This is a genomic window from Paenibacillus xylanexedens, assembly GCF_017874615.1.
GTDB classification, from domain to species: domain Bacteria; phylum Bacillota; class Bacilli; order Paenibacillales; family Paenibacillaceae; genus Paenibacillus; species Paenibacillus xylanexedens.
On sequence record NZ_JAGIKV010000005.1, the window covers coordinates 230,686 to 288,356 of the forward strand.

Genomic DNA, 57,671 nt, shown 5'->3' on the forward strand with positions numbered 1-57,671 from the left:
CAGGACTTCACAGATCCTATTTTCTGTTTAACTCAGACGATCCATCGGGATCAAACTTCTTTTTAGCAGACTCTTACCTCTTCTTAAAATGCTGAACGATCTCTTCCGGTTCCTGCGTCTCCAGTATAATCTGGCCTTTCTCGAATAGGATCATGTACGGATATGATTTCAGACCAAAAATCTTCTCATAATTAAACTTATTCTCATCATGGACATTATAAAAGGTTACGTTAGTTATTGGGCCTTCTGCCCTCAAATTCTCGTTATTCACTTCATTTAATTGCGTCTGTAACTCAACAATAAATGGTCGCTCCGAAGGTCGGTCGGTAAATATAATGAGTGATGCATCATTTCTTTGATTTTGCGTTAGATAATCTATGGCTTTCTCTCTATTGTTCTGACTACATCCTGTTAATAGGAGTATCAAAATACATAACACCCAAAGCTTCTTCATTTATATCACCACCCAAAATATAATATAATTGGTTATTAACTATTAAATTCACTTCATTAAAAAATCTATTCGCTGAAAGGAAGATGCACATTGAGCAAAAGGAATATCATCATCGCTATCATTATTGCTCTTATCATATTGATACTTCAACTTGTGCTTTATTTTTCTGTAACTAATAAAGAAGAATCCGCACTTCAAGTTTCAAGCATCCCACTTCAAACCAAAACAGTAGATGAGCTTACCATCACACATCGTAAGGCAACCTATACAGATCATGAAGTGTAGTTGGGTTATGAGATTCAGGGCGGTGGACAGTCAATGCTTTGTACAGATATAATCTCCATTTTCCGCCTTTCAAATAGCAACAAAAAACCTGCACAGCCAGCCCCGGCTTCACAGTTTTCATTAAGAGTTTGCATGTGGATACATCTCATTTAACGCTTAGGGATAGAAAAGGCATTCTCTTCCTTCTCACAACCAGTTAACACGTAAAAAATACGTCCCTGCTCACTCTTCATCGTACCGATCCCTTTGCAGGTGTCGGTCTTCATTCCCTGTTTGGAGCCATAGAGATCCCTTGAGTCATCGTAAGTGAATTGAATCGCTGTACCATCATAGATCAATTTATGGATAATGGACCCACCTTCAATGGTATACTTCGTCACACGAATCTGATCCTGATGTTTTTTCTTCACATTCTTCATAAATGTGTTCCACTTATCCCGATTCCTAATGCCTTCGAGAAGCACTACCACATCCCCGCTTTGCTCCGCTTGCTCTGGATTATGGGGCTCAATAATTTCTGGGAATGATTTCGTGATTACTCGAGAATCCACTGACCGATCCTTTGCCTCACACGCTGTTAACACTATTAAAACTAACAAAACCGTAAGCAGCACTCTTTTCATCCAGTCACCTCATGTTTACAACGCTAAAGACTACGTGCAGGTTACCTAGCTTCTGTTAGAAAGGCTGCAATTACGCTCAGCCCTCTTCAATATAAAGGAAATTTTATCACTTGTATGTAACTTCATCCCTTCATAGAGCGTTTAGAAAGAAATGCAACATTCATACCCAACTCATCCGAAAAAGAGGCGATATCATGCAATCGGTAAACTCATCCGATCACATAGCAAAAGAAAAATGCTCCACTTCACGCTTCAATAATCGATCCAAGGGTAACGGTAAAAAGACCCGTCGATTCGCCATTGCAGTAGCTACAACATTAGTTGTGTCAAGCCTGCTGATGGAGCTAACAGCTGTGCCAACGACTCATGCAGCCACTAACATATCCCCCTCCACTAGTAACACTGCTGTTCAACCAACTTCATCAAGCAGTGTAGAAAAGAAACTTTACTATACCGCTGTACAGGGTGCTTATTATTACACAGTCGCATTGAGAAGTGACGGTTCCGTATGGGCCTGGGGCCGTAATCTCTGGGGAGAACTTGGTGTGAGCGACAACGTTCGATATAGTCATACATTTAGTCCGATTCGTATTCCCAAACTATCCAATGTAACAGTTATTTCATCCTCCGGGGGTGGGAACAACGCAGCCATCCAAGCAGATGGAACCATCTGGGAGTGGGGTAACGGCAACATGCCACGTCAAGTGCCTGATATTACCTCCGCCACGAATGTTAGCATAGGGGCTTTTTCAACCATCGCCCTTCTCCAGGATGGAACCGTTCTGTCTTGGCAAAACCCGCCTCAAGCCGCAGCCCTGGAACAGACACGTAAGCTACAGACGATCAGTGGGCTAAAAGATATCATTCAAGTTGAATCCGCTGGCCTGCACGGCTATGCTCTGAAGAAAGATGGCTCCGTATGGACATGGAACGAGCCAAACGAAACCGGTAAAGCACCTTCCAAACCAACCGAGTTAAAGGGGTTGAACAACATATCTTCGATCACAGGTGCAGATGCATCTCTACTTGCACTAGATAAGAAGGGAAAAGTCTGGCAGCTGCACCTAGAGGGCAAAGCCACCCCCTTTCATCACGAGCTCAAAGTGAAGAAGATGGATGCCAATTCGAGCTATACTTTGCTTCTCACAACATCCGGGGAGGTGTTCACCTACGGAAGCACCGTGACAGGCACAGAAGGAAAAGTAAACCATCTATCCGGCATTACCGATATTTCAGCAGGGTACTACCACAGTCTTGCCTTATCCTCTGAGGGGACTGTCTGGGGCTGGGGAAGTGATAAATATCAGGAAGCGGGCGCACCTGCAACATCTTCTGGGGGCATGGTCTACAAACCGGTTCAGGCCAAGCTGGGTATAGATATTTTTCTGAATGGTGAGCTGTTCCAGTCCATGTATCCCGCGGTGGAAACGTCCAAGACTATACAACTGCCAATCAAAGCAATCGCCGCAACAATCGGAGCAGAATTTGAGGTGCATAAGGCGGAAGATAGCCTGAGTTACTATACGTTGAAATATAACAATCGAACAATTACGATCACCCCTAACGAAGCACATTATCAAATAACTTCCATAGATTCGTCTAGTGAGCAACTCATAGAGCTATCTGAACCCATAAATAACTACTCAGGAGCAACCACCTTGCCTTTTGAAGTATTGCGTGGTTTGGGCTTGAACGTGTCCTGGGATTCTGAGAAATCCCTGTTGACCATTGACGATGTAGACAAGAAAAATCAGGGCTCTAGACGAGCGCTTTTACACCATATGAATCCCTTAACATATAAAAAATCCTCTTCAATTAAACGTCCTGTTCTTTACGAACATCGTTATTTGAAGAGGATTAATCTGTTTAAAACGCTAAACAGAGCAATGCTGGACAACATTCATTCCAAGTATCGTCCTATTTCTCGAATCGGAACCAGCCGAAGTCAAACTGACTGCCTGGCAGGAAGATAAAGCTTACTTTCTGCACACCTTTCACCTGCTCAAGCTCAAACACCCGCTCCTCATATCCACCCGACTGCGTGAACTCAACCAACTGGTTGCTCTGTCCGTCCGCACCTGCGAAACGAATATGAATCGTATTTTTATCAATCGGTGAATGGCCGTAGATCACGAGCTTTGATGTGCCTTCTGCCGTAAAGTCCATGTTTTCAAACTCCAGCGACACGTTGTTCCCGATACCTTCTACTCTGTCGCTCTCAATTTTGAACGTATCTCCATAGAGATGATCACAGGATGCAGCAGCGTTCTGTTCAAAGGCCCGACTCTGACGTTCGAAGGAGAAGCCTTTAATATGAATCTTCTGTTTCAGTACAAAACAGATCGACGTGATCCCGCTAAGGCGTTTGGACAATTGGTATGTCTCTTCTTGGTACACATTCCAAATGGACTCTTTGTCATACACCACATCTGCGATCATCGTGCTTCCCTCTTCATCCGGCATACCTTCCCAGATCTGAATGAAGTAGTCCTCAGTGGATAGCGTGAAAATAGGAATCGTTATGGTATCGGAGCCGTACGGTCCGAAGTCAATATTACGGAAACCTACGTGCGTCTCTCCATCCCGACTTGTCGCTACCCCGCGCTCATTGCCGTTACCAACCTCACCTTTGGTGTAATCGTACAGTCCGCCCGTGATGAAGCCGTATGGATCTTTGTAGGCTGTGCCGAGACCGTCCGCCTTGAACTCCAGCTGGGAGATGAGTTTCGTTTTATCCGTACCGTTGGTACTGGTTGCGCGAAGCCGGAACTCCCCGTCACCTATAGCCGAAACCTTTACCGCATGTTGATGCTCACCGTTGTCACCCGTTTCTGCTTGAACAGCTTCCACTTTGGCAATGTTGGATTCAATTCCCGCATCGTTCACAACAGCCCACTCTATGTCGCGGTAGGAGGTGTTCTCTGGATACAGCTTGGCGGTTACAGTAAGCTCCGGGTTGGACGGATCGAGCAACTGTCCTGCAGTACTGATGATCTCGATTTTCCGCAAAGGAATCTCCTGAGCATTCCCCGTAAGCACTGGACGTTGTTCATTTTGCATGAAAACAGCTTGCGTCTGATTATTAACTACACTGCTCACTTCAAGTTCCCCATCCACAACCCGCGATTCGAACTCAGCCACAGCTCCTTCCAAACCTTCGGAAGAAACTTCAATCCGCACCGTTCCAGGTTCATTTGTTGCTCCGATGATCGCCATCAGTTTGCCGCTGAACAGTCTTCTGCTCAGCCCTTTGTATGGATCATAGTCCGTGCTGTCCCCGTTATCCAGACCCAGCAATCGTCCTGCACCACTCACCTGAACTTGTACGCGGTTGTTTGCATTGTGAACTGGATTACCCGCTTCATCTTCAACATCAATTTCTACAAAAATGAGGTCTGTCCCATTCGCATGTAGCTGCTCCCGATCCGCTTGCAGACGAATTTTCTTCGCATCCGTATAGGATCTTTGCACATCGGTTGCAATGATCTGACCGTTCTCATCGTAAGCGATCGCTTTCAGCTCGCCCTCTTCATAAGGCACCTTCCACCAGCCGGACAGTTGTGTTCCATTGGCATGATCGATATCGTACGTACCAATGGTTTTACCGTTGAGTTGCAACTCAATCTTCGGTGCGTTGCTGCACACGCGTACATCAATAATCTGACCCGGGCTGAAATCCCAATACGGGAACAGGTGAACCATCGGACTTTTCTTATAATCCGTCCAAGCCGCTTGGTAGATATAATAAGAGTCTTTCGGGAACGTTGCCGTATCCAACTGTCCAAAATACGAATTCTTCGTATGATATGGTGTCGGTTCTCCAATATAATCGAATCCAGTCCACAGGAACTGTCCCAGCGAATACGGTGTATCCCGTTCTGCCAAGATGCAGTATTCTGCCGACTTCGCGCCCCAGCTGGTCGTACTGTTACCCAAAGCCGAGCACTGCTCGTCGTCATCTGCCAGAATCGGCTGTTCGAACGGGAAATGATAAATGCCACGGCTCTGCACCACCGAAGACGTCTCACTACCATAGATAATCCAGTCCGGATGCTCCTCATGATGTTTGTCATAATATTTTTCCGCGTAGTTGTAACCTGCCAGCTTCACGATATCCGCGCATTTTTGTGCATTTTCCCAAGGCATGTAGTTGGAACCAATCGTCACGCCAGCATTACCTTTTGGATCAAATTCCAGCACATAATCCATCAGCATCCGAGTTACTTCCTGTCCACGCTCATCCGCATGGGTATCATAGATTTCATTCCCGATACTCCACATGATCAGGCTGGCATGGTTACGGTCGCGCTTCACCCAACTCTTCACATCCGTATGCACCCACTCCGGGAAAAATCTCGCATAATCGTATGGCGTTTTGGCACGTTCCCACATATCAAAGGCTTCAGACACAACCAGCATACCCATCTCATCCGCGAGTTCCATGAACTCTTTGGCAGGCATATTATGCGCGGTACGGATGGCGTTAACGCCCATTTCTTTGAGCAAAACAAATCTTCTACGCAATGCCGTCAGGTTAAACGCAGCTCCCAGCGCCCCAAGATCATGGTGTTCACACACGCCGTTCAGCTTCATCTTGACCCCGTTCAGGTGGAATCCTTCATTGGCATCCAGTTTGATATCCCGGAATCCAATGCGTTGCGATACCGACTCCACTGTCCGATGTTCCTGATCTTCCGAGATCAATCGCAACTCAGTCACCAGTTCATACAGATGCGGTGCATCCGGGCTCCACAGGTTTGGATTCTCCACAATGATCTGTTCGCTATCTGCCAATGCGATCGCATTCTCACCGACCGAAGCCGTAACATTCGCTTTGCTGGATGCCACCACCTGACCTTCATACCGGATCGTATGCACTAGCTCTGCCTGCTGATTCTGTTCCAGGTTCAGCTCCGTATCCACTTCCACCTGCCAGCCATCCGTCTGTTGCTTGATGGATACATAGATCCCATCCGTAACAATATGGTTGCGGTCTCTCGTCTTCAGCCACACATGGCGATAGATTCCGGCTCCGGAATACCATCTGCTGTTCGGGCTCTGATGCACCACTTTGACCACAATCAGATTGTCGCCTTCCACCAGTGCATTCGTGATCTCATGTTCAAAAGCAGAATAGCCATACTTCCACTCCCCAACCAACTGCCCGTTCACATACACCGAAGAGTCCATGTATACGCCATCAAAACAAAGCAGGAGCTGCTGCTCATCCTTCGTGTAATGGAACGTCTTGCGGTACCAACCAATGCTGTCCTCATACAGTTCAAGCGTATTATATATCAGCCAATCATGGGGAAGCTCCACAGGTTCATATACCAGACCCGCAGGTTCCGTAACATCCAGCTTGCTTTTCGCAAATTGCCATCCATCATTAAAAAGTCTCTTCTGATTCATGTTAGTTTCTCACTTTCTTGAAGTAAATTATGATTGCGGTTACAACAGTAGATGTCGCTTTTTCCGAAAACCTTTTCGGTAATACACAAGTATGACTATAACACATAACCCGATTATACCATCAGTCTCTTTCCTATACCTCCATTTGATAAGATTTTTAGCCATAATGATGAACGTTTTATTCCCTCCAAGCATTGTAACTTTCGATGACAACAAGCCAAAAAGGCAACCCGTCAAGTAGACAATATAAGCCCGGAATGGTGAACCGCGAAGATACTTATAAGGTATTTCAGGAATGACGATATCAAATTCATTAAAATCGTTAAAAGAAAAGCCGCGAGTGTCCCTTTTTTTGTCCAAATCGCAATTTGTACTCATTTCTCAACAAAAGATACCGATATAAAATGAAATGTTACAATTATTTCAAAAAAATTCCATTCGAAGAGGGTGTGAAGTCATGCGTGTTAACAATTCTAGTCCTAGCATTTATCACATTAACCAACGCAACAATCTAACAAACAACAAAGAGTTGTTTAAATCAACGCTGCTCGTACAAACAGTCGAAAAGAAAGAAGACGAAGAAAAGAAAGACAAATCAGTAGAAAAAAAAGGGCAGCTGGTTACAGCAAGGGAAGGTGCTTATACTAGACAGTATCTTGTTAATTCAGACGGCTCAAAGGTTCTATTGAGTGAAACAAAACATGCTGAAGGAGAAGCAACAAGTACAGAAAACTATTCGCGGTTCCTCTCCAACTCCAATAAGAATCAGAATGACGACGGAATGAGTAATAATTCAAAGGAAATAGTAAGTCTGTTAAATCAACAAATAGGTAATTTTAATCAACCGAAAACAACCAATTAGTAAATATAAGTAACAAACACATTGCCATCATAAGAAGGTGAGCCAGTAACACTTATTCATTTATAACACCAGTCCGATTTCTGTACTTGGATTTCATCAGATTCACCTTCAATAATTATGAACATTTATCCCCCCCTCGCGATTTGAACCTTCATTACCAAAAAAACGAAAAGGCAACCCGTCAAGCGGGCCACCTTCTGCATTCTATCCCTTGTAAAAAGGGTTCCAGCCTATGCCTTTGCCCGATGGCATCGCGCCAGGCACCCCATCCGCTTCAAGCAGCGGACGGACAACTAACTTCACGGGCCACTCCTTGCTCTCGAATATCGCATGAGCAAGCGCGGCCCGGTCGGATTCGGGAAGCTGCACATGTTGCAGCGCTTCCTTCCAAGCCTGCTCCGTGATCTCCCATAACTTCGTTTCGGGAATGTGATACACTTCGCTCAGTGCCTCCATGATCGCAGCCAGATTCACCTGCGTCCCCAAAGACTGCACATAGAAGATCAGCTTCTGAATCGTCTCGTTATACAGGCTGTTCGAGTAGCCTGGACGAATATGATAGGCAGGGTCTGCAATACCATGTTTGTCCAGATAAGGCTGATGCAAACGCACGGAATCATGATCGCGGAACAAGAGACCTTTTACCTCATTATCCTTCAACACCAGACAGCAGTTCTGACCATGAATCTCAGGTACAACGCCCACCTTGAACAGGCGCATCACGATATCATAAAACGTCGTAGCTATGCTGGTATAAAAGTCGAGAACATTCGTGCTGCTCAGATCATCACCCAGAATGTCCTTTAATAGATGATGCCCTTCCAGATTCACACCCAATGCGGCCATTGGAATTACTTTGTAATCTTCACCCAATAACTCAGAGGGATACACACGAATCTGTGCAGCCAGATGCCGGGGATGATCATCAAACAGTCCCATGGATTCCGGCATGAAGCCCCACCAGTTCTGCTCTTCACACATATACACCTTGTCCTTCAACGTCTCGTCACAAGCAACGGCCTGTCGTAGCATCCGTTCACCAGCAAGACCATTCAGAAGTTTGACCACCGGAAGATAGCGAGCAGCCCCCAGTGACAGCACACTAACCGGTAGCTTGAACATCAGATTAGATTCGGTTGATGGAGCCATTGAGCGCAGAGAAGATGTTGCCTGTACGTCGCCCACTTCTATGTCCAATACGATAATGCTACCCTCTTCGATCTCTCCCGTGAAGCAAGGGAGAATCACATGTTCCAATTGCCACGGATGTACAGGCATCGGCAGATATTCGTCTAACGTGATCCCTTTTTTGGCAAACTCGGCTTCCACCACTCCGCGCTGAACATCGTCTAACACATCCAAAATGGACAATCCATCTTCACACCCTTGCTGCACGGCATCCAGCCGTATAGCCACCCAGCGCAGCGAAATCGCCTTCCCGAATTCTGCTGCATACCGTGTTACATCTTCTGCATTGAATCCCACCTTGGCTTTGGACGATGGGTGAAATGGACGATCCCGCAATGCCGCAACACGTTCACCTTTGATAAACCATTCATACGCAGAAGTCGGGACGTTAGCGGACAGATACTGGACTTGTTCCCAGCCCAAAGCATACTGCTCCACAGCAATGTCCAGACTAACCAGGAATTCCGCCACCCCAGGCTGCGCATAGGCCTTATCCGACAAAGCCCTCTGTAACACCGCACGTCCAACTTCTGCCGGAGTATCAAGGAGAACCCAGCTTCCATCCGTTTTCTCCTCGTAGATCGGTGAACCCTGAACCCACTGAGTCCCCTGTCTTACTCCAGTTTCAACCAGACACAGCACGCCTTGAGTGTGCAATCTATAGCGAGACGCTACATTATGATTATGCTCGTTGTTCTGTACCTCACTTGTCTTGTTGGAATCATTTGTTTCCGCTAGCTCGTCCACCCTGATGCCAGTCTCGATCCCATTAACTAAAGTTGCTAAGGCTGTTCTTCCCTTGTCTTTCAGGCCTTCGCTGTCATATCCCTTGTACAATCGACGAAACGGTGCAGGTGATGCGGTAAAATCAATGAATGGGTGATCCTCCAGTGGGAGTAATTGCTCCGATAAAAATGAATTCATCAGATCCGCCATAATCCGGCGTTCAGTGGCTTGCAGACTGGAACGTTTCATCAGTGTTGACATGATTATTGTCCTCCGTTAGATAATGGAATGCCGGGTGCGGATGCCCCAGAAAATCATGATGCGAGATGGTCCAGCAATAAGCTCCAGACTTTTCAAACAAAACAATATCTCCCACGCGCAGCAGTGCTACCTCCGCATCGGAATGCATGCGATCCTTGGGTGTGCATAGCTCACCTACAATATGGACTCGACGATCTCTTACCTCTGGACGGGCAAATGAATGCTTCCAACGGTCCGTCGCCATAATCTGAAACGGATGGTTATGGCCCCATGAAGCAGGCAGACGATTGTGGTGCGTACCTCCCCTTAACACGGCAAAATACTGATCATGAGAGGTTTTGATATCCGTAACCTCTGCCGCGTAATACCCATGGTCTGCCACCAGCAGTCGACCCGATTCAAAATACAGCTGACCTCCTCGTGAGGCAAGACGTTGTCTGGCTTCACTTTGCTCTAGCAGCGAAGTGAATAAAGGCCAGTCGAATCCGGGGCTACCATCATACGTGACACCGAATCCACCTCCTGCATTCACCACTTCCACAGGTAGATCATACTGCTGCTGCCACTGCTCCACCTTTTGCAAATACAACTCGATCATCTCGGCATGCAGCCTGGCATCCATATTGTTGGACAAGGAGTGAAAATGGAACCCGCTTAACCGAACCACACCGGCGCCTTCCACACGAATGAGTTCAATGGCTTCTTCCACCGCCTCTTCATCGATTCCAAAAGGACTCGGCCCACCGCCCATAACAATCTTCGTCCGAGGTAACGTGCTGCTCCGCAGATTGATTCGGAGCAGTATGCGAACCTCCTGCGCTTGCTCCTGTTGTTGTTTATGTTTCGGCTCATGTTTCGGCTCATGTTCCTGCTTCTGTCCTTGATCCTGTTTTTGCTTCTGCTCTTGCATCAGTTCCTCGCCGTATGCTTGCGTATATCTCTGCTCCGGTTTCTGCTCCCATTCTTGCTTCTGCCTGCTCCCCTGCACGTGCTCTTGCTCATGTTCTTGATCCTTCGCTCGCTCTTTCGCAATCGCAATGATGCGCCGCAGCTCCAGCAAACTTTCCACATGAATGTAACTCACGCCCTGCTCGATCGCCAGACGAAGCTCGCTCTCCTTTTTACCCGGACCTCCAAACAGAATCGGAACCTCTCGGCTTACCGCTCTAACCTTGAGTAGCTCTCCAATCGAAGCCACTTCAAAGCCCTTCACAAATGGAAGCAACGCCTCAATGATTCGCGGATCAGGATTCGCCTTGATAGCATAGAACAATTCTGTGTTCCCAGGCATGCTGCCCAACATCTGACGTACTTGCTCCTGAATACCAGCCAGATCGTAGACATATGCACATACCGGTTCTTCCATTCCGCGTTGTATTTCCTCGATCGCATGCCATACACTAGGTTTCATATCTGCCCACCCGCATTCCTGTAGTCAGTCCGTTTTTGGGCATACGCCCGAAACGCAGTATTCCGATCATCACCAAGCACGTATATATGTACTCCCCGCTCAGCCCAGAGAGACATATCCTCCACACCTCTGGTGACCGTTGCATAAGGCACTTCGCACTGCTGAGCGGTAGCATGCAATTCATCCAGTACACGTCTCACATCCGGGTGCTCCGTCTGCCATGGTACGCCGAGGGATTGCGACAGATCAGCCGCTCCTTCCAATACAAAACTCACCTGAGGGTGAGACAGAATCTGTGCACTTTGCCGCACGCCCTCCACACTTTCGATCATCGGTACAACCATCACCTGTTGGTTCGCTTCCTCAATGTATCCGGTGAGTGGATATTTCCCGAATACACCGGGACGACCGCTATTCAAGCTACGCATGCCAACCGGATGATAGTAGGCGTGACGAACCGCTTCCTCCACTTGCTCCAGTTGCTCGACATGCGGAATGACGATGCCTTGGGCACCGCAGTCCAGTACTTTCAGAATCTCCGCTCGCTCCACCTTCGAGATCCGAACCAACGGGGTTAGGCCGACCAGTTCCGCCGCACGAACCAAATCCTCTACCGATTCCATCGATGTTGCGGCATGTTCTAGGTCAATAATGACAAAATCATATTCCGCATGTCCGATCATCTCAATGATCACCGGGTGTGGTATGGATACAAAAAGGCCATATACGGGCTGTTTGCGTGCAATTTTTTCCTTCAGCGTGTTAATCCTCATTCGACGATTCCCTTTAATTCGGGCGTTCTCTTTGATTCAAGTGCATCCTTTGATATCTTGAGCGGATTGCTCGCCTTGCGGAAATATAACTCTCCATCCCCATACAGACGGCGCTTGGTCATCTCTTCGATCAGTGCATCTTCGGCAAAAAGGTCAAATGCAGCGAATCGTTCCGTGTACTGCGGGTGTTGCTTCTGGTAATGCACAATTACACCTGCGCACATCTGCCAGAACGCTTCCTCCGACAACCCAAACTTCTCCAAAGCCAGCGCAATATCCGTCATGCAGATAAAAAAGAATGCATCATACGTATAGTCCCTGACTTCCGACACATCTCCCGCATAGATGAATGAATACCGATTGAACTTACGATGGGTTTCCGGCTCCGGGTTCAGCTTCGGTGCCCTTTCCGGGTGTAACAGTTGATCAGGTACATAGCGAACACCATCATGCAGATCCTTGATCATGATTCGTTTCGGCAGATCATCTTCCAGTACCAAAATGATATTCTGAGCATGAGATTCCAGCGCAATCCCGTGTGCATAGAGCAGATGGATAATCGGCAATGTAACTGTGCGAACAAGGGCCTCGCTCCACTTTTCCACACCATGTCGTTCTACAGCATCCTGGATAAATGGAACACCGTCCGGCTGCACCAACATTAGCGCATTCAGCGGCCACGCCGTCTCGCCTTCCTTCAGGTGAACAGTCACATTCTCCCGCCAGATGGCACCGAGTGTGCCGTAGGCTCGTCCATACTGCGTTGCAGGCAACTGCTCATAACGGAACGACAATCCCATGATTTCTTTTAAAATGCCAAACTGCGCCCGCTGCAACAGTTCATCTTCACGAACAAGTTCATCCAGCCAATCGCTGATCAGCGGTGCGTTCTGGGTCGTATGCTGTGCCAGAATGCGTGTGCTCGATGTGTTGGTGATGCTAAGGGCCAGTTTGATGTAAGGGGCTTCCAGGTTCACCCGATTCGAGAGCGAACGGATCGACTGCTGTGCACGATAGGGCGAAGACGATGGACCAAGATACACGATATCTCCATCCATCAGTTGACGAGCATATACCGATTCCAACTGGTGCTCCCACTGCCATGGATGAACCGGAATGAACACATATGATTCATCAGTGCCAGAACCTATTCCTTTAGCATCCTTGCCGTCTTCACTACCCGAGCTACGGACTGTTTCGCCTTTTTCACGAACTGCCCCATGAAGCTTCGCTAGGATTGTCTCTCCAACGCTCTCACGAACTTCGGCACTGCTCCCCAACTGATCTACACTCGCCGCATGTGCGTGTACCACTTCACCCATGTCCGTACGACCTTGTTGTTGCAGGATCTGTTGAAATCGCTGCATATCCTCAGCGGTAAGATGTTGCCTCACCAATTCTTCAGAGCTATACCCTGCGGATACAGCGGTCTGAGCAAATTCTTTTTTCACAGCAACCCAGACTAATGAAACCTCCGAGTTAAATTCAGGGCCATAGGCCAGATTGTCTTTCAAAGAAAATCCCAGCCTCGACTTATAACTCGGGTGGTACAGATGACCGTCGGTCATGTGACTTTCGAGCGCATCATAATGCCGATCCTCACTCGGAATGTTCAAGGGTAATATCGCCCGGCACTGACTATCCTTTGCCATCGTTTCGAGCAGTTCCTGGATAAAAGCCGTGACATTTGCACCCTTCAACGCGTTCAGCACAATTTCTTCCAAAAAAAGATCCAGATCGGTGCACGGTACGCCCTCTCTTTGAATCGAACCCTTCTTCACCTTCACCCGGCCAAATGAAAACTTCCGCTCCGCTTCACACGTGTACGCAACAGAATCGCCGGAAGATGTAAGTCCCTCGGTCCGCCATTCGCTTCCACTCACAACACTGTCCAAAATGCCCTCGAACCACATCGCCTCCAACGTCTGCCGCATAATCCGTTCCTGTACATCCACGTATACTGCTTCTGTCCTGCCTCCTGCTTCAGCCCTGTATCCCACGACTCCCACGCACTTCACTCCCCATTCGTTTCATTACATTGCTCACCGGCACGTAAGCCGGGTTCTGGCTGATACCCCTTAGACAACTCACCAGATTTTGTTTGGCTAGAAATGCGTCCGCCGTCAGCAGATGTTGCACATATGCATTGCCCGTTCGTTCCAGTTCCTCCACAAGTACCCCACGTACCTGCTTCCAGAAATGCTCCTCCGGGACGTTCACATCTCGCGCCATGGCATGAATCAAAGACCCCAGATGATTGACGATAAAATAGTACGATGTCCGCGCCCAGGCTTTCTCTCGCGAATAAAATAGTAAATCGGACGCTGCACGATCCTGCTCACTTATAAGTTCCTCATCCACACTGACCCCTTCCAGATCGCGGACGATAAAAGCCACAGGCATCCCATCCTTCAATGTCACAAGAGTATTCTGCAAATGAGCTTCAAAGTGAATGCCTTTCTCTCCCGCAGCCCGTACAATCGGCAGCAGAGAACATGCCAGATAACGATCCAGCCAGCATTCCGCTATGTCACGTCCACCACCCAGCATCGTCATCAGTCTTGACCGCATCCTGGGAAGCGGTGCTTCAACCAGACTGGATAAGACATACGTATTCTCAACATCAAACTCAATGGGCCGATAAGCTATCGTAAACAGACTGGTTAACTCTTCATCTTCAAAAGCACAAGTCGCTACACCTGTCTCATACGCAATATGCGTGTTCGGTTCATCAGCACCGAAGCAGTCATGCTGCCTGACGTACTTGGAGGCATCCAGTGTTCTGCGCATCTGCTCAGCACTGTTGGTGCGAATCATGTTGGTGATCTGCATGTTCAGTGACAGCTTAATATTGCAGTTCCATTCGGGAACATAAACTGTACGGACCGAAGAGGTTGGATAGACGGTTGGTCCCACACTGCCAAGCAGAATTATTTTTTCATCTCGAATATAGTGCTGCACCTCGGACAATCGTGATATGTATGCGTATTGCCATGGATGGACAGGCAGCAGCCCATACATTTCACTCTTTTCTTTTAAAATAGGCTCCACATGGCTCCACAGTAAGTCTTGCAAATCCATTGCCGCCTCGTCATCGACCCATTCCTGCACGTAGACATCCTGCCTCACGGCGATATAACAGAGTTGAAATGATGTCCGTAACTCCGGACTGTACTTCTGCACATCATCCTCGCTGAAGCCTTTGGAATTCTTCGGGAAAGGGTGAAACGGATGACCATACAACAGTGACTGTTCCGATGTGCGATAGTCGTGGATGTCGAGACCAGCCGCTTGTTCGATATACAACGTGAGGTTGCCCACACTGTTATCTACCTTTTGTGCAAAATCTCTGGCATATGCCAGCTCTACACGATTCGTATTCTCATCCAATGGATGTACATTCTCCAGCTCAAGTGAACGCTTCATTTCCATCACACTTTTCTTCATTCCATATTGATCCAAACTCGCTCCCTGTTCCCCATTTCCACTTAGCTCAGATGTGATCCAACGAACCAGGTCACCATAATGCACCCCTTCCCCGCCAGATTCCATGCTGAGGTATTCATGCTCCCCTATGGCAGAGTAATAAGACAAGTGTCCTGTCACCTTCACCCTACTGGCTTGAAAATTAACAGCGTACGTCAGCGTATTTGGATTAATCCGAATATCGCTTTCCTTCTCTAGCGCAAGCTCACGGATGTAACAGTTCAGCAGCAGTTTGCACGAATGTTCATGGGCCTGCTGCTCAGCTTCAGACCGGAGCTTGTTTTCCATCTCGAACAATGATGCCAACCTTCTTTCGGGTTATAAGTAGGACCAGGGGAAGTGTAAGCAGTATGGCGCAGCCAAGTCCGATACAGATTTCTTTGAGCGCTCCCCATTTTGCCATCTCCATGGACTTTCCTGCCCCGGCAAGCCATTGCCAACGCATATCGTAATACAGGGTCAAGCCCATCACCGCAAACGAAGAAGCCAGACGCTCAATCGTGGTTGATAACACCGAGCCTTCGTGCATGTCTTCGTCCGGTAATGCTTGCAGACCAATCGCAGAGATGCTCATGCCTGACAGACCAACGCCAATTCCCCGGCACGCCATGAGCATTCCGATGATCCAGATTGACGCTCCCAGGGGCAGAACAGCAAACGACAAGATCGATATCGACACCAGCAACGTGCCCCATGCGATAAAATGCATGGACCGACCGCGATCCATCAAGCTGCCGCCAATCCACATGAATAGACTTGTACAGATCGACAAGGGAATAAACAATGCACCGGATAGGGCAGGTGACAGGTGGAAGACGTCCTGGAACAATAACGGTAATGCAAAGATCACGCCAAACATGACACAATCCTGAATGGTCGAGATCAATACGGTCAGTGGAAAGACGGCATTACGCCGCAGCAACTGGTACCGGATCAGTGGTTCCTTGCGACCGTTCTCGGTCTGGACAAAACGAATGAGCAGCAACACACCGAGCGCAATCAGCATCCATGGTACCCATACTGCCACGACAGGACTTGCGTACAACTGTACCCCCAGACTAAGGGCACCTACCGCGCAGATTAGCAGCATGACACTGGTTGGATGCCATTTTTTCCTGCGGGCAGGGATATAGGTCTGAATGACTCGACCGCAGCCAATCAACGAGAATATAGCCAGTGGCACATTGATCCAGAACAGCATTTCGAGCCGTCCATACTGAATGATGAATCCACCCAGCGTAGGCCCGGCAGCCGGAGCCAACATAAGCAGCAAGCCCCACGCTCCGGTAATTCGCCCTCGTACCTCCGGTCCGTATACATCAAACAGCAACACAAGTGATAACGGAATCATCAGCCCCGCGGCAACGCCATGCATGAAACGAACCAGCAACATTACCTCAATAGAGTGATAAAACAACGCACCTGCTACCGAGAACAGTCCATAGATACTGATCCCCAACATATACGTCTGCTTACGCCCCAGTCGGTCCACAATCAGGGAAGCCAGCGGCATCGTTAACGTCATAGCCAGCATGTACAGCGCGATAATCCACCCGCCTGCTGTCGTAGAGATCTGATAGTATTGCACAAAATAAGGCAGCAGCAGGTTAAATGCACTGTTGGTCAGCACCAGCGAAAAAGCACCGATCAGAATCGCGAGTAATACTGCATGCCTTTTCATCAGGGATAGCTTCAACATGCAGCCGTTGCTAAGGCAATCGCTTCAGCTACCGATTTCTCAAAGATCGCAAGGATTGCGCCCGTTTCTTGCTCCGTAATATTCAGCGGCGGCAGAAAACGAACAACAGCTGAATGACGCCCGCCCAGTTCCACAATTAATCCATTCTTGAAACATTCACGCTGAATAGACTCAGCCAGCGCACCATTAGGCAAATAATGTCCCAGACGATCCTTGCGTCCTGTTGGATCCACCACTTCAACGCCGATCATCAGTCCTCTGCCTCGCACGTCACCAATCTCTGCATACCGCTCTTTCAATGCATTCAGTTGATTCATGAACTGCTCACTGCGCAGATGCACGTTGTGTAGAACATCCTGTTCCCGAATATAACGAAGTGTAGCAAGTCCCGCTGCCATGGCCAGCTGATTGCCACGGAACGTACCTGTGTGTGCACCAGGTTGCCATTGATCCAGTTCTTCTTTGTAAATGACAACAGACATGGGCAGACTTCCGCCAACTGCTTTGGAGCAGATGATTACATCGGGTACAATCCCGGCATGTTCAAATGAAAACATCCGGCCTGTCCGTCCAATGCCTGTCTGCACTTCGTCGATAATGAGCGGAATGCTTCGCTCTGCCGTGATTCGGCGCAGCTCCTTCAGCCATTCAATGTCTGCCGGAATCGCCCCGCCTTCCCCCTGCACCGTCTCCACAATGACCCCACACGGTGCGGCAATACCGCTCTCGCAATCATCGAGCAAATTTTCAATATACTGTGCGCTTAATTGGGCCGTCATGCCTTCACCAACACCAAATGGGCAGCGGTATTCATAAGGAAACGGCAGGAAATGCACATCCGGCAGCAGGCTTTGCAGATGTTGTTTCTTGCTCAGGTTGCCACTCATGGACATCGTTGCTTGGGTCGAACCGTGATAACCTCCCTGAAAGGCAAGAATGGACTTGCCACCTGTTGCATGTTTGACCAGCTTAATGGCTGCTTCTACTGCATCCGCTCCGGTTGGACCACAGAACTGGATTTTGGCCTTGTCTCGCATCTCTGCCGGAAGAATGGAAAACAGTTCTTGCATATATGCAAGCTTCAGCGGCGTTGCCAAATCCAGTGTATGAAGCGGAATCTGCCGATCCAGAACATCGCGAATGGCATTGACCACCGTGTCATGGTTATGTCCCAACGCCAATGTTCCTGCACCAGCCAGGCAGTCGTAGAATACACGGCCTTCCGTATCGGTAATCTTCACCCCATGGGCCTTGCTAATGACAAGCGGGAAATGTCTGGGGTACGATCTTGCATTGGATTCCTTCTCATTTTGCATCTTCAGATATTCCGTCTGCACCTCTACTGACATAGCCCTATAACGCTCCTTATAATCGATTCAGGCTGAAGCTGATGCCTGTGGTTCTTGTTCTACATTTGTATGTGACATGGTACTGGTTCAAAATCTTGATAAGGTCCGAATTATAAATGATGGTATCCGTCATCTGTTATCCGTTATACATTGTCATCTATACGTTGTTATACGTTATTCATCTTATAATCAAGTTGCTCCTGATACAGGTATTCCAGGTATAACCGAACCACATCACGAGTTGTTCCACCATGGGGAAAGACGTGGTGTGTCAGATCCGGCAAAGCGTTCACTTCCAGAATGCCCCCCTGTTCTCCGGAGATCGGCGTGCGGATATCACGACAACGAACATCGACCCCTGCTACATCAATCTGAAGAGTTTTGGCCGCTTGAATGATCATTCGCGCATTCTCGGGATGAATGATTTCGGTACAATCCTTGTAGAATTCACTGATTTTTCCGGCGGCTGAGTTACGGAGATCATATAACTCGATTTCTTTTCCGGCGGCAGGAACTTTATCCAGAGTTGTCCCTTGTGCACGCAATACCTCCAGCAGTCGTTCCGTTTCTGCATTAACCTCGGGAAACGCTTCATACTCGCCAATGGGTGTCATCTCGATTCGTTCCTGATTCAACTGCTCAATTAACGCCCGAACGGTTGAAGTTCCGTCTCCCTCGACATAGACAGGCCGATACTCATTCACAGCCGCCACTTCACCGTTAATGATCAGCACTCTGTAATCGATCCCGGTCACATATTGCTGTAACATAATGCTGCTGCCGTGGACACTCGCAAGTTGAATGGCTGCCTCCAGTTCATCTGGGGTACGCACATCCAGCGTCACACCCATGCTGCTGCTCGCATCCAGCGGTTTCACTACAATGGAGCCATGCCTTTTCAGAAAATCTGCTGCCTCGCTTCCCATCTCTGGGATTACGATAAATGATGGCACAGGCATTCCCTGTTCATGCAACAACATATTACATGCCTGCTTGTTCTTCGCGAGCAGTCCAGCGATTAACGGCAGACGATGAGATCTGGTTTTGTTAATGATGATCTCTTTGTCCCCTACAGACAGCTTCAGAAAATCTTCGCACCCCTCAAGAAGTGGCTCACAGGTGATTCCCATTTCTCTCGCTTTGCTTATAATGAGTCGGTTTTGCAGATTATGAATCCCTTTCGGAAACACTGAAAATCCTCCCCGATCGAATGAAGGTACTCGCTCCTAATATAAGTTGAATACTGTTTTTACACGAAATCACTGCGCGGTCAGAACCATCTTCCGATCGCTGTTATCCCCAGATTTTTTTGAATCCCTTTTCTCAAGGGAAAAATCCGGGGATAGCGTATGCTTTGGATGCCAGCTTTCTTTTAGAAAGCTTGTAGGCGCAGCTTATGCTTACGATGCAGCTTTCTTGCAGAAAGCTTTTAGCTTCGCTTTTTCAGGTTTTTCTGTCCTCTCCGTTGCATGTTAAATGATTAATTCAACTTATATTGCTCATACTTCATCAATTTTTTTTGTAATTAAATATTGATAATGATTATCAATATCATATAAAATCTATTTTATGGCAATTCGTTCTTTATTGTCAATAATAAACTTTTAAGGAAAAAAAATAAAATTCGTTTTGACTTGGGTTTATGTCGGCGTGGTTTTGTTACATCGAATTAACAGGTACAACAAACGGGGCAAGATCTGGATCAGGATGAAACCAAGAGCTTGCCTGTTCCTGTTATCTACATTGAATGTAGAAGAGTTGACGTGGAGGATTGAAAAATAAGGATATAGCTTGAATCATTCGTTGAATCATTATTGAAGTCATCTTGGAGCACGTACGAAATACTTAATGGTTTAAATTGAGACAGGTCAGGCAATAATCCTCGGGAACTTCAGCAGCCGATATATTCCGCAGCCAAAGTCTGCATCTCCTGACCCTCAAGCCAGCTGAGTGTAACGCTGTTCTCCATTCAGCTTCCTTCCCCTTCCATGCGGGATACAGGTTGGTGTGCCGAACAGTGGATCAACCGCAATCTCACACTCCATCTGGAAGACTTTACGGACCATGTCCTGTGTAACAATATCTTCCGGTTTACCTTCTGCGTAGATGGACTTGTTGTGAACAGCCACAATGTGATGTAACCCCTCTGCCCTTTTCCCTATAAATGATATTGAATCTCATTATCAATTGAATTGTAATGGAGATGAAATCATTATACAAGCATTTTATTTGGAAAAACTTCTCACTCCCTGTCGAACTCTTTAACTTCATAAAACAACATTAAATAAAGATATATTAACTAAACTAATACAATATATATCGATACAATACGCCTCTACATAAACCATATATGTAATTTTTTTCTCTGTAACTTAAGATGCACATTTCTCTTCTAACTTCTAGCTTCATCTAATACATGTTCTTTTTGCGGGTGAATCATTATTCATTCATATGCGTTTGACTGATGAAATTACTGTAAAACAATTCCTGTAATTTCTTGTAGCACTATGTTAGATTATCCATTGGAATAAAATCACATCTATAGATAGGGGAAATTAGCACGTGAAGAAATCTTGGGTACTATCAATCATTATGAGTTTTGTTTTGCTCGGCGGGGTGTTCGCACCTGTAGGGTCCTATGCCGCTGCTGCGGATGACTCAACCAATACATATTCGGAAGACGAATACTATGAAGTTGACACGTCAGAAGAAGAAACGGAACTTACAGCCGAAGAAGAAGATTTCCTGAACTACCTGGATGCATTGACTGATCCAGCGGTATACGAGAAGAAAGCAATGGATGCAGTGGGTGGTAATACATACATTACATCTTCCAATCGCAAATCCTTCTATCTCAAACTGAACAATACAGCAATCCCTAACTACACCAAGTATGTTTCCATGCTGAAACAGATCAAACCGGAGAATGCTGAACTGAAAAAAATCCATGCCAAATTGGTTAAAGGCAGCTATGCTCAGCTTGAAGGATATCAATTGTTCAAAAAGTCTGTTGCCAAAACGAAAGTAAACAGCAAACTCCTTAAACAAGGTAATGACAAGATTGCATCAGGGATCAAAAGCATTCAACAATATCATGCTGAAATCACAGCCTACGGCGAAAAACTGGGCTACCAAATGTAAAACAGCCACACATGTATAACGTCAGAATGCACTATTCCGGCGTTCACCGTGTGAATGGAATCATCGCTTTATCCGTTTTAAACAATTTTGAAATTTAAGGAAAAAAAGTGTTTTCTTTTGCTGAGTTAGTTCGTATAATAGCACTATAATCAAAAGGCTATGCTGCCGAAAGGTACAACCTCGTGAACAATAGAGGTTGTGCCTTTTTTGCGTTTAATGGCCGCATTGATCTGAATATCATCATCTGACGAGGAGTGATTTACATGATTCTTGAAGCCGTTTACCATCGCCCAAAACTCAATTGGTCCTATGCTTATGACCGCTCGACCATGCACCTGCGACTTCGGTCCAAACGCGGGGACCTAGATGCGGTGATTGCCATTACCGGAGACAAATATGCTTGGGATCGGACGATCACGCACACCCCTATGCACATCTTTGCCCGGGATGAAATGTTCGATTATTGGGAAGCCGAGACTTCACCTCCCTATCGCAGATTACGGTATGGTTTCCAATTGATTCAGGGAGAGGAATCGGTCTGGATGACGGAGCGCGGATTCGAGCAGGCGCTGCCTGATCATCCACTTGAATTCTTTGATTTTCCATTTATGAATCCGGTCGACATTTTTGAACCGCCTGCCTGGGTTAAGGACGCTGTGTTTTATCAGATTTTCCCTGAACGTTATGCCAATGGTGATCCATCCCTCAGTCCCAAAAATGCTGAACCCTGGGGAGGGGAACCCACGCCGGTGAACTTCTTCGGCGGCGACCTCCAAGGTGTGCTGGATCATCTGGATCATATAAGTCAGCTCGGCATCAATGCCATTTATTTCTGTCCGCTGTTCGAGGCCACTACGAATCACAAATACAATACAGGCGATTACATGAAGGTTGATCCTCACTTTGGAACCAATGAACAGTTCAAGGCGTTCGTGGATGCCTGTCATCAGCGCGGCATACGTGTCGTTCTGGATGCGGTGTTCAACCATTCCGGCAGAGAGTTCCCTCCTTTTGTCGATGTCATGAAGAATGGAGCTGCCTCTCCCTACGCAGATTGGTTCTATATCAAAGATTGGCCGCCACGTGTGGAGGATGGTATACCGACTTATGACACCTTTGCCTTTGAACCGCTCATGCCGAAACTGAACACGGAACACCCTGAAGTGAAGGCATACTTGCTGGAGGTAGGACGTTTCTGGATTGAGGAGATGGACATTGACGGCTGGAGGCTTGATGTGGCGAATGAGGTGGATCATCAGTTCTGGCGCGAATTCCGTCAGACGGTAAAAGCCATTAAACCTGACGCCTATCTGCTCGGTGAGATCTGGCATGATTCGCTCATGTGGCTTCAGGGAGACCAGTTCGATGCCGTGATGAATTATCCGTTTACCAATTCGGTATTGGACTATACGGTGCACGGTAAGCTCGACGGACTCGCATTTGCCAATGAGATCGGCAAACTGCTCGCAGCCTATTCACAGCCCGTGACCGAAGCGTCCTTCAATCTGCTCGGAAGTCATGATACACCCAGACTGCTGACCTTATGTGATGGAGACGAGCGCAAGATGAAACTTGCCGTTACGTTGCTGCTTACGTATCCAGGTGTCCCATGTATCTATTATGGAGACGAAGTGGGTCTTGACGGGGGATATGATCCGGGTTGCCGCAAGTGTATGGAGTGGGATGAGACCAAGCAGAATCGCGAGCTTCTGGAATTCTTCACCCGTACCATTACACTTCGTAAAGAGCACCCTGCCCTGCGCAGCACAGAACTGAAGATTGTATATGCAAAAGCCGGAGACCCTTGTCTTGCCATCGAACGATTGGATTCGCATACGGGAGAGCGCATGCTTCTTGTGCTGAATGCGGGTGATGAGCCGTGTACCCTTGAACTTCCTTTGGCAGATCGTAACGTCTGGCGAAATCTGTTCACATTAAACGCCGTGGAAGCTCGGCAAAACAAACTGACCCTCGATCTGGAAGCCTACGGATTCTCCCTGATGCAACTTGAGGTGAAACAACCAGCTGAGGCCTGAGATAAATACAGCTAACAAGGGAAAATAACTTCAAATAGGCTGTCCCCTAGGTGATATACTCCCCATAAATTAGACAGGTAAAATAATAAAATCCTGTTACTGTATGGGTAGCATATCAGACCAAGGACAGCCTCTTCTGTATCTTATACGTCATATTCTAACGAACCCAGCACACCTTATTCGCTTCATTATACGCGGGTTAAATGCCTAACGAATCAGAGAGATCTTATTTTGTCCAATACGTCGATTTTCGAGACCAGAAGCCGTATTTTCAACGCAATAACATTGCTGAGGTTCGTTAGCGATAGCAATTCAAGCAAGGTGAAACCCTTCGAGGCAGCACCTTTTCTGTTCCCTTTTGTGTTTCCAGATAGGTTAAAGTTCACCACTCTACTCTACCTCCTGATACTCATTGATGGCAGCGACCTATTTCCCAGCCGAGGCGAAGGGTATCGAAGTCATCGGTTTTCGTATTTTCTTCATTCTTGAACTTACGAGCGCTCCCTGTGTAATTACGATTTTCTGCGGAATCTTGTATGAAGGCAGCTTGTCCTGACAATATTCCCAGATGGATCGCCTCAGATCGGTGAGAGTACATTCTGTAGCCAACCGGATCGTCACCTTCACCCTCTGACCCGTGATACCACTCTGTTCTCCCGAAACTACGGCCGCTTCAATACATTCCATCTCTTCCAGAACACCCTCGACCTCGGCAGGATACACTTTCCGTCCCCCTACGTTAATGATCTCGGAACGACGTCCCAGAATACGAATGTACCCCTGCTCCAGCACAGCTTCATCGCCAGTACGTAGCCACCCGTCCTCTGTAAAAGGTGAAGGTGCATTCAGATATCCAATCATCGCTGTTGCTGTATGAATCTGCAATTCTCCTTCCACCACCCGGTACTTGACCCCTTCGTCTTGAATGGAAAACAGCAACGAGCCTGGCTCTTTGGAGCGGGTTGGCAGAATGCCAAGTTCAGACATGCCATAGGCTTGTATCGTCCTTAGTTGTGGATATCTCCGGTTCCAGGCTGCCAGTACGGATTCAGGCATCACTTCCGATCCGTATGACACAACTTCGAGACTCGACAGATCATACCCCTCATCATTTCTACCCAGCAGCAACAGATTCATGAATGTTGGGGAGACAGGCAGCGCCTGCACACGAAACTTCTCAATCGTTCGGCACACTTCTTCGGGAGATCGATCCGCAATGATACAGAGACAGCCCCCACTGGACAGGGATTGCAGCATGGTATTCACACCGCCGATATGATCAAACATCATGAATGGAATCGTTCGCAAAGGCCGAACCTGCCGCCGAAAATGATGTAACAGCCGATCTGCACGATGCACAGTCGCTTTACTCACTCCGGTTGATCCAGATGAAAAGAGTACCAGTCCGCCTACGCCCTCCTGTGCCAGCGAGGATAACAACACAGGAACCTCTCCAGATAATTCACATGTTTGCCGAATGCACAACTTGCCTTCTTCAACGCCCAAACGCCACTTTACCTGTGCCAGCTGGATATATTCCTCTCGTTTGGCTCCAACCAGGTTCCGATCCATGGGGAGCACGATACACCCTTGTCCGAGCAAAGCAACCAATGCTGCCGCTGCATAGGGGGAATAATCTTCCTCCAGCGTTACAAGTTGCCCAGTCAGCCCTTCTGCTGTAATCCACTTACTCATGATGCCAACCTGTTCCAGCAGCCACCGATAGCTGTACTCCTGATCTTTCCAGATCAGCGCAGGTTGCTGTCCCTGTTCCGCGAATCGTTCAAGCAAGAATTGGTTCAACATCTTGCATCCTCCTTACCGGCAGGCGCCCATTGCTGTGCGAGATAATCAACAAGTGAGGCCACGGTCTGATATGGGCTTTCCGGCATGGAAGCAGCAGCCATCTCCGCCAGTGCGGCTCCCATCCCCGTCCCCCATCGATCTTCGATTCCCTGCTCTACTACTGCAAGCAATGACACGAGTTCCAGCGAATCCAGTTGCCCACTTCGTCCGTACAGTGGAGCGTTACCACCCTCACCAAGTGGAATCGTTGTATTATGGTACGCGTTTAACTCCCGGCAACTATCCAATACGATACGGAGCAAATCCTCCCTGTGTTCTTGTCCAATCATCGACATAGCCTGACGCGGGAAGCAATCTTCCTGAGGTATGGACTGTCGAAGTGACTCATACCACTGCCATTCATCGGTGACCAACATTTTAATTACACCTGTTAGCTGTACTTTCCACTGCTCACGCTGCTTTATCCGACTGACCTGAAGCATATTGTAGGCCTTCTCCCAACGTACAATGATCTCGCTGAATTCTCTCGCATATTGATCAAGTGGAGAACCTAGCCATAAGGCAGACTCCTGAAGAAGATCTCGAAGAAAATATCGACTCCATCGCATATCAAACAGCAGACCCGATATTAACATTTCATTGGCCTGATCCCCTTCATTCGCCCCACGCAGTGCATGTAACAGTTGTAGCGATACCGCATGTCCAAAATAATAATTGCGCTCTTCTTGTGTAATCGTCCGGCCTGTCAGAAATTCTTCAATCTGCGTTGTTAACGCCTGGATCAACATGTCTCGGTAACCGTCAGAGTCCAGCTTCACAGTCGCCCGAATGTCCATGGTTCCATACGTTCGGAGTTCTTCTTTGCGTTTGGCCTGCGCAAGCTCGGGTATGCTTTGGTTACCTTTCCAGAAGTCATGAAAGGCCCTTTGATCAACCTTTCCCTTATACTTGGAGGGCACGGGATCGTAGACGTGAACATGCTCATCTTCCAAACCATATACGGCAATCCAATGGTCTACCAGATGCAGTCGGGAACCTTGCTTCACGTGTTTGCGAATGTACTCGGGATTCTGATAATCCTCACAGTAAGGCAGATGATAACTGGTTCCTGTAGCCAAAAAAAGTCCACCTTCGCCAATATACTGCCTGATCTGCGTCTTGCCTTCCTCGAAGCTGTCCAGCTGTCGCTGACCATACATCTCCCAGATGGGCTCTACATAATCCAGTTTGTGAAAATAAGGCTTCACCAGTCCGTTATCCCCGCACGAAGGAAGGCTGTACAACCGACTTGCTGCCAGCAGTGCTAGACTTGTGATGGATCCTTGTCGATGGAGCACTTCATGAATCAGAGGAAAATTGCAGGGATAATAATAAGGAATGTCCAGCACTGGAGCGAATGAAGGAATGATCACTTTGGGCCTCCTGTTCCCGTTTTGGCTGACGTACTGCCCCAGGATTGGATTAGGTAATGCTCAGACATGTCATCTGTCGCTCGAAATACCCGATTGGCAATAGGTTTGCCATCCACATCGGTCTCGAAACGGCGGAAACCACGTGTAAACCGGAAGGAGAACCCACTATCACGCGGGACTCGGTAACTACCTTCATATCGACCTTTACCAGAACGAACAAGCTTCATGCCCATGCCACCATATATCGTTTCCTCCGAGTCTTCTTCGGGAGCTACCTCTGCATGAATGCAGACCTCCACATGAGTGGACAATTCAGGAACGACAGTGTAGATGCGTGTAGCAGACAGTTCCCCCACAGTCAGCGTGATGGATGCACTTCCAATACCGACAGGAACCAACTCTCCACTCGCATGAACCTGAAGTACATTCGGGTCACTCGAAGTATAATTCCCATGCAGCAGACTCTGAACCAATCCACTCTCGTAGTGCATTTGTGCATTGATACACACAGTCATTCCACCCTGTAGTCCGATGACATCCCTTCCAAGCAGTTCGAGCGAGGAGGGCTTACCCACGTGGCCGAACATATACAGTAACGGGAGGTGAATGCGCGCTCCCCAGTCACCTTCCTGATGACAGGCACCCGGCTGTTCCAGAAATGCCAATTCCTCACCCGATCTGACTCCGCGTTCAAGTAATTGATGAGCTACCCTTCTGACCTGAGAAGGCAGAAACAGACCTTCCGTATCTCCAATATCCATCCATATTCGAACGGCGGGTACCTCCTCTGGCAAGCGATACATGTCTTCTTCCAACAGCCCGCTCTCCGATGTTTCGTCCAGCTGCACATCCACATAAAATGGCGACATCATGATCAGTTTTCCGAAAACATCCGGATTTCGCATCCCCATGTGCAATGTACAAAGCGCCGCGGCAGATGAACCTAACAGCCCGGTATTCTGATTGTCCGGCAACGTCCGGTAACGATGATCAATGATCGGCTTGAGCTCATGAATGATGAAATGCTCATAGGCGATCCCTGAACACCCCACACTCACGGCCTCTCCCTCCGGAGCAATGAAGTGGTAGAATTCGTTGTGCGTGACTGGACGAACATGCGTAATGCCGACAATAATCAGTGATTCAATCTGCCCGGAGGAAATAAGACCGTCTGCTGCCTGGTCCATATTCCATGTTTCATTGCCTGGCCCTGATGGACCAAAAGCCCGCTGCCCCGCATGAACGTACAGAACCGGATAATGCCGAACTGCCTGCTCATGGTAACCGGGCGGGAGGTACACATAAATGTTGCGGATATTGCCCAGCCGCGACGCCTGAATGCCTTCCAAACATTCAATGACAGAATGGGTACTCAACGATCATCAACCGCCTCTCTTCTCCCAATTCGACTGCATAATACAAATAACCCCGCCTCAGAAGAGACGGGGTTGTCCTAGAAAACACGTAAGTGTCCCGGGATACATAGCCCTTATATTGTGAATCTGCGAATAGTTTAAATCCCCGGACGTGCTTTTGTAAACATAAAAATAGAAAATAAATGCTCCCAAAAAAGTTATTGACATAAGATCCAATATTTCTTACGATAACGTTGTGATCATAACTCGAGGGCCATGCTTTTAAACCTGAGCGGTTTAGGACAACCCCGGTAACTCCCGAAGGAGATGCCGGGGTTGTTGGCGTGTCAAAAGGAGGGAAGTCTTCAATCCACTGCGTAACACTTCGCTGTATTGAAAGCGCTATTATTCAAGAGCCGGGTTGGTTGTTTATCTAAACTACTACATTCACGAGAAGGGTGGATTACTATGTTTCAAATGGCCAAACGTGTACTCCTCAGCACAACACTGACACTCAGTTTACTTGCAGGGGGCGCACTTCCCTATCTGCCTGCTTCAGCGATCTATGCCGATGCGGATACCGCGGTTACCAACAAGCAGAACTTTAGTACAGACGTCATCTATCAGATCTTTACGGACCGCTTCCTGGACGGAAATCCTTCCAACAATCCTACCGGAGCTGCCTACGATGCCACTTGTAGTAACCTGAAGTTGTATTGCGGAGGCGACTGGCAGGGTTTGATCAACAAAATCAACGATAACTATTTTAGCGATCTGGGCGTTACGGCACTGTGGATCTCCCAACCGGTCGAAAATATCTTCGCTACCATCAACTACGGCGGCGTGATCAACACAGCGTATCATGGTTACTGGGCACGTGATTTCAAGAAGACCAATCCGTATTTCGGAACGATGGCTGACTTTCAAAATCTGATTACGACTGCTCATGCCAAAGGCATCAAGATCGTAATTGACTTTGCACCGAACCACACGTCTCCTGCCATGGAAACCGATACGTCCTTTGCTGAGAATGGCAAGTTATATGATAATGGTAATCTTGTTGGCGGATACACCAATGATACAAATGGATATTTCCATCACAACGGCGGCTCCGATTTTTCCTCCCTGGAGAATGGTATCTACAAAAACCTCTATGACCTCGCTGACCTGAATCACAATAACAGTACCATTGATCAATATTTCAAAGATGCAATCAAGCTATGGCTTGATATGGGCGTGGATGGTATTCGCGTTGATGCGGTGAAACATATGCCTCTCGGCTGGCAAAAGAGCTGGATGTCCTCCATCTATGCACATAAACCCGTATTCACTTTCGGTGAATGGTTCCTGGGATCTGCTGCATCCGATGCGGATAACACGGAATTTGCCAATGAATCTGGAATGAGCCTACTCGATTTCCGCTTTAACTCTGCCGTACGTGATGTCTTCCGGGATAACACATCCAACATGTATGCCCTCGATTCAATGATTACAGGCACAGCCGCAGATTACAATCAGGTGAATGACCAAGTCACGTTCATCGACAACCATGATATGGATCGGTTCAAAACAAGTGCCGTCAACAACCGTCGTCTGGAACAAGCGCTGGCTTTCACGCTGACTTCACGCGGCGTACCTGCCATCTATTATGGTACCGAGCAGTATCTGACTGGAAACGGAGACCCTGATAATCGAGCCAAAATGCCTTCCTTCTCCAAAACAACCACTGCTTTTAACGTGATCAGCAAGCTGGCCCCTCTGCGCAAATCCAATCCGGCGATTGCCTATGGCTCCACTCAGCAACGCTGGATTAATAATGATGTGTACGTTTATGAACGCAAATTTGGCAAAAGTGTAGCTGTTGTTGCGGTGAACCGTAATCTCTCCACACCAGCAAGCATTGCGAATCTAAGCACTTCACTGCCAACAGGCAACTACACCGATGTATTGGGCGGTGCACTGAACGGTAATAACATCACTTCTACCAATGGCAACGTCTCTTCCTTCACACTGGCGGCCGGAGCAACCGCGGTATGGCAGTATACAACGAGCGAAACAACACCAACGATCGGACATGTAGGTCCGGTGATGGGCAAACCGGGTAATGTCGTTACCATTAGCGGACGTGGATTCGGCTCCACCAAAGGCAACGTATACTTCGGTACAACAGCCGTTACTGGTGCCGGTATCACATCCTGGGAAGATACGCAGATCAAAGTAACGATTCCAGCTGTTGCCGCAGGCAATTATGCTGTGAAAGTAGCTGCGAATGGCGTTAACAGCAATGCGTATAACAACTTTACCATCCTTACGGGTGATCAGGTCACTGTACGATTCGTCATTAATAATGCTTCCACCACACTGGGTCAGAACATCTATCTGACAGGTAACGTGGCAGAACTGGGCAACTGGAGTACGGGCACAACAGCTATCGGCCCTGCTTTCAATCAGGTTATCCATGCCTACCCAACTTGGTACTATGATGTGAGTGTGCCAGCCGGGAAACAACTGGAGTTCAAATTCTTCAAGAAAAATGGGGCAACCATTACGTGGGAAGGTGGTACCAACCACACGTTCACCACACCAACCAGCGGTACAGGCACAGTCAATGTAAACTGGCAATAGGATAATCAGTCCACAAGCTAACCCGGAGTTACGCTAACGCAGCGTATGCTCCGGGTTTTGCTGTACCTAGCGAGGTTGCTTAGATTGCTTCTATCCTCTCTCTGTTGAATGTGTACATGTGGGTTCAATTCATATCAAATTGATGTATCATACATGTCATTGATAGGTTCGGATCGACTTCAATGTTGTAGCGGCCAGAATACCTGTCGCCAGCAGTAATATGCCCACGCCTTGCAGCACAGAAGCTGCCCCCCACTGATCAGCCAATACGGACACAACAGTCAATCCCATAATAGGCGCTGTACTGGTGATTGTTCCAACCACACCATAGACCCTTCCTTGCAGCTCGTCCGGAACGGCTGTCCTCAGCATAATCTGGGTGAGCATCGTACAGCACGCGAACATCGCACCTCCGCCCACGATGACCGGCAACGCCATGATTGGAGAGGATACATTCGCCAAAAAAATATAAATCGGCCCCAACACAATCAGACCGATAAACACCCATCTCCCTCTTCGCTTCAATCGTTTTCCCGAAGCAATCAGCAGCGCAGAGCCAATCATGTATCCCAGCGGAATACAGGTCTCAATTAATCCAAACTGTACCGGATTCGCCTCCCATACCTTGACCGCCATCACTTGAACCAGCATCATGGCCGACATGAAAAACAAAATCAGCACCGGATTGAGCAATACGATGGATCGGATCAAAGGATTCCGATAGATGTAGCCAAACGAACTACGCCACTCCTGAGCAAACGTGGTCTGCTGACTAACAGATCGCTGTACCTCAGGAAAGCGGCCCGCAATCAGCACACAGACTGCGGACAACAGGAAGGTTGCCCCTGTAATTAATATGGCAACGAATCCGCCAAATGCAGCAACAGCAACCCCAGCTGCTGCTAGTCCACTGATTCGGGCAAGATTATCCACCATATGAATGGTTCCGGTCGCTTGTTGAATATGTTCTCTGCCCACCATACTTGCTACAGAGGCGTGGAATGCAGGTGCCTGGAACAGACTTGAAAACATGGAGAGTGAAAGCAACAGCAGCACCACTGGGAACGACGCTTGCCAACCGAACAGGCTAATCGCAATCAGCACAGCCATTACGCCCCGAAATACATCCGAGGCCAGCATCAGCTTCCTACGATCCAATCGGTCTGCAACCGTACCCGCCACCGATCCAAATAGAAAGCTGACGGCCATATTGCAGATCTGTACGGCTGCCATGCTCTTTGCACTGCCTGTGGTCTGTAACACCCACAGACTGATCGCAATCCCATTGAAGCAATCCCCAAAGACCGAGATGCCGTAGCCGCACAAAATCCTGCGAAAGGTAACATTACTCCAAAGTGTTGGGGGAGCTTTAGTATTATGCAATACAGCTTGTCCATCTTGGTATCCCATTATCTCGGGCTCACTGGACGGGTTCATGCCCATACATCACGTTCCTCCCTAATCATGATTCGAGCCCATGCAGAATCAAGCACTTCCATAGCTCTGTCAGTCGACAAAGACATGACAATACGGAAGTGCCTGAGTTAAGTGAGTGTTACGCTATCGAGACTAATCATGCCGTCGTTAGCTTAGCTGATGATATTGTCTCTAGACCTATAATGTTTCTTGCTGAGTCTGCGTTTACCCTTTCGAAGCTCCTGCCGTCAGACCCTGAACCAGGAATCGTTGCAGGAAAACAAACAGCAGGGTAATTGGAATAGCAATCAAAACCGCCCCCGCAGCAAACATCGTAAAATTACTGTCCTGATAACGGTTGACCAGATCCCACATACCCACCGCAAGCGTCCAGTTCTCTTTCGTCCGCAGCACCAGCCGGGCGAAGATAAAGTCCATCCACGCACCGGTGAAACTGGTTAGTGCCACATAAGTCAGCATTGGCTTGGATAAAGGCAGGATGATGCTGGTGAATACCCGCAGGTGACTCGCACCATCCATGCGGGCTGCTTCGTCCAGGCTGCGCGGGATGGTGTCAAAGAAACCTTTGACGATAAATCCGCCCAGTACCGCCCCTGATGAATAGACCAGGATGAGTGCAGTGTGGGTGTCGAGCAATTTAATTTGCAGCAAAATGATATAGATTGCAATCATGCTCATGAAACTCGGAAACATGCCAAGGATCAGCATGGTGGAGAGAATGGTTTTACGTCCACGGAAGCGGAAGCGGGATAAGGCATACATCCCAAGTGTCACCATCAACGTGGAAAAGATCATCGTGAAAAAGGCAATTTTCAGCGTATTCATATACCATCTGCCGTACATAAAGGACGGGTTATTGAACAGCTCACCATAATGGGTAAGCGTGAATGCTTCCGGCCATAACCGTTCACTGAACAATGCCGCGCCGGGTCTCAAGGAAGAGAGAAAGATCCAGAGTACCGGGTAGATGGAGACAACGGCGATGATCAGCAACAGCACATAACTCAGGGCCAAACGCAGCGGATTATTACGTGTCTTCATTGAATCATGTCCTCCTCCTTGAATGATTTGGAGCGGCGGAAGTTCCAGATAGAGAATGAAGCGATAATGAGGAAGATGATGATACCTACCGCTGAAGCCATGTTGAATTTGTTATTGTCGAGTGTGAGCTTGTAGAGCCAGGTGACCAGCAAGTCCGTTGCCCCTGCGTACTGGTAGTCTCCCCGCAATGGATTTCCGTTGGTCAGCAGGAAGATGACATTGAAGTTGTTGAAGTTTCCGGCGAACTGCATGATGAGTACCGGGGTTGTGGCAAAAAGAATGAATGGCATCGTAATGATCCGGAATTTTTGAAACGCGGATGCTCCGTCCACTTCGGCAGCCTCGTAGAGATCACGAGGGATGGCCGTCAATACACCCAGAATCAGCACCATACTGACCGGAATACCAATCCACATGTTGACGACAATGACGGTGACCTTAGCCCAGAACGGATCTGTCAGCCAGGGTAATCCCTCCAGCCCAAATGCTCTCATGTACGTATTGATTGGACCAAACTGACCATTGAACAAATTACGCATGAGCAGCAAGGAGATGATCTGCGGGATGGCATAAGGCAAAATAAAGATCGTCCGCCACAGCTTTTTGAAGCGTATGCCCCGCTGTTCAATCAACAGTGCCACAAGTACGCCGCCAAAATAGGTGGTGACTGTAGCCAGGATGGCCCAGATGACCGTCCAAGTGAGCACGCCATAGAATGTCTGACTCCAGGATTTCAGCTGGATCAGATCGCTGAATGTCTTGAAACCTACCCAGTCCACGAGTTTGGCTGGCGGAATATGATCCGGGGCTGAATAGTTGGTAAACGCGATCGTGATCGTAAACAGGATGGGCATAACGGTGAAGAAAAGAATGCCCAGTGCCGGGATGGACAGGAACAGATACGGAAAGTTTTTGTCCATCATGTTCCGAAGCGATGCCGCTGCACCCAAGGTCTGCTTGCCTTCTTCCCTCGCAAGTCCCGTGACGTACGCATCCCGAATGTTCAGGATGTAGATCAGAATAAACACAAAAAACACCAGCAGTACGATAATGCCATCAAGCAGCAAAAAGATAGAATGGTCTCCCCTTTGAAGTACGGTGGACCCATTCACTTTGACAAAACGCTGTGTATTTTCCCCCAGTGTCCATATGCCCCATACGGCCTGTGACAGGCGAGGAAGCAGGTACGCAAGCCCTGCTCCCTCCAGTAACAGTAGACAAATTCCCTTAATCCATTGTCGATTGTACAGCTGTCCAAGACCTTGCAGTATGATGGAACATATGGCCGCTGTCATCCGGTGCTGTCTTTCCCTGTTCGGTCCAACAGGCACCGGGACATGCTGCTGTTGCATTCGCTCTCTCCTCCCCGCCTATTGCTAACCTGTATATATTGAACAAAAGTGTACTTACACTGACCACTTCGATGACAGAACAAGCTTCCGATCGCTGTTATCCCCAGATTTTTTTGATTCATTTATATATGGTAAATCCGGGGATAAAGGCGAACGCTTGCGCTTCTTCAGCTTCCTTCTGTCCTCTCCGTTTTTGTGTAAATATGAAGTTCAATTTATCCAGCTCTTATGCAAATCTTCGAATTCGTCGTTCGTCCTTATTGGACGGTTGCAAGGCTTTCCTGGATCTGTTTCACGGCATTGTCCAGCGATGCCTTCACGTCCTTATCGGTATCCCATATGTCCGTAATAGCCGACGTGATTGGTCCCCATACGCTGTCCATGGCAGGAAGCGAAGGCATTGGCGTAGAGTTGTTGAACTGTTCCAGGAATGCCTTGTTGATTGTGTCCTCTTGTAACTTCGGATCAGCAGCTACGTTTTTGTTCGCAGGAAGTGTACCGTTCAGGTCAAAGTTCTCCATCTGAGCTTCTTCATTGGAAAGGAACGCTGCCAAGAGCTTCGACGCATTCGGATATTCCGTAAATGCATTCACATAATAGGCTTTAACACCTGAGAAGGAGGTCATCGGTTTGCCATCGATTGCCGGAAGCGGAGCAACACCAAAATCAATACCTGCATTGCGATAATCGGCAATGGTCCACGGACCGTTAATGTCCATAGCCAGCTTGCCGCTGGAGAATAATCCTTTTTTGATATCATAGTTCACGTCACCCATCTTGAGCGGCAGCACTTCCGACTTCAGCGTCTGCAAGAACTGTCCACCCTTCTGGGCTCCTTCGTTATTCAGACCGAGATCCGTGCTATCCATCCCGTTGTCTCCAAAAATATAACCGCCCTGTGAAGCCAGGAACGCATAGTTATAGTAAAATTGCTGCAATTCCCACATCAGCGCATACTGATTGGACTTCACATTATTAAACGTCTTGGCGAAACTGATAATTTCATCAAAGTTTTTCGGAGCTTCTGGATAGAGTGCTTTGTTATAGAAAAGGGCGTAGGTCTCCACGCTGTACGGATAGCCGTACAGGATATCCTTGAACGTCACTGCCTTCAGCGCGTTGTCGCTGGTGTTCTCTACGGTCTCTGCTTCGAATATGTCATTGGGCAGAATCAGTCCCGCCTCTGAAGCACTACCAATCTTATCATGTGGGAAAACAACCACATCTGCCGCCAGACCCGCTGGGCCATCCGTCGTCAGCTTGGTTACCTGATCGGTTGGAGGTAATTCCTCCATTTTGACTGTTACCCCATATTTTTCTTCGAATTTTTTGGCTCTTTGTTCAATAAAGCTGCTTTGATTTTTATCCTCCCAGATCACCAGGGTTGCCCCTTCTTCCGGTTGAAGGTTCTCGGCTGTCAGCTCTACAACTTCCTCCGGATTCTCACCTGCCGTAGTTGGAGATGGACTTCCGCCTCCAGCCCCGCACGCAGCCAGTGTAAAAGCCATCATGACGGACAATGTTGCCCCTTGCCATTTTCTCATGTAAAATGTCCCCTTCCCTCTGCTTGGTCCAACAAAGTTCGCGCTTTTCACCCTTTTGTCTGCGTATGTTGTCAGGTTTTGCATCCCATATTCCATTTTGTACAAACGTTTGCTCAAATGGGAGAAAAGATGACCTCTCCGTTCAATATGTAGGGGTAAACAAGTCAAGAAGTATGTAAATCCAACGATGTAAGCGCTACAATAACAATCACATCATACAATAACGATCTTTATTTGCACAAACGTTTGCACAAGCCATATTTGCTCAATTTTAACCAATTTCCTTCTTCTACCTACAGTAATTTCCTGTTTCCTTGTTCTGACTCTTTCTTCCTTAATTTCACTTCACGTGCATCCCTTACTCGGCAGTTAGCAATTGATTTCTCGTATCCTTTGGATTACCATAGGAGAATATTTATACGATTGTTCAGAAGGGATTTTTTTACATGATTACGATCAAGGATATTGCCAAATTGGCGGGTGTTTCCCCTTCTACAGTGTCACGGGTGATTTCCAACCATCCTAGAATCAGTACCAAGACGTCTCTCAAAGTGAAGCAAATCATGAAAGAATTGAACTACCATCCCAACATCATCGCGAAGAGCCTGGTTTCCAAAACAACACATACCCTTGGCATTATGCTTCCGCGTCCTGCAGAAGAGTTGTTTCAGAATTACTTTTTCGGGGAACTGCTCCGAGGTATTATTACACATGCCACCAGAATGAATTATGAATTGCTGCTAACAACCGAAACATCATCAGACAATGAATTGCATGCGATATCCCGCCTTGTGCATGGCCGTAGAGTGGATGGTATTTTGCTGCTTGGGTCCAAACGAGATGATCCCATCATTTCTTTTTTGGAAGCGGAAAAGTTTCCTTTTGTGTTAATCGGTCGCAGTGAAGCTCATCCAAATGCACCCATGGTGGATAACGATAATGTGCAGACTGCTTATGATGCGACTCATCATCTGATCGCTCAGGGACATACTCGAATCGGATTTGTCAGCGGTCCTCCGGACATTACGTTATCGCATGATCGTATGTTAGGATACCAAAAAGCGCTTGCCCAAGCCGGGCTGGATGCGGATAGTGATTGGATTGTGGAAGGTGAATTTCTGCAGGAAAGTGGATTCAGAGCGATGTCGCTGTTCATGTCCTTGCCGGACAGACCCACAGCAATTGTTGTCATAGATGACAACGTGGCCTTTGGGGTATTGAGAGCTCTTGCCGAGCTTCATTATCTGGTGCCTGAAGATATCAGTGTGGTCAGTTTTAACAATATTGCATTATCGGAACTGGCTTCTCCACCCTTAAGCTCTATCGACATCGGGACTTATCAGCTTGGTTATACAGCCGTTCAGGTATTGTTAAAAATTCTTAGTGGGGAACCACAGCTTCATAATCCGGTCATTATTCCCCATCGTCTGATTGTGCGTGAATCCTCACTCTTTTCCAAGCCAAAGCCACCCTTAGATTGATTCAATTCGAGTATTCGCGTAGTAATGCAAACGTTTGTCCTACACGGAATATGATGCTGTTATCCACCGTACTTAGGTGCATAGGTACGAAAAAGAAGCCGCATATACTCATGCGGCTTCCTTAATTCATACACTATTTCCGTACTCCATGCTTGACTGCACTTGAATGGATTAATACGAGCTCCAGCCAGCATCTGCTGTAACGACAGTTCCGTTCACGAAGCTGGACTCGTCAGATCCAAGGAACAAAGCCACTTTGGCGATCTCTTCGCTCGTCCCGATGCGTGGGTTGATTGCCATGCCCAGCTGTTGCCGACCTGCACCGTATGGGCTAATGCCAGCCATAGATGCGCTGATATTGGTTGCCACAGCGCCTGGAGCGATCGCATTACAGCGAATGCCTTGCTCAGCATACATATACCCTGTATTTTTAGTGAAGCCCACGACCGCATGTTTGGAAGCAGTATAGGCTGCTCCTGCACGTCCGCCGTGTAGGCCCCCTGCCGAAGCAATGTTCACGATAACGCCTTTTTGTTTTTCCAGGAAAATCGGCAATACTTTACGCGTTGTCCGCATCACACTGGTTGTGTTAACAGCAAACAATCTCTCCCACTTCTCATCCGTTACATCCGCTGCCGGCTCCATACCATCCATAATTCCCGCATTGTTAATCAGAATATCTACTGTACCATATGTGCTCACCGTCGTATCGATCAGATTTTGCACATCTTCTTCTTTGGCTACATTGGCCAGAACGACAATCGCTTCTCCGCCCTGTGCCTTAATATCATTTACTACCGCTTGTGCGGATTCTTCGTTAATATCCGATACGACGACTTTCGCGCCTTCTTGAGCATACAAAGTGGCAATTGCTTTCCCCATACCTGAACCAGCACCTGTAACAACTGCAACTTTATCTTGAAGTTTCATTCCATGTATCCTCCTTTGTGTATTCGTTTACAATAAGTTAACAAACAAATGTTCATTAACTCCTATCCTTAGTATAATAAGTCATGGCGTTTCACTTCAATCAGTAAAAGCTTGTCCAGTTGTACGTTAAACAACACTAATAAGCCTTTTTGTTCTTTAACTAATAAAGTGAACTATATAAATTGAACTAAACATTTACACGAAACGGAGAGGACAGAAATAACCTGAAGAAGCGCAAGCGTTCGCCTTTATCCCCGGATTTACCATATATAAATGAATCAAAAAAATCTGGGGATAACAGCGATCGGAAGGTTGTTCTGTCATCGAAGTGGCCAGTGTAAATATTCTTTAGTTCAACTTATATAGCGAGGAGGATAATAGATGTCTGAAACTCTGAATTCGATGGACCGAAGAATCAAGAAATCAAAAACTGCACTGAAGGATGCACTCATTCATTTGATGCAAAAACATCCCTTTAAAGAAATATCGATTACGGATATTGTGCAGCGCGCCGACCTGAATCGGGGAACTTTCTACAGGCATTATCAGTACAAAGAAGACCTGTTCAACGAGATTATCGATGATGTGATTCAGGATCTGGTGACTTCTTTTCGTAAACCCTATCAGGATAAGGAAGAGTTCGAAGTCAATCTGATGCCCTCTTCGGCGATCACTATATTTGAGCATGTGCACCAACACGCACAATTCTACACACTGGTTGTGAAATCTGAGGCTTCCTCCAACTTCCAGCGCATGATCTGTGATGTCCTTCGGGATCTCGCTTTACAGGATCTGAACCATATCTTCCCTCCGCACATCAACCATGAAATATTGGCAAGCTACCAATCTCATGCGATATTTGGCATGATCATGGAGTGGATCAGACAGGATTTCAAGCACAGCCCCGCCTACATGGCTGAGGAGTTGTTCAAGATCATCCATTACAAGCCTGACAATGTCGTGTTGAGAGACTGAAATTTTGAATCGCCTTACTTCCCTTCCTATAGTAGGGTGATTGAGAGTGATTTCAAGAAAGCTTCACCGCCAAAATTATGTAAATACATTCCTGTAATTTCTGGTATTGATATGATAAATTATGCATTGGAATACAAACAAAAGGAGGATGACATTACATTTGAAGAAGTCGTGGATTATATCATTGATTACCAGTTTTGTTTTACTAGGCGGAGTGCTTCTCTCTCCAGCCCCTTCTGCTGATGCAGCCAAAGTAGCAACCTCTACATATTCAGATTCAGACTCAGATCAGAGTTACGAAGAATTTAAAGAGTACACTAATCAGTTATTTTCTCTTGAAACTTATGAGGCCAAAGCCTTTACCGCTTTGGAAAGTATCGACACCCAGGTAACTTCAACAAACCGCAAGTCCATGTACCTTAAACTTACGAATACGGTGATCCCCAATTATACGAAATTGGTATCCAAGGCAAAACAAATCAAGCCTGCCAACCCGCAAATCAAGAAAATCCACGCCACATTTATCAAGGCAAGCTACACTCAGCTCGAAGGGTACCTGTTGTACCAAAAGGCAGTATCCAAGAACAAAGTGAATTACACGTTACTAAAACAGGGTAATGCCAAAGTAAACACCGCTAGTGTTCTAATGGATCAATGCGAACAACAGTTATACGCTTATGCAAGAAGCTTGGGGTATGACAGTTAGTACCTATCTTCATAGAAGCCCAAAAAGCGACCACTCCCCATGCTTAATGAGGAATGGTCGCTTTTCTTATTATGAATTATGATAACAATCTAATACGTAAAATTTATTGCACTCTTCTGATCACAGCCCCAGCTTCTGCCCTTTCTCCAACCGCTGAATCTGTTGCTCGCCGGTATCCGCAAGTTCACGGAACTGGTTAATTGTCTCACGCATTCTTGGCAGAGCTTCCTGCTTATAAAGACTGATCGAATCGAGCGCCGACAGCACATCGGTGAACGCCTGTTTCATCGTATCCACGGAGATGCTGGCTTCATACGCCTGCTTCTGAATGGCAATCCCCTGATCCTTCAGCATTTTGGAAGTACCTGCGATCAGATCGTTGGTTGTCTGGTTCAGCAACTCAATTTTCTGCAATACAATCTTCTGATTATATAAAGCACTCGCTACAGTAACGGCAATTTTCAATGCAGAGATGGTTACATTCTTCGCACGGTCTACGCCTCGGATCAGCTCCTTATTATTGCGGATGACTACTTCAATCGCCATGATACCCTGCTGGTTCACGACTAGCATCTGCTGCAGATCCATCACCCGCTGACGGAGCGGGAACAGCACTTCTTCGGTAATAAACCGGACTTTTTCAGGGTCCTCATTCCGAACCTTGGCCGCTTCAATCTGCGCATCGATGGACTCATCCATAAGCACACCAAGCCGGATTTCCTTTTGCAGTCGCTTGGTGAGTTCTCGCAGATTCTGTTGTTCGATCTCCAGCGTTGTATTATCATTACGCAGGGTGGATCTGCCTTTATCCAAAGAGGTTACGATGTCAGCAATGACTGCATCAGCCTTCTGATATTTCAGGAAATAGGCGCGAAGCGGATTGAACAATTTCCCGAGGAAACCTGTCTTGGCAAAGTCGACCACGCTTGGGTCGAGATCCTTCAGTTGCATATGCAGCTCGGTCAAGCCTTTGGCGACCTGACCGCCCTCGTCTCCCGTCTTGGACAGATGTCCAACGGAGACTTGAAGCAAGGCGTTTTTCTCAGAAGAGGATCTCATCGTATTCATGCCAAAGCCGTCAATGGATTGCAGAATCTCTTTGCGCTTCTCCAGGGATTCAAGGTCCAGCGTCATGATCATCTCTACGTTGGCATTTGCCACTTGTTGAAGCTCCGCGACCTCGGCGGGCACGGGTTTCACTTCTTCCTCAATCACCTTCTGAATTTCCTTCTGGCTCGGTATTTCCATTGAAAATGACATCTATAGTTCCCCCTTTAGATTACATCTGTACGTTAAACAGGTTTCCAATCTTGTACACGACATCGTCGGTATCGGCATTGATGCTTGCTGCTTCGTTAATGCTGGAGATGCTCTCCAAAGCCTTGATGTCCGCGTTGTACCCGATCGTATAGATTGGCACTTTGTACGTCTCCACCAGATCCCGGATATCCTTGAGGGTATGACCTTCGTTGGTCTCGCCATCACTTAGCACAAAAATCAACGGCTTCACGTTTGGATCAGCAGCCATATAATCTTCCAGCATCTTCATCGCCACCACGATCCCGTCAAAGGTCGCCGTACCACCGCCAGCTTGCAGACTATCTACTGTTCCGACAAACATGGACTGCTGGTTCGTATCATACTTGGCAATCGGCAGATTCACGGTTACGCCGCTGGAGTAAGAAACCAAGCCAATACTGTTGTCTGTGCCCAGGTACTTCTGACCTTTGCGCAGGGACTCCTTCAGTCGGTTAAGCGGTTCGCCGTCCATGCTTCCGGACACGTCTGTCACGAACACGGCGGCAATTGGTTTACTGCCGTTCTTCTTCTCTTTCCATACTTTCTGTGCAGACAGCAACGTGCCGCCATCCACAGTGGCCAGCTCGGATTTGTAATCCTGTAACCCGTTGAAACCGAACTCCTCCGCCGATTGTTGGTACTTCGCCTGGGTTACGAATTCCGCAAACTTTTGGATGATTTCCTGTTTGTTCTGCGGCAATTGTCCCAATGCATACAGCGGGCTATCATGTCTCACGCCAAATGGTGTAAAGACGTAACCACTCTTCAGATCCGCGGTATTCACATACGTCTGATATTCGAGTACAAAGGCATCCAGTCTGCCGGACTTGGCAGCTTCCCGCATCTGAATCGTTGTCGACGCTGTAAACGGTACATTCGTCTGGAATTTTTCGAACCCTTCAATAGCCTTCTCGCCAAGCGGGTTGGCGCTGTCATACGTATTCAGTGCAGTCACCAGGAAATTAAGTCCTGTGGAGCTGGCAAATGGATCGGTATATCCCATCGCGAGTTCATTGTTGGCAATGGCTTCGGTTACGGTTTTTACATTAACGGAACCGTACGTATCAACCAGTGCATCATATTTGGCTTTGGAAATGACAATACCGGGCACATTGCCGACCAGTCGCTCGGACACCATCTGGGTCTTCACCCCACTGGCCTCAACCATCTCGCCCCACAGTTCATTGGAAGGTGTGAATGCATCCGGTATATACTTGCCCGACTTGATATAATCGGTAGCCGTACCGGAGGCAATGTTGCGGATTTTGACTGATACCTGTTTGCCTCCAACGGTAATGTTCGCTTTGTTGAACTCCTCGCCCACTTCGGTTAACCAGCCGTCTACCCCGCTGCCCGACTTCTCTGGGGAAGAGAAGATTTCGACGTAATCATTTGTTGTATTCTCTACGGCAATTGCGAATTTGGAGATGTCCGGCAGTGATTCCGCCACGTCAACCGGATCGAGATCAATCTGTCCTTTGACCGGTTCGGCCGTCGCTGGTGCAATGTCCGCGTACAGTTTCCCCAGTTCCTTACCTGCATTCTCTGTGCTCACCTGTGTGGTTGACTTGCCAAAGTTCGACGTCAGTGTAATCCCTGCATAGACCAGACCAAATACGAGTACCAGCATTACAATCGATATGAAAAAAAACTTTCCCTTCTTGGCCATACGAGCAACCCCTCACTGTCTGTATAATTTGGTGTGCTTGATTAACTGATCAATCTCCTGCATACAAGGCATCTGTTCAATATCTCCGGCTTCAAAGCTGTCGAGGCGTGAAATCTCGAGTAACAACTGATCGAGCTTGAGCAAAATTTCCTCATTGGTGTGTAGTGCATTTTTCACATATGACAGATAATCGTTGTATACCTTGGTTTTTTCCTGAAAAAGCTTCTGGGGAAGTGTTGAGGATTTGGATTTCATCATGTTGGCATAGTCGGCTTCATCGAATACATTCAACCGGTTCAGCACACTGCGGATGTTCAGGTATAACAGCTTCTCTACTTCAAGTGTGACCGATGCGAATTTCTTGTAGCTCAGTTCTCCGGGATCAAATCGCTGATGGAGCACATTCAGAAGTGTTTCTTTCTTTTTTTTCATCCGACTAAGTTGGGACAGCCCCAGCGTAATATCTTCTTCGAGCACTTTGATGCGTCTATAAAAAGATAGTGCCTCCACATAATCTTCATGTGTTTCGATATGCTTCACGGGCAGGACTACCGGTTGTCTGAGCAGCAAGGTGTAACTCCCATACAAGAGCGCCATTGCACTGCCGAACAGAAGGGTAACGGATAGCGCAGTTGTGAATGCACCCTCTTCGAAATTCAGCCCGATAAAGCCGGGTGAGAATGCCAGAACATTTACAGCCACAATACCGAGGATTAATCCCAACAATTTTATGTACTTGATCATGTTCAATCATCCGACCTCCTTTCATGTTATATATTGAAGCTTTATGTCGTTATTTTCTTGTTCAGCTTATTCTTATTGTACATGATGTTAACGCTCTCAGGTGGATATGATTGGATATTTGAATACTCATAATATACGTGGTTTGGGCTTATCCCATTTCATATTTTCAGGGACAACGTGGAACTTGGCAGGAAATTTTGTGGTCAATCCATTAAAAGTGAGTTTTACGAGACAGCAGATTGTGGAGAAGAAATGTTATCAGGTAATACGTGGAAAATAGCTATGCGTGTCATTTTTTATATAAGACTTGTCTGAAAAAGGAGCAAAGCAAAAAGGACGAATCGGAGATCATCCGGTTTCGTCCCTTATGCGTTGGTTTTTCATTTTTGGTATTCTTATTGAAAATTTTGATGCCGTTTTCTACAGCTAACGAACTGAGGTGACGTTATTAGGTACATTCCAGCTCTTCTAAAAATGTAACGAACCTGAGACACGTTATGTTCGTGTATTAGGTGTAAAAACGTTGTTTATCGCCTATTTCGAGTTAAATAGCATCACTGAGATTCGTTACATTTCCCAACTCACCTAAATTCCCAATATAAGGTGTGTACGGTTCGTTAGAATAAAAAAATGTCCGACATATTTCCCCCTCTGTAGCAGACAGATTTACGCTTCGCACTACCTGAACTTGAACAGCGAATCCATCGGGATTACCAGTTCGGGATATATAACCGATTGAATCGTTTCCTGCTCTGTATATAGATGACGGGTCTGGTAACTGCCTTCCTCCAGCGTGTACACATGGACGGTTTGATTGCCGGGGTCAACAATCCAGTATTCGTTCACACCGTATTTCTGATACAAGTTAAATTTTTCGTTAAAATCCTTTAACGCAGTCGAAGGCGATAACACCTCGATAACTAAAGAAGGTGCACCGTGACAGCCATTTTTAGATATCTGGTCTTTGGAGCACACCACCGATAGATCAGGTTGTACAACTTGATCTGGTAGGTCATATTGTTCATTTTCGCTAAAATACACATCAAAAGGGGCAACAAACACGAAACATTTCCGATTCTGAAAAAAAGTCCGCAAAGAGAAGTGCAGCTCACCAACAATAAACTGGTGCGATGAAGTAGGTACTGGCGACATATTAAAAGCTTTGCCGTTAATTAATTCCCATGCCCCCTCCCAAGTTAACCAATCCTGAAAGTTATAAGTACCTTTATTATCGGGTTTTGCCACACTTCCAACCTCCTCTTCCAACTAACCGTAATTTATTTTTATTATAACATTGTGTGTTTGCGCCTTTTCACACCATGCCTCTTATTACGAAAAGATGGAATCCGGTTTGGTTCGCGTGGTGCGCACCTCTACAACTTTCCCGGCACAGCCATTGTCGCCCTTCGCCTGAAACATTACCGTAATGCTGTCTTTACCTGATGTTACGGCCTCAGGAATATCGTAGGTCACATAGAACACGTCGCCAATCTTGTTCATATGAATTCGCTGCTCTCCAATGAGTGTTCCATCCACGGTAATGGTGAATTGTCTGTCATATAACGTACCTTCCCGTCCAAACGTGGAATGATCTCCACCCCAATAGGCCACACATAGATAATTGGTTGCCTCACGATCCACTGCCAGTTGATAACTGAAGTAAGCCCCACTGACGCCATAAGCCTCTCGCCACATATGCAACTTCTTACGGCCATCTGTGGTTGAACCGTTGTGGTGCTCCCCACGGCAGTTGCTATCCAGTTGATGTCCAATCTCATCCTGCTGACCGTCAGCCTGAACCCTGTCGATCGTGATATCGTTCAACTCTTTCTCCAGCGCATCCCCTTCATCGTTAAACGGCCAGTACACGGTATAAAATTCGTGATGCACATCATAGAACGGAATGAGCTTCACGGCTTCGCCTGTGGAAGTAACATCTTTGCTAAGTTCAAATGTTAACGTGTCTGCATCTACAACCTTGATCCACTCTCGTACATCCTCCTGCTCCGTCCAGATCACAGGTACAGGTGCAGTCTTGGGATTCAGCGCTGTTTCGTCCACAATCGTATCCTCGGGAAGGCCCTCGTTTCCTAGTGCACCAGCGAGTACTATCGGGCCGTACAGGAATGCCACCTTGTGGGCATCATCCCGGGAAGTGTACTGTCGGAGTGACATCGGCAGTGTGATTGTGATGACATCACCCGTTGTCCATGTGCGGTCGATGGAAAGATAGCCGGGTTCCATCCGTGTATACGGATGTTCCGTATCCCCATTGACGGTTGCCGTCATTGGCTGTTGCAGCCATGAGGGCACACGTAATCTTAGATGAGCCGAGGCGTTGCCTCCGGTGATCGTCAGGGTTACCTTTTCCGAATAAGGAAAGTCGGTTTCAAGCTTCAGAGATAACCCTTGTGACGCCCAATCCAGTTGGGAAGCGATATACAGGTTGACGTACAGGTCCTGTTCATCCTCAAAATAGATCGCCTCGGCATATTTGCCCGGGTTCTCCATGCCTGATCCTGTACAGCACCACCAAGCGGTATCGTGAGTACCATAGATTTTGTAGTGGCCTTGCAGCGTTGATGCAAAATACGTCTTGTTCCCCGTATCCGGGTCCTGCGTGCCGAGGATGTGATTATAGATGGCGTTTTCATAATAGTCCATGTAGGCGCTATCGTGATTCCAGGCGAAGAGTTGCTTCGTTAGATGTAACATGTTGTGAGTACAACAGCTCTCTCCTGTTTTGATGCCCAGACTCTCCATACCCTTTGCTTCGTAATGCTCCGAAATGCTCGTCGCACCAAATACGTAAGAACGATGATGCACCGTGGTGTTCCAGAAAAACTCTGCAGCTGTCCGATAACTCTCATGGGTATGGTCCTGGTTGTAGATTTCGGCTGCACCGATCACTTTGGGAATCTGCGTATTTGCGTGTTTGCCTTGAAGATCGTCTTGCTTATGCTCCAAGGGTCTCAGGATCAATTGATGGGTGAACTTGTTAGCGATCTCAAGATATAAGGCTTTGCCGGTAATCCCATACAAATGTGCAAATACTTCATTCATGCCCCCGTGTTCACTTTGAAGCATCGTCTGCATCTGTTCTTCTGTCATCGGGAGCAAACCTTCAACCGCCCAGTCTGCAAATCGAGTAACTACATCAAGTGCCTGTCCGTTGCCAGTGAGTTTATGGGCATCAATCAGGCCGCGATAGATTTTGTGCACACTGTACCAGGGAACCCAGTATTCACCGATGTTGAACCCACCGATATTCTCTGCTCGAAAAGCCATGTGGAAAGGTTCTTCGGACAAACCACCGATATACCCGCTCCCCGTGGTCTGCTGGATTCTCGCCAGTTCGGTGACCGCATAATCCAGTCTTTCTTTTAACGTGATATTCCCGGTTGCCTGATACGTCACAGCCAGGGCAGACAGATAATGTCCGAGGGAATGTCCACTGATGGTACGTGCCTCCCAACCCGCGTAGCGCTCTTTTTGGGCAGGCAAACCATGAGCTTTGAAGCACGGAGCCAGGAATCGATCAATATCCAGCGATAACAGGTAACGCTCCCCCACCTCTTGTGATGTTTGGAACACACCATTTAACAGATCTACATGTTCCGGTCCCAGAAATCCTTTTTTCGTATCAATCATTACACTCACTCCTTCTCGGGATGTAATAGATATCCATTCATTCTTGAGGGGTAAAATCCGTTTTATTAGCTACAAGACTAATACTTATCAATCCACTGTAGAGCTTGAATATCCTCATATTATCAAATAAAATACAATTACATCAGACTCATAATTCAAGAAAAGGTGGATAAATCCGTCCTATGCAAAAGCCACTGGAACATTACCTGTGCGGCAAGTTCATATCCGAAGGCAACTGGAGCCACATGAGACGCAGCATGCCTGTTCACGAGATTATTTTGATGCTGGAAGGTGAGATGTACATCGCGGAAGAAGAGGAACAATATGTAGTTCGTGCCAACGATCTGTTGTTTCTGCGCGCCGGTCGCACCCATTACGGCTACCAGATCAGCGACGCCCCCGTAAGCTTCTACTGGGTTCACTATGATGCCATGCAGTCAGAATTCAGTCGCTTTAGGACACATGCCACCATTCAGGTGCCTTCCATGGCCAATCAGTTATTCAAGCAGTTGCTGCATGTGTCATCCTTCTCACCCGAGGAAGCCAACGCTGCTTTGTTATTGTTGTTCAGAGAACTGGAGCGCAATATAGAGACGGATTATCGCCCGCACAATGCAATTGTGGACCATATCTGCAAGTGGGTCGATATTCATCTGCATACAAACATCACGGTGAGTCAGATTGCGGAAAATTTTAATTTTAATAAAGACTATATCTCCAAAATGGTGAAACGCGAGAAAGGTACCGGTCTCAAAACCTATATCCTCACAGAACGTATTCGCCGGGCAAAACAGTTGCTGCTCAACACCAATGCCAGTGTAAAAGAAATTGCCGGACAATGCGGCTTCTCCGACTACAAGCTGTTCCTGCGCATGTTTAAGCAATACGAGGGCAATACGCCAACCGAATATCGCAATCATCTGTATTCCACACAGCTCAATCGCTGATGCGCTACGATCTATAGAAATGACTGAGTTACCTATAGAAAATTTGAATAAATCGGATTGAATCCGTTATGGTAAAATGCAGAAAACTATATTCCATACTTAACCCATAAGAGAAGGGGAATTATAAAATGACAACGGCTGCCGTTACGATTCATCCTGCCACAGAAGCAGACCATCCAGAGATTGTAGATATCCTTGTTGCAAGTTATGCCGAGTATCGGGAGACTTTTGAGCAAAATGAACGATGGGAGGCCTACCTAAAAGATATTCGAGAGTCTGTGGTTAATCCGTACCTGACACAATTATGGATCGCAAAGATTGATGATCAGATTGTCGGTACAGTCCAATTATTCGAAACAGCACGCAAGGCTTATCCAAACTTTGAATTGCCAATCGATTATCCGTTTATTCGGCTGCTGGGTGTTGATCCAAAATGGAGAGGTCACGGGATTGCCAGAGTATTGCTCCAGCAATGCGTAGACTCTGCCAAAGACATGGGCAAAAATACGGTGTATTTATATACAGGCGGTCAGATGGTCAATGCCATCCGTTTGTATGAACGTTTTGGATTTACAGAGGATAAGGAGTTCAGCTCCGAGAGTGGCGGGGGCAAGGCAATATGCTACCGTTATGATTCCTAGTGTTGGCTAACACCAACACGGGATTAGGGAACAGAGAATGAAATGTAAAAAAGACCGATCATCTTCATGACGGTCTTTTCTACGTTTATAAATGATCAATCAACATTTGAAATGTTACATCGCTATTGATTTTTTAGCCGCCAATCTCTACCAAAATCTTCGCATGGCTCTTGTCGCTCATTAACAGCTCAAGCCCTTCCTGAACGATGTCGTCAAGTTTGATTTTCTTGGTGATGACCTGTTTCACATCGAGCGACCCTTCAGCAATCAATGAAATCACTTCAGGGAAAATGTGGCGATATGCCAGCGTTGCCGTTAGATTCGCTTCTTTGACCAGAAGATCAAAGAAGTTCACTTGAAGCGGATTTGGAATCGCTGCGATGACAACAACTTCTCCACCTTTTTTGACAACCGCAATGGCGCTATCCATCGTTGGTTGCACACCTGCTGCTTCATAAGCCACATCAATGCCACCCGATTGTTGCAAGATCACCTCTGTTGCACTGACTTTGGCACTGTTCACCGGAATCGCTCCCAACTTGGCTGCCAGGTCCAGACGTTCCTCAAATACATCAACTGCATAGATTTCAGAGGCTCCTGCAGCTTTGGCAGACAGTATGGTCAGTAGTCCAATTGGACCAGCTCCGTATACGGCTACTTTGTTCCCCACTTTCAGCTTGCTGTGACGAACCGCGTGAAAGGCTACGGCTGTAGGCTCTACAAGCGCACCTTCTTCGAAAGATACGTTATCCGGTATGGGATGAACCATATATGCTTCAACAACAACATACTCCGCAAAACCACCATCACCATTCAGTCCAACGAATCCAAATTGAGTACACTGGTTGTAACGTCCCTGGATACAGTACTCACATTTTCCGCAATGGTACAACGGCTCTACCACAACTCGATCCCCTACACTGATACCGCTTACATTACTCACCAATTCACTTACGGTTCCTGCAAATTCATGACCCAGTGTCAATGGTGCTTTCTGTCCTGAGAGCGGATGATTCTCGCCTTCTTGAATACCCACACCATGATGATAGGCATGCAAGTCACTGCCGCAGATCCCCGCATATTCAACTTTGATTTTGACCTGACCCGCTTGAGCAACCGGAACCTCCCGCTCTTCCACACGCACGTCTTTATGGGCATACCATACTGCTGCTTTCATGAAGTTCATCCCCTTTGTATGATTGTCTATATATTATATCGCTGTTCATGTATTATTCATATTTATAGATACTAATGTTAACATTAGTTGTATTAATGCTAAACGGAGATGAAATTATGAATCTGGAACAGCTCGAATATGTCGTTGAAATTGCGAAAACGAAATCATTCTCCGCCGCCTCGGAACATCTACATGTCACACAATCGGCGATCAGCCAATCGGTTCATCGTCTGGAGAAAGAATTGGGTATCATCCTATTCGAACGCTCGCGGCAGGGAACTCATCCCACTCCCGAAGGCAAACAATTCATTGCCAAGGCACTGGATATTTTACAGCGGATTGATGAATTGAAATCCCTGAACGCCGAAGCCTCCTCTCTTAGCGGAGAGCTTCATGTGGCTACTTTTCCAAGTGTTATGCCCTATCTTGTCCAGTCTGCTGCGGATATGAAGCGTGAGCACCCGCAACTTAATATCTCCATTGAAGAGAAAGGGTCCATGGAAATTATCGAAGATATTCGCAATAACAAAACCCATCTGGGCTTTATCGCGATCTATGCGAAACAATTGCGGGAATTCGATGGACTTCACTTCAGTCCCATGTATTCGGGCAAGCTGGTAGTTGGTACTCATCACCTGTCTGAACTTGCCAAGCACAGCCGTGTTACACCGGATCAATTAAAAGAACACAAGCTGGCACTGTATCGAGATGGTTTCATCGAAGATTTCATCAAGGAATTCACCTATGATCATGGACCTCTGTCCATTCTGTTTAAAACAAATAATTCAGAAGCCATCAACATGGTGTTAAGAAACGATATTGCCGCCACGATTGGTCACGACTTTTCCTTTCACCAAAATCCCTTATGGAAAGAAGGTCTGGTGAAGATGGTAGAGATCGCTGGAATCGATCAACCGAAAATGCAGATTGGCTTCGTACAGACGGAGTCCAAGGAGTCCGCCGTAGCTGCAGAGCGATTCGCCCAACGCTTCAGACAGGCGATAGAGCTGGATCATTTAAAAATTTAAATCTAAAAAAGTGCTCCACCCTTTGAAGGAAGTTTGAGATGAACACCAACTTCTCCAAGAGCGGAACACTTTTCTAACTGCCTCTTGCGTTACTATTACTACACCTAACTCAAATTACACTTTCACTTTTCGTACGGCTTCACTCATCTCGTTCGTCTGCTGCTCCAGCATGGTGGAGGTCTGCGCCACCCTGTTGAACATGGCCGACTGTTCACGCATCAAGCGATAGATTTCATCCGAATGATCCGACACCCCGGCTGATATCTGCGAGATCGTATTGACGGAGGCTGCGGCCTCTTCCGATCCTGCCGAGATTTCCTCTGCCGCAGCGGAGACTTCCTGAATGCGACTGGTTACCAGTTGGAACGCGTCAACTACATGAGCGAAAGCTTGCTCCGCTTCTGCGGTAATTGTAACCCCTTGTCCAATCTCGGTTGCAGTAACCCCCATCTGTGAGCCAATCTGCTGTGATTCTTGTTGAATACGAAGCAGCAAGTCGGAGATCCGTTCCATGGATGTGCTTGAGGCCTCAGCAAGCTTCCGAACTTCATCCGCCACAACCGCAAAACCTTTGCCGTGTTCTCCTGCATGTGCTGCCTCTATGGATGCATTAAGCGCAAGTAGCTTCGTCTGACTCGCAAAGTCACGAACCGTGTGCAGGGCACCACCAATTTCCTGGGAGTAGTTGTTCAACACCTGAACCATCGCTACAACTTCACTTGAGACATTTGAGATACTCTCCATCTGTGTTTTCATTAGTGTCATGCTCTGTTTACCGGACTCCGCCGTAGAAAGCGCACTTGTTGCTGCATCCGATACAATCATCGAGGATTCGGAAATATCCGTTATGCCTTTTGCAATCTCTTCCATCGCATTCGCACTATCGCTTGCACCCTGCTTCTGCGTATGTGCACCCTGCCTAATCTGTTCGACAGATTGATCAACCGTCTTGCCCATCTCAAGCATCTCTTCGGTACTGCGATTAAATTCCTTCGTTGATTCCGATAAAATATCTGTGGTTACTGCTACGCCTTCAACCATGTTACTCACAATCTTATTCAAGTTCCCGGACATATGTATCATCGCTTGATATGTTGTTCCAATCTCATCTTGGCTGCGCAAACGATACGACGTCAAAATTTGATTCGCTTCTGCAAGCTCACCCTGTGCCATTTTTTCCACACTCGCCTTCAGCGGTTGAAGTGGTCGCAGTCCTCTTACGATAAACCACGTGACAACAGCAATGCCTATAAGTGTAATTAAAAGTAACAAAGCATAGAAGGGAATACTCGATTTCATTATATCTGACTCAATGCTTCCGATGACCGATACCGCCGTATCGATACCAATTACACCTGTTACAGCACCGTTACTATCCAGCATGGGAGCGTAAGAGGAAATATAGTCGCCGTACTCCTCATTGTTAATAATCGAAGAACTGGCTGTTTGCCCCTGTAACAGCTTCTGCACAGCCTCCTGAGGGACATCCGTAACTTCATTAATCGGTGAGGCTTTATCTGCATCCTTCATACCGTCCACCATAATAAGTGGCGTACCTTTGTCATCTATTTTGACGAAATACACATACATTGCACCAATGCTTACGCGAAAGTCATCCAGTTCATCACGAATCTTCAAGAATTCGTCATTCTCCTTGGGGTCCTTGGCAAACTCGGCATAAGATGCTGTATCCAGCTGATTCACATAACTCTGAGCAATCTGGATGTTGTAACTCGAAATGGCCTCCTGCGCAGCTAGTTTCATATTGGCCACCTGTAACAGCATGCTTCCAACGGCTATAATCGTAATGACCAGTGTGACTACTGCAACAATGCGCACAACCAAACGTTTTCTAAAAAAACCAATCATCCGCTCCTCTTCCTCTCCCGTGAACCCAAGCCTTTTTGACTAGGCGCTACCCAAAAAACGCATGCTTGAAGCACTATGTATGGGAAAATAGTAAACGAATATGTCGAATTAGGCAAGAAAATATTGGGTTAACATAAAAACGCTATCATGGCCGTGGTAGCTTTGTTCATTAGAACTGCATTTAGGCTTAATTTCAGAGGATTTGTTTAGGTTCTTTGCAGTGAAAAATGATAAAAAAAAACATCCCGACGCAAGCGCCGAGATGTTGAGGTGTTCTACATTTGAATGTCACATATACTAAACTGTTCGTCCATTCGTCCTCCTGAATCGAATCAGGGACCAGATCATCAGCAATGCGAGCACGGCAAGACAGATGCTAATGCTGAACCGATTACCTTCATCAAACACAAACATCACCGCAATTACACTAAGACATAGTACAACAACTCCGGTTATATAAGGGAATCCCCAAACTTTGAAGGTCGGTTGAACCGGATATCTCTTCCGCAGTTTCAACTGTGATGAGGCAATACATATCCACACAAGGATTACGACAAACCCCGGAACTGCGAGCAATATGCGGAACAGTTGATCCTGCGCGAACAGGCCAAGCAAAGAACCTCCGAGCAAAACTACTGAGCACACCAGAAGTGTGTTAACAGGGCTACCGTTGCGATTCGTCTGTGATAATGCCTTCGGAGCTTCCCCGCCCACTGCCATGGAGTGCATCATCCGGGATGCACCATAGATCCCAGAATTCGCAGCAGACAGAACTGCCGTCACTAAAATAAAGTTCATTATGTGTGCTGCTCCCGGCAGTCCAGTGGAGGCAAGCACCTGTACAAACGGACTGCTCTCCGGCCCAATTTCATTCCAGGGGATGAGACCACAGATGATGAGAATCGGCAAGGTGAAGAACAGAATAATTCTGAGCATGAAATTGCCCACGATTTTGGGCATAACTTTTTCTGCATTTTCCGTCTCGGTCAGGGTCAGACCAATCAGCTCCGATCCCCCATAAGAGAACATGACCACAAGCAGTGCCGAGAAGATCGATGACCATCCGTTCGGGAAGAAGCCGCCTGCTTGCGTATAATTTTGCAGATAAGGGGTGTTGTCACTTGGGATAATGCCAAAGATCAATCCTGCACCCAGGAAGATAAAAATAATGATCATGGCAATTTTGATCCCGGCCAGCCAAAACTCAAATTCCCCGAACACACCTACACTTAACAGATTAACCAGTATAATGAACGCCGCACAAGCCAGACTCAGCATCCACAGCGGTACTTCACTGAACCAATACTGCAAAAAGCTCCCGGCGGCAATCACCTCAATGACACACACCGATAACCATAGAAAGCAGTACATCCATCCCATAACAAAAGATACTCTGCTACCAAATGCCTCCTGCACGAAGTCTTTCATATTTTTGTTCTTGTACACCGTAGCCATCTCCGCCATCGCGGCCATAACAACCAGCAGCAATAATCCGGCAAAAATGTACGTGACAATCACGCCCGGACCCGCGAGCCCAATCGTCTCTGCACTGCCTTTGAAAATTCCCGTTCCAATGACACCACCCATAGCCATAAAACTGATGTGTCTTGGTTTAAGCTTCTTCTGTAGTGTTCCTTCTGTCTGAGCCAATTCAAGTCCTCCTGATGTAAAAAACGTCTGTAATGCTGTCTTGTTTCATAGACATAATGTCCAGTATACCCTATTGTCCATCAATCAGCCCAGAAGTTCCTGATGGCCAATTCATCCCAAACATATATGGACATAACCTATGTTTTATACCCCACAATGGCACGAAGCAATCTGTGTGCAATCCAGGTTAGCAAAATGTACCCTGCCCCATAGATGAACCAAGCGCCTATGTTACTCCCCCATGTTGAAAGATCACTCGCAATATACAACAAAGGCAGCATAAAAGAAATAATCAGCGCTCCCCAAAGTCTAAACCCTTTGGCAAAATAACTGCATATTCCAAGCACGCTGCAATGATGGGACATAACACCAAGACAGCAAACAGCGGATTCATATCATCGAACCACCAATATATCATGCACGACTCCCTCCACCCTTTTCATAGCATGGTCCATGTTGCGTCATTGAGTTTATTGTACTCTTTTTCCAAATTTCAATATGTATGATATGTTGCAAAATGAAAAACCAGTGTCCTGTAAAAACAGAATACTGGTTTGTCATGTGAATCCATTTAGATTTTTTTCGTCATAAACGTGCTGTTCGGGTCCAATATATAATCTGCGAATGGTTCGCAATATTCAAATCCGAAGTCTTCATACAGCTTCCGTGCCGGGATAAATGAATCCATTGAACCCGTCTCCAGACTGATTCGCTTATAACCACGTTCTACTGCAACGTCCATAATATGAGCCAACATTTTTCTCGCTACGCCTTTTCTCAGATGAGCCGAAGCGGTACGCATCGATTTCAACTCTGCATGCTCCGGATTCAGTTCTTTCATTGCCCCACAGCCCATCAGGTCTCCCGCTTCCCATGCGCACCAGAATGTAATTTCAGGCTTCTTCAGCCCATCCAGATTTAACGCATGAATACTCTCTGGAGGGGAATCCCCTGCCATCCCTTGCAAGTGCTCTGCAATTAAATCCTTAACTTGTATTCCACTCAAATCATCCACTTTGATCTCCATAACGTACCACTCCTGCCATCATTTTTAGTGTACTTGTCACTGAATATATATCAATCATTTCATCTTACTACCGTGTTAGGTTTTATGACAAGAGGTTACTTATATCCACAGAAATACGCTATTGTGATTCACCTATAATTTCCAGTATGATGAGGCTATCAGATGCCAAAGGGGCGAGGTCTATTGCGAAATATACATAGAGTTAAACGTGAAACTAAGGTGAAGCAAGCTTAACCTATTTTAAAGGAGACCCCTATGACACTAACTACGGACAACCTGTTTTATAGCAAACGATTAAAGATGACGCCCCCACGTCCTGAAGACGTGCAGACCATGCTGCAATGGAACGAAGACCCGGAGTACCTTCGGAATGTGGATACTGATCTGGCTATTCCCTATTCAGAGAAACAGTTGGAGGATGAGGGTGAAACGAAGAACAAGGAAGTGTACTTCAGACTGCGCACGCATGAAGAGGATACGCTGATTGGTTTTGTCGTCATTCATAGCATTGAATGGAACAACCGCTGCGGACAGCTTGCCATTGGCATCGGACTTGCCAAATACCGCAACAAGGGATATGGCACGGAAGCGTTGAATCTTATTTTACGATATGCGTTCCATGAGATGAATCTGGACCGGGTTGGTCTCGATGTCATCGCCTACAACGCCAAAGCAATCCGTTCCTATGAGAAGGTTGGTTTTCAGTTGGAAGGTCGGGCACGTTCCGCTGTATATCGTGATGGTAAGCGTTATGACCGTTTGATGATGGGAATCCTAAGACCAGAATGGGAAACACATAATCAGATCCAGACGGAGGGTGAACAAGTATGACCAAAAATGTAGAAGTCACTGAGTTTATTGAACAGATTCAGATCCCCTGGCAAGTAGAAGTCGCTGGACAACTGCGTCAGTTGGTGCATGATACCATCCCTGACGTGCAGGAACGCGTGCAGTACAAGAAACCTCATTTTTTGAAAAACGGAAAGTATGCTGCGGTCATCTCGCCATCCAAACAAGCCATGTCTTTCACCATCTTCAATGCAACCGGACTCGATCTACCCGATGGGATATTTGAAGGCCCAGAAGAGCGTAAAACGATCAAACTCAAGGAAAAAGATACGCCGGATTATGAATGGCTAGCTGGTTTGTTGAAGCAGGCATCTGCGGAATTGTAGATGGATGTATTGAAGAGGCACATACGCCGAAGTAGTAATTTAGGTGGTAATGTGTGGAACGTATGGTGTCGGCCGTAATGTGCGGGTAGTGTGTATGGGTTGAGTTTAGGTTTGGATTTGGATTTGGGTTTGGGCCAAGCGCTAATGAATCGGACACACCTTATGTCGCAGTTAAACTGGCATATGAAATTCTAACGAACCTCAGCAGTCTTATTACCGACCAAACCTCTGATTTTCTTCGAAAAACCCTGCCAATGGGAGAAATAAAGTGGCTACGATTCGTTAGAATCCTATACTGCTGCAAATTCGCCTAATAAGATGTGCTAGGTTCGTTAGATTGTGTGAGTACGACAAGCTGCTTCTGCATGTCGAAAAACACAACCCATTCTCACTGGTGGCTAAATAAATAACATAATCGGCTAAC

42 protein-coding genes and 1 pseudogene are annotated in these 57,671 nt (G+C 47.0%); 14 read left to right on the forward strand and 29 right to left on the reverse strand.

Annotation, left to right across the window (positions count from 1 at the left end; all coding sequences use genetic code 11):
* Window positions 1-73: 73 nt before the first annotated feature.
* Window positions 74-454: a hypothetical protein gene (locus tag J2Z28_RS08740; RefSeq protein ID WP_211081960.1), complete on the reverse strand. Its 381-nt coding sequence runs from the start codon at window positions 452-454 to the stop codon at window positions 74-76.
* A gap of 90 nt (window positions 455-544) precedes the next feature.
* Here J2Z28_RS08740 and J2Z28_RS08745 point away from each other — a divergent pair, with 90 nt between their 5' ends.
* Window positions 545-739 carry a hypothetical protein gene (locus J2Z28_RS08745; RefSeq protein ID WP_211081961.1) on the forward strand — a complete coding sequence of 65 codons (195 nt, stop codon included), beginning with the start codon at window positions 545-547 and terminating at the stop codon, window positions 737-739.
* 149 nt (window positions 740-888) lie between these two features.
* On the opposite strand, the gene J2Z28_RS08750 is transcribed toward J2Z28_RS08745, so the two are convergent.
* The gene (locus tag J2Z28_RS08750) at window positions 889-1,362 is read right to left on the reverse strand and encodes a DUF4362 domain-containing protein (protein ID WP_211081962.1); all 474 of its coding nucleotides are present in this window, start codon (window positions 1,360-1,362) and stop codon (window positions 889-891) included.
* Between the two features lie 194 nt (window positions 1,363-1,556).
* Here J2Z28_RS08750 and J2Z28_RS08755 point away from each other — a divergent pair, with 194 nt between their 5' ends.
* Complete coding sequence (locus tag J2Z28_RS08755) at window positions 1,557-3,335, forward strand: stalk domain-containing protein (protein ID WP_211081963.1); 1,779 nt, start codon at window positions 1,557-1,559, stop codon at window positions 3,333-3,335.
* On the opposite strand, the gene J2Z28_RS08760 is transcribed toward J2Z28_RS08755, so the two are convergent.
* Complete coding sequence (locus tag J2Z28_RS08760; RefSeq protein ID WP_211081964.1) at window positions 3,280-6,774, reverse strand: glycoside hydrolase family 2 TIM barrel-domain containing protein; 3,495 nt, start codon at window positions 6,772-6,774, stop codon at window positions 3,280-3,282. The genes J2Z28_RS08755 and J2Z28_RS08760 overlap by 56 nt on opposite strands.
* Window positions 6,775-7,231: 457 nt before the next feature.
* Here J2Z28_RS08760 and J2Z28_RS08765 point away from each other — a divergent pair, with 457 nt between their 5' ends.
* Complete coding sequence (locus J2Z28_RS08765; RefSeq protein ID WP_211081965.1) at window positions 7,232-7,636, forward strand: hypothetical protein; 405 nt, start codon at window positions 7,232-7,234, stop codon at window positions 7,634-7,636.
* Between the two features lie 204 nt (window positions 7,637-7,840).
* Here J2Z28_RS08765 and J2Z28_RS08770 read toward each other — a convergent pair whose 3' ends face one another.
* From J2Z28_RS08770 to J2Z28_RS08810, 9 genes and pseudogenes are all read right to left on the reverse strand, one after another.
* The gene (locus J2Z28_RS08770) at window positions 7,841-9,811 is read right to left on the reverse strand and encodes an IucA/IucC family protein (protein ID WP_244988182.1); all 1,971 of its coding nucleotides are present in this window, start codon (window positions 9,809-9,811) and stop codon (window positions 7,841-7,843) included.
* Window positions 9,771-11,222 carry a type III PLP-dependent enzyme gene (locus tag J2Z28_RS08775; protein ID WP_211081966.1) on the reverse strand — a complete coding sequence of 484 codons (1,452 nt, stop codon included), beginning with the start codon at window positions 11,220-11,222 and terminating at the stop codon, window positions 9,771-9,773. The genes J2Z28_RS08770 and J2Z28_RS08775 overlap by 41 nt, the downstream gene beginning before the upstream one ends.
* Window positions 11,219-11,995: an HpcH/HpaI aldolase family protein gene (locus J2Z28_RS08780; protein WP_211081967.1), complete on the reverse strand. Its 777-nt coding sequence runs from the start codon at window positions 11,993-11,995 to the stop codon at window positions 11,219-11,221. Before J2Z28_RS08780 ends, J2Z28_RS08775 begins: the two co-directional genes overlap by 4 nt.
* Window positions 11,992-14,004: an IucA/IucC family protein gene (locus tag J2Z28_RS08785; RefSeq protein ID WP_211081968.1), complete on the reverse strand. Its 2,013-nt coding sequence runs from the start codon at window positions 14,002-14,004 to the stop codon at window positions 11,992-11,994. The genes J2Z28_RS08780 and J2Z28_RS08785 overlap by 4 nt, the downstream gene beginning before the upstream one ends.
* Window positions 13,979-15,769: an IucA/IucC family protein gene (locus tag J2Z28_RS08790; RefSeq protein WP_244988194.1), complete on the reverse strand. Its 1,791-nt coding sequence runs from the start codon at window positions 15,767-15,769 to the stop codon at window positions 13,979-13,981. Before J2Z28_RS08790 ends, J2Z28_RS08785 begins: the two co-directional genes overlap by 26 nt.
* On the reverse strand, window positions 15,747-17,162 hold the full coding sequence (locus J2Z28_RS08795) for an MFS transporter (protein WP_211081970.1): 1,416 nt from the start codon (window positions 17,160-17,162) through the stop codon (window positions 15,747-15,749). Before J2Z28_RS08795 ends, J2Z28_RS08790 begins: the two co-directional genes overlap by 23 nt.
* Window positions 17,163-17,173: 11 nt before the next feature.
* Complete coding sequence (locus tag J2Z28_RS08800; protein WP_211081971.1) at window positions 17,174-18,529, reverse strand: diaminobutyrate--2-oxoglutarate transaminase; 1,356 nt, start codon at window positions 18,527-18,529, stop codon at window positions 17,174-17,176.
* A 167-nt stretch (window positions 18,530-18,696) separates the two neighbouring features.
* Window positions 18,697-19,719 carry an ATP-grasp domain-containing protein gene (locus J2Z28_RS08805; RefSeq protein WP_211081972.1) on the reverse strand — a complete coding sequence of 341 codons (1,023 nt, stop codon included), beginning with the start codon at window positions 19,717-19,719 and terminating at the stop codon, window positions 18,697-18,699.
* A 747-nt stretch (window positions 19,720-20,466) separates the two neighbouring features.
* Window positions 20,467-20,667 (reverse strand): annotated as a pseudogene (locus J2Z28_RS08810) (cobalamin/Fe(3+)-siderophore ABC transporter ATP-binding protein); the annotation flags it as partial.
* A gap of 424 nt (window positions 20,668-21,091) precedes the next feature.
* Here J2Z28_RS08810 and J2Z28_RS08815 point away from each other — a divergent pair.
* Together J2Z28_RS08815 and J2Z28_RS08820 are read left to right on the forward strand one after the other, a co-directional pair.
* Window positions 21,092-21,670 (forward strand): hypothetical protein, encoded by a 579-nt coding sequence (locus J2Z28_RS08815; protein ID WP_211081973.1) that lies wholly within the window; start codon window positions 21,092-21,094, stop codon window positions 21,668-21,670.
* A gap of 263 nt (window positions 21,671-21,933) precedes the next feature.
* A complete protein-coding gene (locus tag J2Z28_RS08820) occupies window positions 21,934-23,706 on the forward strand; it encodes an alpha-glycosidase (protein ID WP_211081974.1) in 1,773 nt (590 codons plus the stop codon).
* A 426-nt stretch (window positions 23,707-24,132) separates the two neighbouring features.
* Here J2Z28_RS08820 and J2Z28_RS08825 read toward each other — a convergent pair whose 3' ends face one another.
* From J2Z28_RS08825 to J2Z28_RS08835, 3 genes are read right to left on the reverse strand one after another with little or no spacing between them, the layout of a single operon-like run.
* The gene (locus J2Z28_RS08825; RefSeq protein WP_211081975.1) at window positions 24,133-25,512 is read right to left on the reverse strand and encodes an ANL family adenylate-forming protein; all 1,380 of its coding nucleotides are present in this window, start codon (window positions 25,510-25,512) and stop codon (window positions 24,133-24,135) included.
* Entirely contained in the window at window positions 25,506-26,924 is a 1,419-nt protein-coding gene (locus J2Z28_RS08830; protein WP_211081976.1) for a cysteine peptidase family C39 domain-containing protein, read from the reverse strand. Before J2Z28_RS08830 ends, J2Z28_RS08825 begins: the two co-directional genes overlap by 7 nt.
* On the reverse strand, window positions 26,921-28,300 hold the full coding sequence (locus J2Z28_RS08835; RefSeq protein ID WP_211081977.1) for an alpha/beta hydrolase-fold protein: 1,380 nt from the start codon (window positions 28,298-28,300) through the stop codon (window positions 26,921-26,923). The genes J2Z28_RS08830 and J2Z28_RS08835 overlap by 4 nt, the downstream gene beginning before the upstream one ends.
* Before the next feature lie 447 nt (window positions 28,301-28,747).
* On the opposite strand from J2Z28_RS08835, the gene J2Z28_RS08840 reads away from it, so the two are divergent.
* A complete protein-coding gene (locus J2Z28_RS08840) occupies window positions 28,748-30,904 on the forward strand; it encodes an alpha-amylase family glycosyl hydrolase (protein ID WP_211081978.1) in 2,157 nt (718 codons plus the stop codon).
* A 156-nt stretch (window positions 30,905-31,060) separates the two neighbouring features.
* On the opposite strand, the gene J2Z28_RS08845 is transcribed toward J2Z28_RS08840, so the two are convergent.
* The 4 genes from J2Z28_RS08845 to J2Z28_RS08860 form a co-directional block, all read right to left on the reverse strand.
* Window positions 31,061-32,347 carry an MFS transporter gene (locus J2Z28_RS08845; RefSeq protein ID WP_211081979.1) on the reverse strand — a complete coding sequence of 429 codons (1,287 nt, stop codon included), beginning with the start codon at window positions 32,345-32,347 and terminating at the stop codon, window positions 31,061-31,063.
* Between the two features lie 198 nt (window positions 32,348-32,545).
* Window positions 32,546-33,382, reverse strand: a complete 837-nt coding sequence (locus tag J2Z28_RS08850) for a sugar ABC transporter permease (RefSeq protein WP_211081980.1) — start codon at window positions 33,380-33,382, stop codon at window positions 32,546-32,548.
* A complete protein-coding gene (locus tag J2Z28_RS08855; RefSeq protein ID WP_047841752.1) occupies window positions 33,379-34,734 on the reverse strand; it encodes a sugar ABC transporter permease in 1,356 nt (451 codons plus the stop codon). Before J2Z28_RS08855 ends, J2Z28_RS08850 begins: the two co-directional genes overlap by 4 nt.
* Window positions 34,735-34,991: 257 nt before the next feature.
* Complete coding sequence (locus J2Z28_RS08860; protein WP_211081981.1) at window positions 34,992-36,278, reverse strand: sugar ABC transporter substrate-binding protein; 1,287 nt, start codon at window positions 36,276-36,278, stop codon at window positions 34,992-34,994.
* A 446-nt stretch (window positions 36,279-36,724) separates the two neighbouring features.
* Between J2Z28_RS08860 and J2Z28_RS08865 the strand changes: the two genes are divergently transcribed.
* On the forward strand, window positions 36,725-37,759 hold the full coding sequence (locus tag J2Z28_RS08865; RefSeq protein ID WP_036606201.1) for a LacI family DNA-binding transcriptional regulator: 1,035 nt from the start codon (window positions 36,725-36,727) through the stop codon (window positions 37,757-37,759).
* 171 nt (window positions 37,760-37,930) lie between these two features.
* Here J2Z28_RS08865 and J2Z28_RS08870 read toward each other — a convergent pair whose 3' ends face one another.
* On the reverse strand, window positions 37,931-38,689 hold the full coding sequence (locus J2Z28_RS08870; protein ID WP_017690478.1) for an SDR family oxidoreductase: 759 nt from the start codon (window positions 38,687-38,689) through the stop codon (window positions 37,931-37,933).
* Window positions 38,690-39,070: 381 nt separating this feature from the next.
* On the opposite strand from J2Z28_RS08870, the gene J2Z28_RS08875 reads away from it, so the two are divergent.
* Together J2Z28_RS08875 and J2Z28_RS08880 are read left to right on the forward strand one after the other, a co-directional pair.
* The gene (locus J2Z28_RS08875) at window positions 39,071-39,664 is read left to right on the forward strand and encodes a TetR/AcrR family transcriptional regulator (RefSeq protein WP_211081982.1); all 594 of its coding nucleotides are present in this window, start codon (window positions 39,071-39,073) and stop codon (window positions 39,662-39,664) included.
* Window positions 39,665-39,824: 160 nt separating this feature from the next.
* The gene (locus tag J2Z28_RS08880) at window positions 39,825-40,370 is read left to right on the forward strand and encodes a hypothetical protein (RefSeq protein ID WP_211081983.1); all 546 of its coding nucleotides are present in this window, start codon (window positions 39,825-39,827) and stop codon (window positions 40,368-40,370) included.
* Between the two features lie 120 nt (window positions 40,371-40,490).
* Here J2Z28_RS08880 and J2Z28_RS08885 read toward each other — a convergent pair whose 3' ends face one another.
* From J2Z28_RS08885 to J2Z28_RS08905, 5 genes are all read right to left on the reverse strand, one after another.
* Complete coding sequence (locus tag J2Z28_RS08885) at window positions 40,491-41,630, reverse strand: toxic anion resistance protein (protein ID WP_211081984.1); 1,140 nt, start codon at window positions 41,628-41,630, stop codon at window positions 40,491-40,493.
* A 19-nt stretch (window positions 41,631-41,649) separates the two neighbouring features.
* On the reverse strand, window positions 41,650-43,338 hold the full coding sequence (locus J2Z28_RS08890; RefSeq protein WP_211081985.1) for a vWA domain-containing protein: 1,689 nt from the start codon (window positions 43,336-43,338) through the stop codon (window positions 41,650-41,652).
* Between the two features lie 12 nt (window positions 43,339-43,350).
* Window positions 43,351-44,082, reverse strand: coding sequence for a hypothetical protein (locus J2Z28_RS08895; protein WP_244988183.1), 732 nt, complete (start codon window positions 44,080-44,082; stop codon window positions 43,351-43,353).
* Between the two features lie 678 nt (window positions 44,083-44,760).
* Window positions 44,761-45,327, reverse strand: coding sequence for a Uma2 family endonuclease (locus J2Z28_RS08900; RefSeq protein WP_211081987.1), 567 nt, complete (start codon window positions 45,325-45,327; stop codon window positions 44,761-44,763).
* Window positions 45,328-45,411: 84 nt separating this feature from the next.
* Window positions 45,412-47,733: a beta-L-arabinofuranosidase domain-containing protein gene (locus J2Z28_RS08905; RefSeq protein WP_211081988.1), complete on the reverse strand. Its 2,322-nt coding sequence runs from the start codon at window positions 47,731-47,733 to the stop codon at window positions 45,412-45,414.
* A gap of 182 nt (window positions 47,734-47,915) precedes the next feature.
* Here J2Z28_RS08905 and J2Z28_RS08910 point away from each other — a divergent pair, with 182 nt between their 5' ends.
* The gene (locus J2Z28_RS08910; protein WP_211081989.1) at window positions 47,916-48,680 is read left to right on the forward strand and encodes a helix-turn-helix transcriptional regulator; all 765 of its coding nucleotides are present in this window, start codon (window positions 47,916-47,918) and stop codon (window positions 48,678-48,680) included.
* Window positions 48,681-48,808: 128 nt separating this feature from the next.
* On the forward strand, window positions 48,809-49,321 hold the full coding sequence (locus J2Z28_RS08915; protein WP_211081990.1) for a GNAT family N-acetyltransferase: 513 nt from the start codon (window positions 48,809-48,811) through the stop codon (window positions 49,319-49,321).
* Window positions 49,322-49,454: 133 nt separating this feature from the next.
* Here the strand turns inward: J2Z28_RS08915 and J2Z28_RS08920 are convergent, their stop codons facing one another.
* Window positions 49,455-50,498 carry a 2,3-butanediol dehydrogenase gene (locus J2Z28_RS08920; protein ID WP_211081991.1) on the reverse strand — a complete coding sequence of 348 codons (1,044 nt, stop codon included), beginning with the start codon at window positions 50,496-50,498 and terminating at the stop codon, window positions 49,455-49,457.
* Window positions 50,499-50,614: 116 nt separating this feature from the next.
* On the opposite strand from J2Z28_RS08920, the gene J2Z28_RS08925 reads away from it, so the two are divergent.
* Window positions 50,615-51,526 carry a LysR family transcriptional regulator gene (locus J2Z28_RS08925; protein ID WP_211081992.1) on the forward strand — a complete coding sequence of 304 codons (912 nt, stop codon included), beginning with the start codon at window positions 50,615-50,617 and terminating at the stop codon, window positions 51,524-51,526.
* Window positions 51,527-51,640: 114 nt separating this feature from the next.
* On the opposite strand, the gene J2Z28_RS08930 is transcribed toward J2Z28_RS08925, so the two are convergent.
* The 3 genes from J2Z28_RS08930 to J2Z28_RS08940 form a co-directional block, all read right to left on the reverse strand.
* On the reverse strand, window positions 51,641-53,395 hold the full coding sequence (locus J2Z28_RS08930) for a methyl-accepting chemotaxis protein (RefSeq protein ID WP_211081993.1): 1,755 nt from the start codon (window positions 53,393-53,395) through the stop codon (window positions 51,641-51,643).
* A gap of 297 nt (window positions 53,396-53,692) precedes the next feature.
* Window positions 53,693-55,045 carry an amino acid permease gene (locus J2Z28_RS08935; RefSeq protein ID WP_211081994.1) on the reverse strand — a complete coding sequence of 451 codons (1,353 nt, stop codon included), beginning with the start codon at window positions 55,043-55,045 and terminating at the stop codon, window positions 53,693-53,695.
* A gap of 571 nt (window positions 55,046-55,616) precedes the next feature.
* Entirely contained in the window at window positions 55,617-56,072 is a 456-nt protein-coding gene (locus J2Z28_RS08940; RefSeq protein WP_211081995.1) for a GNAT family N-acetyltransferase, read from the reverse strand.
* Between the two features lie 255 nt (window positions 56,073-56,327).
* Here J2Z28_RS08940 and J2Z28_RS08945 point away from each other — a divergent pair, with 255 nt between their 5' ends.
* Both J2Z28_RS08945 and J2Z28_RS08950 read left to right on the forward strand, forming a co-directional pair.
* Window positions 56,328-56,903 (forward strand): GNAT family N-acetyltransferase, encoded by a 576-nt coding sequence (locus J2Z28_RS08945; RefSeq protein ID WP_211081996.1) that lies wholly within the window; start codon window positions 56,328-56,330, stop codon window positions 56,901-56,903.
* Window positions 56,900-57,247, forward strand: coding sequence for a DUF1801 domain-containing protein (locus tag J2Z28_RS08950; RefSeq protein ID WP_211081997.1), 348 nt, complete (start codon window positions 56,900-56,902; stop codon window positions 57,245-57,247). Before J2Z28_RS08945 ends, J2Z28_RS08950 begins: the two co-directional genes overlap by 4 nt.
* Window positions 57,248-57,671 lie beyond the last annotated feature (424 nt).

Bases quoted from the DNA above. Each gene is read 5' to 3' on its own strand.
- J2Z28_RS08740 (WP_211081960.1), bottom strand. From the start codon at position 454: ATGAAGAAGCTTTGGGTGTTATGTATTTTGATACTCCTATTAACAGGA.
- J2Z28_RS08750 (WP_211081962.1), bottom strand. From the start codon at position 1,362: ATGAAAAGAGTGCTGCTTACGGTTTTGTTAGTTTTAATAGTGTTAACA.
- J2Z28_RS08755 (WP_211081963.1), top strand. From the start codon at position 1,557: ATGCAATCGGTAAACTCATCCGATCACATAGCAAAAGAAAAATGCTCC.
- J2Z28_RS08760 (WP_211081964.1), bottom strand. From the start codon at position 6,774: ATGAATCAGAAGAGACTTTTTAATGATGGATGGCAATTTGCGAAAAGC.
- J2Z28_RS08765 (WP_211081965.1), top strand. From the start codon at position 7,232: ATGCGTGTTAACAATTCTAGTCCTAGCATTTATCACATTAACCAACGC.
- J2Z28_RS08770 (WP_244988182.1), bottom strand. From the start codon at position 9,811: ATGTCAACACTGATGAAACGTTCCAGTCTGCAAGCCACTGAACGCCGG.
- J2Z28_RS08775 (WP_211081966.1), bottom strand. From the start codon at position 11,222: ATGAAACCTAGTGTATGGCATGCGATCGAGGAAATACAACGCGGAATG.
- J2Z28_RS08780 (WP_211081967.1), bottom strand. From the start codon at position 11,995: ATGAGGATTAACACGCTGAAGGAAAAAATTGCACGCAAACAGCCCGTA.
- J2Z28_RS08790 (WP_244988194.1), bottom strand. From the start codon at position 15,769: ATGGAAAACAAGCTCCGGTCTGAAGCTGAGCAGCAGGCCCATGAACAT.
- J2Z28_RS08795 (WP_211081970.1), bottom strand. From the start codon at position 17,162: ATGAAAAGGCATGCAGTATTACTCGCGATTCTGATCGGTGCTTTTTCG.
- J2Z28_RS08800 (WP_211081971.1), bottom strand. From the start codon at position 18,529: ATGTCAGTAGAGGTGCAGACGGAATATCTGAAGATGCAAAATGAGAAG.
- J2Z28_RS08820 (WP_211081974.1), top strand. From the start codon at position 21,934: ATGATTCTTGAAGCCGTTTACCATCGCCCAAAACTCAATTGGTCCTAT.
- J2Z28_RS08825 (WP_211081975.1), bottom strand. From the start codon at position 25,512: ATGTTGAACCAATTCTTGCTTGAACGATTCGCGGAACAGGGACAGCAA.
- J2Z28_RS08840 (WP_211081978.1), top strand. From the start codon at position 28,748: ATGTTTCAAATGGCCAAACGTGTACTCCTCAGCACAACACTGACACTC.
- J2Z28_RS08845 (WP_211081979.1), bottom strand. From the start codon at position 32,347: ATGGGCATGAACCCGTCCAGTGAGCCCGAGATAATGGGATACCAAGAT.
- J2Z28_RS08850 (WP_211081980.1), bottom strand. From the start codon at position 33,382: ATGAAGACACGTAATAATCCGCTGCGTTTGGCCCTGAGTTATGTGCTG.
- J2Z28_RS08855 (WP_047841752.1), bottom strand. From the start codon at position 34,734: ATGCAACAGCAGCATGTCCCGGTGCCTGTTGGACCGAACAGGGAAAGA.
- J2Z28_RS08860 (WP_211081981.1), bottom strand. From the start codon at position 36,278: ATGAGAAAATGGCAAGGGGCAACATTGTCCGTCATGATGGCTTTTACA.
- J2Z28_RS08865 (WP_036606201.1), top strand. From the start codon at position 36,725: ATGATTACGATCAAGGATATTGCCAAATTGGCGGGTGTTTCCCCTTCT.
- J2Z28_RS08870 (WP_017690478.1), bottom strand. From the start codon at position 38,689: ATGAAACTTCAAGATAAAGTTGCAGTTGTTACAGGTGCTGGTTCAGGT.
- J2Z28_RS08875 (WP_211081982.1), top strand. From the start codon at position 39,071: ATGTCTGAAACTCTGAATTCGATGGACCGAAGAATCAAGAAATCAAAA.
- J2Z28_RS08885 (WP_211081984.1), bottom strand. From the start codon at position 41,630: ATGTCATTTTCAATGGAAATACCGAGCCAGAAGGAAATTCAGAAGGTG.
- J2Z28_RS08890 (WP_211081985.1), bottom strand. From the start codon at position 43,338: ATGGCCAAGAAGGGAAAGTTTTTTTTCATATCGATTGTAATGCTGGTA.
- J2Z28_RS08895 (WP_244988183.1), bottom strand. From the start codon at position 44,082: ATGATCAAGTACATAAAATTGTTGGGATTAATCCTCGGTATTGTGGCT.
- J2Z28_RS08905 (WP_211081988.1), bottom strand. From the start codon at position 47,733: ATGATTGATACGAAAAAAGGATTTCTGGGACCGGAACATGTAGATCTG.
- J2Z28_RS08910 (WP_211081989.1), top strand. From the start codon at position 47,916: ATGCAAAAGCCACTGGAACATTACCTGTGCGGCAAGTTCATATCCGAA.
- J2Z28_RS08915 (WP_211081990.1), top strand. From the start codon at position 48,809: ATGACAACGGCTGCCGTTACGATTCATCCTGCCACAGAAGCAGACCAT.
- J2Z28_RS08920 (WP_211081991.1), bottom strand. From the start codon at position 50,498: ATGAAAGCAGCAGTATGGTATGCCCATAAAGACGTGCGTGTGGAAGAG.
- J2Z28_RS08925 (WP_211081992.1), top strand. From the start codon at position 50,615: ATGAATCTGGAACAGCTCGAATATGTCGTTGAAATTGCGAAAACGAAA.
- J2Z28_RS08930 (WP_211081993.1), bottom strand. From the start codon at position 53,395: ATGATTGGTTTTTTTAGAAAACGTTTGGTTGTGCGCATTGTTGCAGTA.
- J2Z28_RS08940 (WP_211081995.1), bottom strand. From the start codon at position 56,072: ATGGAGATCAAAGTGGATGATTTGAGTGGAATACAAGTTAAGGATTTA.
- J2Z28_RS08945 (WP_211081996.1), top strand. From the start codon at position 56,328: ATGACACTAACTACGGACAACCTGTTTTATAGCAAACGATTAAAGATG.
- J2Z28_RS08950 (WP_211081997.1), top strand. From the start codon at position 56,900: ATGACCAAAAATGTAGAAGTCACTGAGTTTATTGAACAGATTCAGATC.